This window comes from Haloactinopolyspora alba (genome assembly GCF_003014555.1).
GTDB lineage: Bacteria > Actinomycetota > Actinomycetes > Jiangellales > Jiangellaceae > Haloactinopolyspora > Haloactinopolyspora alba.
Window position 1 is genome coordinate 56,571 of sequence record NZ_PYGE01000014.1, and the last position, 57,671, is coordinate 114,241.

The 57,671-nt window shown below is 70.9% G+C and carries 53 protein-coding genes and 1 pseudogene (2 of these 54 cut by a window edge); 33 read left to right on the forward strand and 21 right to left on the reverse strand.

The window, feature by feature from the left end; genetic code table 11:
- A protein-coding gene (locus tag CLV30_RS17750; protein ID WP_106538568.1) for a single-stranded DNA-binding protein crosses the window boundary here: on the reverse strand, positions 1-360 show its 5' portion. The gene continues 177 nt to the left of window position 1, outside the view; 360 of the gene's 537 nt are visible here — the first part of the coding sequence; it begins with the start codon at positions 358-360; its stop codon lies beyond the left edge, outside the window.
- Between the two features lie 47 nt (positions 361-407).
- Entirely contained in the window at positions 408-698 is a 291-nt protein-coding gene (rpsF, locus tag CLV30_RS17755; protein ID WP_106538569.1) for a 30S ribosomal protein S6, read from the reverse strand.
- Positions 699-954: 256 nt separating this feature from the next.
- Here rpsF and CLV30_RS17760 point away from each other — a divergent pair, with 256 nt between their 5' ends.
- A complete protein-coding gene (locus CLV30_RS17760) occupies positions 955-2,241 on the forward strand; it encodes an MFS transporter (RefSeq protein WP_106538570.1) in 1,287 nt (428 codons plus the stop codon).
- Between the two features lie 52 nt (positions 2,242-2,293).
- Here the strand turns inward: CLV30_RS17760 and CLV30_RS17765 are convergent, their stop codons facing one another.
- Both CLV30_RS17765 and CLV30_RS17770 read right to left on the reverse strand, forming a co-directional pair.
- Positions 2,294-2,716: a hypothetical protein gene (locus tag CLV30_RS17765; RefSeq protein WP_106538571.1), complete on the reverse strand. Its 423-nt coding sequence runs from the start codon at positions 2,714-2,716 to the stop codon at positions 2,294-2,296.
- 40 nt (positions 2,717-2,756) lie between these two features.
- A pseudogene (locus CLV30_RS17770) lies at positions 2,757-2,930 on the reverse strand (nuclear transport factor 2 family protein); the annotation flags it as partial.
- A gap of 173 nt (positions 2,931-3,103) precedes the next feature.
- Between CLV30_RS17770 and CLV30_RS17775 the strand changes: the two are divergent.
- Complete coding sequence (locus CLV30_RS17775) at positions 3,104-3,892, forward strand: deoxyribonuclease IV (RefSeq protein ID WP_106538643.1); 789 nt, start codon at positions 3,104-3,106, stop codon at positions 3,890-3,892.
- Between the two features lie 28 nt (positions 3,893-3,920).
- On the opposite strand, the gene CLV30_RS17780 is transcribed toward CLV30_RS17775, so the two are convergent.
- Positions 3,921-4,415: a MarR family winged helix-turn-helix transcriptional regulator gene (locus CLV30_RS17780; RefSeq protein ID WP_106538573.1), complete on the reverse strand. Its 495-nt coding sequence runs from the start codon at positions 4,413-4,415 to the stop codon at positions 3,921-3,923.
- A gap of 149 nt (positions 4,416-4,564) precedes the next feature.
- Here CLV30_RS17780 and CLV30_RS17785 point away from each other — a divergent pair, with 149 nt between their 5' ends.
- Together CLV30_RS17785 and CLV30_RS17790 are read left to right on the forward strand one after the other, a co-directional pair.
- Positions 4,565-5,704 (forward strand): lipid II:glycine glycyltransferase FemX, encoded by a 1,140-nt coding sequence (locus tag CLV30_RS17785; RefSeq protein WP_106538574.1) that lies wholly within the window; start codon positions 4,565-4,567, stop codon positions 5,702-5,704.
- 5 nt (positions 5,705-5,709) lie between these two features.
- Entirely contained in the window at positions 5,710-6,780 is a 1,071-nt protein-coding gene (locus CLV30_RS17790) for an alanine racemase (protein WP_106538575.1), read from the forward strand.
- Positions 6,781-6,837: 57 nt separating this feature from the next.
- Here the strand turns inward: CLV30_RS17790 and CLV30_RS17795 are convergent, their stop codons facing one another.
- From CLV30_RS17795 to CLV30_RS17805, 3 genes are all read right to left on the reverse strand, one after another.
- Positions 6,838-8,046: a mannosyltransferase family protein gene (locus tag CLV30_RS17795; RefSeq protein WP_205740543.1), complete on the reverse strand. Its 1,209-nt coding sequence runs from the start codon at positions 8,044-8,046 to the stop codon at positions 6,838-6,840.
- Positions 8,043-9,434, reverse strand: a complete 1,392-nt coding sequence (locus CLV30_RS17800; RefSeq protein ID WP_165358481.1) for a glycosyltransferase family 87 protein — start codon at positions 9,432-9,434, stop codon at positions 8,043-8,045. The genes CLV30_RS17795 and CLV30_RS17800 overlap by 4 nt, the downstream gene beginning before the upstream one ends.
- Positions 9,435-9,509: 75 nt before the next feature.
- Positions 9,510-12,032, reverse strand: a complete 2,523-nt coding sequence (locus tag CLV30_RS17805; RefSeq protein WP_129710881.1) for a transglycosylase domain-containing protein — start codon at positions 12,030-12,032, stop codon at positions 9,510-9,512.
- Positions 12,033-12,298: 266 nt separating this feature from the next.
- On the opposite strand from CLV30_RS17805, the gene CLV30_RS17810 reads away from it, so the two are divergent.
- From CLV30_RS17810 to CLV30_RS17835, 6 genes are all read left to right on the forward strand, one after another.
- Positions 12,299-12,955, forward strand: a complete 657-nt coding sequence (locus tag CLV30_RS17810; RefSeq protein ID WP_106538578.1) for a PadR family transcriptional regulator — start codon at positions 12,299-12,301, stop codon at positions 12,953-12,955.
- 5 nt (positions 12,956-12,960) lie between these two features.
- Positions 12,961-14,040: an inositol-3-phosphate synthase gene (locus CLV30_RS17815; protein ID WP_106538579.1), complete on the forward strand. Its 1,080-nt coding sequence runs from the start codon at positions 12,961-12,963 to the stop codon at positions 14,038-14,040.
- A gap of 569 nt (positions 14,041-14,609) precedes the next feature.
- Positions 14,610-17,726: a sensor histidine kinase gene (locus tag CLV30_RS17820; RefSeq protein WP_106538580.1), complete on the forward strand. Its 3,117-nt coding sequence runs from the start codon at positions 14,610-14,612 to the stop codon at positions 17,724-17,726.
- Positions 17,723-18,118: a roadblock/LC7 domain-containing protein gene (locus CLV30_RS17825; protein WP_106538581.1), complete on the forward strand. Its 396-nt coding sequence runs from the start codon at positions 17,723-17,725 to the stop codon at positions 18,116-18,118. Before CLV30_RS17820 ends, CLV30_RS17825 begins: the two co-directional genes overlap by 4 nt.
- Positions 18,119-18,207: 89 nt before the next feature.
- On the forward strand, positions 18,208-18,570 hold the full coding sequence (locus tag CLV30_RS17830) for a DUF742 domain-containing protein (RefSeq protein ID WP_106538582.1): 363 nt from the start codon (positions 18,208-18,210) through the stop codon (positions 18,568-18,570).
- Positions 18,551-19,147, forward strand: a complete 597-nt coding sequence (locus CLV30_RS17835; RefSeq protein ID WP_106538583.1) for a GTP-binding protein — start codon at positions 18,551-18,553, stop codon at positions 19,145-19,147. The genes CLV30_RS17830 and CLV30_RS17835 overlap by 20 nt, the downstream gene beginning before the upstream one ends.
- 53 nt (positions 19,148-19,200) lie before the next feature.
- On the opposite strand, the gene CLV30_RS17840 is transcribed toward CLV30_RS17835, so the two are convergent.
- Together CLV30_RS17840 and CLV30_RS17845 are read right to left on the reverse strand one after the other, a co-directional pair.
- The gene (locus CLV30_RS17840) at positions 19,201-19,572 is read right to left on the reverse strand and encodes a DUF3054 domain-containing protein (RefSeq protein WP_106538584.1); all 372 of its coding nucleotides are present in this window, start codon (positions 19,570-19,572) and stop codon (positions 19,201-19,203) included.
- On the reverse strand, positions 19,569-21,032 hold the full coding sequence (locus CLV30_RS17845) for a CCA tRNA nucleotidyltransferase (protein ID WP_106538585.1): 1,464 nt from the start codon (positions 21,030-21,032) through the stop codon (positions 19,569-19,571). Before CLV30_RS17845 ends, CLV30_RS17840 begins: the two co-directional genes overlap by 4 nt.
- Positions 21,033-21,256: 224 nt before the next feature.
- Here CLV30_RS17845 and CLV30_RS17850 point away from each other — a divergent pair, with 224 nt between their 5' ends.
- From CLV30_RS17850 to CLV30_RS17905, 12 genes are all read left to right on the forward strand, one after another.
- Positions 21,257-21,679: an NUDIX hydrolase gene (locus CLV30_RS17850; RefSeq protein ID WP_240723185.1), complete on the forward strand. Its 423-nt coding sequence runs from the start codon at positions 21,257-21,259 to the stop codon at positions 21,677-21,679.
- The gene (locus CLV30_RS17855; protein ID WP_106538587.1) at positions 21,676-23,886 is read left to right on the forward strand and encodes a DUF6049 family protein; all 2,211 of its coding nucleotides are present in this window, start codon (positions 21,676-21,678) and stop codon (positions 23,884-23,886) included. Before CLV30_RS17850 ends, CLV30_RS17855 begins: the two co-directional genes overlap by 4 nt.
- Positions 23,883-27,419, forward strand: coding sequence for a murein biosynthesis integral membrane protein MurJ (gene murJ, locus CLV30_RS17860; RefSeq protein ID WP_106538588.1), 3,537 nt, complete (start codon positions 23,883-23,885; stop codon positions 27,417-27,419). Before CLV30_RS17855 ends, murJ begins: the two co-directional genes overlap by 4 nt.
- Complete coding sequence (gene sigM, locus CLV30_RS17865; RefSeq protein WP_106538589.1) at positions 27,416-28,069, forward strand: RNA polymerase sigma factor SigM; 654 nt, start codon at positions 27,416-27,418, stop codon at positions 28,067-28,069. Before murJ ends, sigM begins: the two co-directional genes overlap by 4 nt.
- Before the next feature lie 26 nt (positions 28,070-28,095).
- Complete coding sequence (locus CLV30_RS17870; RefSeq protein WP_106538590.1) at positions 28,096-28,836, forward strand: anti-sigma factor family protein; 741 nt, start codon at positions 28,096-28,098, stop codon at positions 28,834-28,836.
- 95 nt (positions 28,837-28,931) lie between these two features.
- Positions 28,932-29,900, forward strand: a complete 969-nt coding sequence (trxB, locus tag CLV30_RS17875) for a thioredoxin-disulfide reductase (RefSeq protein WP_106538591.1) — start codon at positions 28,932-28,934, stop codon at positions 29,898-29,900.
- A gap of 32 nt (positions 29,901-29,932) precedes the next feature.
- A complete protein-coding gene (gene trxA / locus CLV30_RS17880; protein WP_106538592.1) occupies positions 29,933-30,259 on the forward strand; it encodes a thioredoxin in 327 nt (108 codons plus the stop codon).
- 610 nt (positions 30,260-30,869) lie between these two features.
- Positions 30,870-31,358, forward strand: coding sequence for a hypothetical protein (locus tag CLV30_RS17885; RefSeq protein ID WP_106538593.1), 489 nt, complete (start codon positions 30,870-30,872; stop codon positions 31,356-31,358).
- 84 nt (positions 31,359-31,442) lie between these two features.
- A complete protein-coding gene (locus CLV30_RS17890; RefSeq protein ID WP_106538594.1) occupies positions 31,443-34,211 on the forward strand; it encodes an FtsK/SpoIIIE domain-containing protein in 2,769 nt (922 codons plus the stop codon).
- On the forward strand, positions 34,208-34,936 hold the full coding sequence (locus CLV30_RS17895) for a hypothetical protein (RefSeq protein ID WP_106538595.1): 729 nt from the start codon (positions 34,208-34,210) through the stop codon (positions 34,934-34,936). The genes CLV30_RS17890 and CLV30_RS17895 overlap by 4 nt, the downstream gene beginning before the upstream one ends.
- A 115-nt stretch (positions 34,937-35,051) precedes the next feature.
- Positions 35,052-35,657 carry a hypothetical protein gene (locus CLV30_RS17900; protein ID WP_106538596.1) on the forward strand — a complete coding sequence of 202 codons (606 nt, stop codon included), beginning with the start codon at positions 35,052-35,054 and terminating at the stop codon, positions 35,655-35,657.
- Between the two features lie 29 nt (positions 35,658-35,686).
- A complete protein-coding gene (locus CLV30_RS17905) occupies positions 35,687-36,079 on the forward strand; it encodes a hypothetical protein (RefSeq protein WP_129710880.1) in 393 nt (130 codons plus the stop codon).
- Between the two features lie 87 nt (positions 36,080-36,166).
- Here the strand turns inward: CLV30_RS17905 and CLV30_RS17910 are convergent, their stop codons facing one another.
- Both CLV30_RS17910 and CLV30_RS17915 read right to left on the reverse strand, forming a co-directional pair.
- Positions 36,167-36,460: a hypothetical protein gene (locus CLV30_RS17910; protein WP_106538598.1), complete on the reverse strand. Its 294-nt coding sequence runs from the start codon at positions 36,458-36,460 to the stop codon at positions 36,167-36,169.
- Positions 36,461-36,505: 45 nt separating this feature from the next.
- Positions 36,506-38,368 (reverse strand): hypothetical protein, encoded by a 1,863-nt coding sequence (locus CLV30_RS17915; RefSeq protein WP_106538599.1) that lies wholly within the window; start codon positions 38,366-38,368, stop codon positions 36,506-36,508.
- 186 nt (positions 38,369-38,554) lie between these two features.
- Here CLV30_RS17915 and CLV30_RS17920 point away from each other — a divergent pair, with 186 nt between their 5' ends.
- Entirely contained in the window at positions 38,555-39,934 is a 1,380-nt protein-coding gene (locus CLV30_RS17920) for a CHAP domain-containing protein (RefSeq protein ID WP_106538600.1), read from the forward strand.
- On the forward strand, positions 39,931-40,737 hold the full coding sequence (locus CLV30_RS17925; RefSeq protein ID WP_106538601.1) for a hypothetical protein: 807 nt from the start codon (positions 39,931-39,933) through the stop codon (positions 40,735-40,737). Before CLV30_RS17920 ends, CLV30_RS17925 begins: the two co-directional genes overlap by 4 nt.
- A gap of 71 nt (positions 40,738-40,808) precedes the next feature.
- Here the strand turns inward: CLV30_RS17925 and CLV30_RS17930 are convergent, their stop codons facing one another.
- The 9 genes from CLV30_RS17930 to CLV30_RS17970 all read right to left on the reverse strand — a co-directional run bounded on the left by CLV30_RS17930 (position 40,809) and on the right by CLV30_RS17970 (position 50,459).
- Positions 40,809-41,579 (reverse strand): J domain-containing protein, encoded by a 771-nt coding sequence (locus CLV30_RS17930; protein WP_106538602.1) that lies wholly within the window; start codon positions 41,577-41,579, stop codon positions 40,809-40,811.
- 3 nt (positions 41,580-41,582) lie between these two features.
- Positions 41,583-42,389, reverse strand: coding sequence for a hypothetical protein (locus CLV30_RS17935; RefSeq protein WP_106538603.1), 807 nt, complete (start codon positions 42,387-42,389; stop codon positions 41,583-41,585).
- An 87-nt stretch (positions 42,390-42,476) separates the two neighbouring features.
- Positions 42,477-43,037, reverse strand: coding sequence for a YbjN domain-containing protein (locus CLV30_RS17940; RefSeq protein WP_106538604.1), 561 nt, complete (start codon positions 43,035-43,037; stop codon positions 42,477-42,479).
- A complete protein-coding gene (locus CLV30_RS17945) occupies positions 43,034-45,322 on the reverse strand; it encodes a hypothetical protein (RefSeq protein WP_106538605.1) in 2,289 nt (762 codons plus the stop codon). Before CLV30_RS17945 ends, CLV30_RS17940 begins: the two co-directional genes overlap by 4 nt.
- Positions 45,319-47,871, reverse strand: coding sequence for an ATP-binding protein (locus CLV30_RS17950; protein WP_106538606.1), 2,553 nt, complete (start codon positions 47,869-47,871; stop codon positions 45,319-45,321). Before CLV30_RS17950 ends, CLV30_RS17945 begins: the two co-directional genes overlap by 4 nt.
- The gene (locus CLV30_RS17955; protein ID WP_106538607.1) at positions 47,871-48,647 is read right to left on the reverse strand and encodes a hypothetical protein; all 777 of its coding nucleotides are present in this window, start codon (positions 48,645-48,647) and stop codon (positions 47,871-47,873) included. The genes CLV30_RS17950 and CLV30_RS17955 overlap by 1 nt, the downstream gene beginning before the upstream one ends.
- Before the next feature lie 64 nt (positions 48,648-48,711).
- Positions 48,712-49,047: a hypothetical protein gene (locus tag CLV30_RS17960; protein ID WP_106538608.1), complete on the reverse strand. Its 336-nt coding sequence runs from the start codon at positions 49,045-49,047 to the stop codon at positions 48,712-48,714.
- 39 nt (positions 49,048-49,086) lie between these two features.
- Positions 49,087-50,205 carry a conjugal transfer protein gene (locus CLV30_RS17965; RefSeq protein ID WP_165358479.1) on the reverse strand — a complete coding sequence of 373 codons (1,119 nt, stop codon included), beginning with the start codon at positions 50,203-50,205 and terminating at the stop codon, positions 49,087-49,089.
- Positions 50,202-50,459, reverse strand: coding sequence for a hypothetical protein (locus tag CLV30_RS17970; protein WP_129710879.1), 258 nt, complete (start codon positions 50,457-50,459; stop codon positions 50,202-50,204). Before CLV30_RS17970 ends, CLV30_RS17965 begins: the two co-directional genes overlap by 4 nt.
- 248 nt (positions 50,460-50,707) lie before the next feature.
- On the opposite strand from CLV30_RS17970, the gene CLV30_RS17975 reads away from it, so the two are divergent.
- From CLV30_RS17975 to CLV30_RS18015, 9 genes are all read left to right on the forward strand, one after another.
- The gene (locus tag CLV30_RS17975) at positions 50,708-51,538 is read left to right on the forward strand and encodes a hypothetical protein (RefSeq protein WP_106538611.1); all 831 of its coding nucleotides are present in this window, start codon (positions 50,708-50,710) and stop codon (positions 51,536-51,538) included.
- Between the two features lie 372 nt (positions 51,539-51,910).
- Entirely contained in the window at positions 51,911-52,615 is a 705-nt protein-coding gene (locus tag CLV30_RS17980; protein WP_106538612.1) for an SAF domain-containing protein, read from the forward strand.
- Entirely contained in the window at positions 52,615-53,427 is an 813-nt protein-coding gene (locus CLV30_RS17985; protein ID WP_106538613.1) for a CpaE/TadZ family protein, read from the forward strand. Before CLV30_RS17980 ends, CLV30_RS17985 begins: the two co-directional genes overlap by 1 nt.
- Positions 53,420-55,030: a TadA family conjugal transfer-associated ATPase gene (locus CLV30_RS17990; RefSeq protein WP_106538614.1), complete on the forward strand. Its 1,611-nt coding sequence runs from the start codon at positions 53,420-53,422 to the stop codon at positions 55,028-55,030. Before CLV30_RS17985 ends, CLV30_RS17990 begins: the two co-directional genes overlap by 8 nt.
- A 1-nt stretch (position 55,031) precedes the next feature.
- Entirely contained in the window at positions 55,032-55,946 is a 915-nt protein-coding gene (locus CLV30_RS17995; RefSeq protein ID WP_205740542.1) for a type II secretion system F family protein, read from the forward strand.
- Entirely contained in the window at positions 55,943-56,845 is a 903-nt protein-coding gene (locus CLV30_RS18000; RefSeq protein WP_106538615.1) for a type II secretion system F family protein, read from the forward strand. Before CLV30_RS17995 ends, CLV30_RS18000 begins: the two co-directional genes overlap by 4 nt.
- Positions 56,846-56,993: 148 nt before the next feature.
- Positions 56,994-57,164: a hypothetical protein gene (locus tag CLV30_RS26615; RefSeq protein ID WP_165358478.1), complete on the forward strand. Its 171-nt coding sequence runs from the start codon at positions 56,994-56,996 to the stop codon at positions 57,162-57,164.
- A gap of 5 nt (positions 57,165-57,169) precedes the next feature.
- The gene (locus CLV30_RS18010) at positions 57,170-57,607 is read left to right on the forward strand and encodes a TadE family protein (protein WP_106538617.1); all 438 of its coding nucleotides are present in this window, start codon (positions 57,170-57,172) and stop codon (positions 57,605-57,607) included.
- Positions 57,604-57,671, forward strand: partial view of a TadE/TadG family type IV pilus assembly protein gene (locus tag CLV30_RS18015; protein WP_106538618.1) — the 5' end (the start) only. It continues 370 nt past the right edge of the window; the window shows 68 of its 438 coding nt (coding positions 1-68); it begins with the start codon at positions 57,604-57,606; its stop codon lies off the right edge, out of view. Before CLV30_RS18010 ends, CLV30_RS18015 begins: the two co-directional genes overlap by 4 nt.

Below are 57,671 nucleotides of genomic sequence, written 5' to 3' on the forward strand. Positions count from 1 at the left end.
AGTCTTGGTGACCTTGGCGGTGGCGAACCGCAGACTGGGGCCGACCTCGTCGACCTCCATCTCGACGACCGTGCGCTTCTCACCCTCGCGGGTCTCGAACGAACGCTGCCGAAGCCGGCCCTGCGCGATGACGCGCATGCCGCGCTGCAGTGACTCCGCCACACTCTCGGCCGCCTGCCGCCAGACCGAGCAGCGCATGAACAGCGCGTCGCCGTCCTCCCACGTGCTGGTCTGCCGGTTGAACGTCCGGGGCGTGGACGCGATGGTGAAGTTCGCGACGGCGGCCCCGCTCGGCGTGAACCGGAGCTCGGGGTCGTCGGTCAGGTTGCCGACGATGGTGATGACGGTCTCGCCTGCCATGGATGCTCCCAATCGTTGCGGGCGCGGTTCTTGGAGGAACCGGCAGCTCAGTGAGCCTCGGGCCGCACGACCTTGGTGCGCAGCACCGTCTCGGACAGCCCCAACTGCCGGTCGAGCTCGGCCACGGTGTCGGCCTCGCACGTGACGTCGAGCACCGCGTAGATGCCCTCGCCCTTCTTGTCGATCTCGTACGCGAGCTTGCGGCGGCCCCAGATGTCGACCTTCTCGACCGAGCCACCGGCCTCACGTACGACCCCGAGATACTGCTCGAGGCTGGGGGCAACGGTGCGCTCCTCGGCCTCGGGGTCGAGGATCACCATGACCTCGTAATGACGCATTGCCGGATCACCTCCTGTGGTCTTCACGGCCACGGCATCTCCGCGGCAGGAGGGCTATGTCGTCTGACGGCCCGGGCGAACGTCCTCATGTCGTACGCACGTCCGGACCGAGTGCAAGGCTACCAGCGTCACCGGCCAACGCCGACCCGGTCGTCCACAACCACCGCGGACGGTCCGGCATGCGGCAATTCTCGGAACTGTCGGCGTGGCGCGGGATACTACGTTCGCCGGCCGTTCCGACCGCGAAAGGATCCGCATGCGCGTCAACCGCGGCGACGCCCCCACCGGTCCCACCGACCACCTGGCCGCCGTTCAACGCCGCACGCTGACCCTGCTGGTCGTCGCCCAGGTGGTCGGTGGGCTCGGCATCGGCTCGGCCATCTCCGTCGGCGCGGTCCTCGCGTTGCGGCTGTCGGGCTCCGAACAGTGGTCCGGCCTCGCCGGGACGATGATCACCCTCGGCGCCGGAGCGCTGGCCATCCCGCTCGCGCGGCTCGCCGCCGCCCGCGGACGCCGGATCAGCCTCAGCACCGGTTGGGCCGTCGCGGCCGCGGGCGCCCTGGTCACATTGCTCGCCGCCGTCGTCTCGTCGTTCCCGGTCTTCCTGGCCGGGCTGCTGCTGTTCGGGGCCGGCTCGGCCACCAACCTGCAGTCGCGTTACGCCGCGACCGACCTGTCCGCGGCAGGCTCGCGTGCGCGGCACCTGTCCGTCGTGGTGTGGTCGACGACCATCGGCTCGGTGCTCGGGCCGAACCTCACCGGTCCCGGCGAGGTCGTCGGCAGGTTCCTCGGTATACCCGCCATCGCGGGACCGTTCGTCTTCTCCGCCGCGGGGTTCGTCTGCGCGACGGTCCTCGTCGCCGTGCTGCTGCGCCCCGATCCGCTGCTCACCGCGCAGTCGGCGCGCACCGCTGCCACGTCACCGACCGAACCGGCGGTGACGAGAGCGCGCGGCTCGGCCTGGCGCCGGGTGCGGAGCACGCCGGCGGCCACGGTCGCGCTGTCGGCCATCGTGCTCGGTCACGCCGTGATGGTCGCCGTGATGACCATGACACCGGTGCAGATGACCCGGCACGGCGCGGAGCTCGAACTCGTGGGCCTGACCATCAGCCTGCACATCGCCGGGATGTACGCCCTGTCGCCGGTCTTCGGATGGGCGGCCGACCGGCTCGGGCGCCGTCCGGTCATCGTCACCGGGCACGTCCTGCTCGTCGCGGCCGCGGTCGTGGCCGGCACCGCGGGTGAATCGACACCGCGTCTGGTGACCGGGCTGGTGCTGCTGGGGCTGGGCTGGTCCGCCGGACTGGTGGCGGGGTCGGCGCTGCTGGCCGAGTCGGTGCCGGACGACGAGCGACCGGCCGTGCAGGGCGTGTCCGACCTGCTGATGAACCTGGCCGGTGCGCTGGGCGGCGGACTGTCCGGCGTCGTGCTCGGCTGGCAGGGCTACGGCGGCCTGACCGTGGTGGCCGGGCTGCTCGTGCTGCCCACGCTGGCGCTGCTCGCGGCGGAACGGACGCGTCACCTCCGTGATCATCAACGATGATCCGGGTCACGGCACGGAGGATCGTCGATGAGCACGGCGTCCGCCCGCCTCGTCACGGAAAGTCGGCTCCGGCCGCCGCCCGGCGCGCCAGCAGCTCGTCCAGCGGCATCGACTCGCCGTCGCGCGCGCCGGCACCGACGATCAGCGGCGGGTCCGACGGTGTGATCACCGCTCCGAACAGCCGCGCACGCACGCTGGCCGGCACGTCCAGGATGTAGAACTCGCCGTCGGCGCCGATGGCCAGCGACCGGTTGCGGCGCACGTACCAGCCGGTCAGCCCGGTGCGGTACGTCGCCCTGCCGTCGCCGGTACGAGCACGCAGCGGGTGCGCGGCGACGCCCTCCTCGCGCATGCGGGTCACGAAGTCCGCGATCTGCGCACGTGCCCGCTGCGTCTCGGCCGCCTTGCGCCGCTCCAGGGCGGCGGCGTGCGCCTCGAACGCCTCCTTGCGGTGCTCGCGCCAGTCGCCGTTCATCGCCGCGCTCCGGTCCGGTCCGTCACGCCGTGCAGGCCTCGGCGACGTCGGCGCGCGTCGACCGGTTCCGGATCCACGGGATCGTGGCACCGTGCCGGTCCTCCGGCCAGTCCAGAGCCCAGTCGACCCGGTCGGCGTACATCTCCGAGATCTTCTCCGGCTCGCCCGCCCCGATGCGGCGCAGCAGCTCGTCGATCGTGTGTCGCGTGGTCATGCTCGCTCGTCTCTGCCGGGAACGGTGCTCTGCCGGGAACGGCGCCGCGGCGTGGCCGGCCGCATTCCATCGTGCCGTCCGTGCCATCCGCCCCCGGACGCGACCCGGTCCGCGGCCGCCGCGCTGGGGACGTACGCCTCGGGCTGTCGGTGCCGCACGATACCGTCGACGACATGGTTGAGCAGCGCATCGGAGCGCACGTGAAGCAGGGCGACCCGCTGGAGGAGTCCCGGGCCGGCGGCGCCACCGCCGTGCAGATCTTCCTCGGCGACCCGCAGGGGTGGAAGGCACCCACCGTCGACTACCCGGGCGGCGCCGAGGCGCTGCGCGCCGACGCCGAGGCCGCCGACATCGCCCTGTACGTGCACGCGCCCTACGTCCTCAACGTCGCCACCACCAACAACCGCATCCGCATCCCCAGCCGCAAGATCCTGCAGCAGCAGGCCGACCTCGCGGCCGAGATCGGCGCCCGCGGCCTCGTCGTGCACGGCGGGCACGTGCTCAAGGACGACGATCCCGAGGTCGGCGTCGACAACTGGCGCAAGTGCGCCGAGCGGCTCGAGACGACGGTTCCGGTGCTGGTCGAGAACACCGCCGGCGGCGACTACGCCATCGCCCGCCGCGTCGAGCGCATCGCGCGGCTGTGGGAGGTCGTCGGCGATCTCGGTCTCGGCTTCTGCCTCGACACCTGCCACGCTTTCGCCGCCGGCATCGACCCGGCCGAGATGGTCGACGCGGTGCGCGGGGCAACCGGCCGCATCGATCTGGTGCACGCCAACGACAGCCGCGACCCGTTCGACTCCGGCGCCGACCGGCACGCCAACCTGGGGTCGGGCACCATCGGCGCCGAGGCGGTGGCATCCGTCGTGGCCGCGGCCGGTTCCGACGCCATCGTCGAGACTCCCCGGGACGGTCAACGTGGCGACGTCGAGTACCTGATGACGCACGTCCCGTCGGCCTGACCGTCGCCACCGGCGCACCCGCGCCACGTCACCCGGGCGTGGCGGCCGACGTCTCGGCGCCGGCGACGGCGTCCGGCCAGACGGCGTCGCGGACGATCCGCAACGCCTCCGTCAACGCGTGCAGCTGCTCGGCGCTCAGCAGCCCGGTGTACCAGCGCTCGATGTCCCCGACGTGGTCGGCCACCGCGGCCGACACCCGCTCCATACCGTCCGCGGAGATGCTCGCCCAGGTTCCGCGCCGGTCGCTGTCGCAGGTCACCCGCTCGACCAGACCGGAGCGCTCCAGCCGGTCCACGACGCGGGTGACGCCACTGGTCGTCAGCGTGGTCTGCGCGGCCAGATCGGACATCCGCAGCTGCCCGTTCGGGGTCCGGCCGAGCCGCAGCAGGATCTCGAGCTCGTTCTCCGACAGTCCGTGCGCAGCGAGCCCGGGCGCGAACTTGCTGGTCAACCCTTCGTGCACCTCCATGAGCAGTCCCACGGCGGTGAGGCGGTCGTCGTCGAGCGGGTGTCTGGGCGCCATGCCGCTCGATCTTAGGGATTGTCGCGATTGCGGTCATCACCGCGTGTTCCACGCGTCACCGGCGAAGTGACTCCGACGACACCGAGGACGGAGCCACCGACCGACATGATCGTTCTCGAGCGGCGCGGCGGAACGGGTACTCTCGGCGCGTGACGCACGCCCCAGCACTTCTCGTACGACGGATCACCCGCGCCGAGCACCTCGCGGCCATCGGCGAACGGTCGGCCGTCAGCTTTCTGCAGACACCCGCATGGGGCGACGTCAAGCGGGACTGGCGCTCGGAGTCCGTCGGCTGGTTCGACGGCGACGCACTGGTCGGCGCGGGCCTGGTGCTGTATCGCAAGGCGCCGCGGATCCGCCGGTATCTCGCCTACCTGCCGGAGGGCCCGGCCATCGACTGGGACGACGCGGCGAAGCAGGACGGCCTGCAGCGCTGGCTGGACCCGCTGGTCGAGCACGTCAAGGGCCAGGGCGCCTTCGGGCTGCGGATGGGGCCGACGGTCGTCAGGCGCCGTTGGAGCAACGGCACCGTCAAGGAAGCATTCGCCGACGACGGGGTCCACCGGCTCAGGGACGTCACCCCGGACGAGACCACCCCGGTCGGCACCTCGGTGACCGACCAGCTCACGGCGGCCGGCTGGCGCCCGCCGCCCGAGGTCGACGGTTTCGCCGCGGGGCAGCCGCAGCACGTGTTCCAGCTTCCGCTGTCCGGCCGGTCCACGGAGGACCTGCTGCGCGGTTTCAACCAGCTCTGGCGGCGCAACATCAAGAAGGCCGACAAGGCCGGCGTGACGGTGACCCTGGGGACGGCCGACGACCTCCCTGCGTTCCACGAGCTCTATGCGCAGACCGCCCATCGGGACGGGTTCACCCCTCGGCCGTTCTCGTACTTCCAGGGCATGTGGGACGCGATGACCACGGAGGCGGCAGAGCGGCTCCGGCTGTACCTCGCTCACCACGAAGGCGACCTGGTCGCCGCGACGACGATGGTCCGGGTCGGCGAGCACGCGTGGTACTCCTACGGCGCGTCGTCGACGGCCAAGCGCGACGTGCGCGGGTCCAACGCCGTGCAGTGGCGCATGATCCGCGACGCCCTCGACGACGGCTGCGAGGTCTACGACCTGCGTGGCATCACCGACACGCTGCGCGAGGACGACCCGCACGCCGGCCTGATCCGGTTCAAGCTCGGCACCGGCGGGGAGGTCGTCGAGTACGTCGGCGAGTGGGACCTGCCGATCTCACGGGTGCTGTACTCGGCGTTCGACCTGTACATGAAGCGGCGGAGCTGACACCCGTGCCCCTGACACTGCACATCGACACTCCCCGCTGGCGAGAGCACGTACGCGACCGGCTCGCCGACCCGTCCGGTCCCGACGACGGCACGGCCGCGGTCCGCGTGGTGCCGGTCACCAAGGGCAACGGATACGGCTTCGGCAACGGCCTGCTCGCCGCCGAGGCCGCCGCGGCGGACGTGCCGACGCTGGCCGTGGGGACCTCCGACGAGGTCGAGACGGTCAGGCGCGCGTTCGACGGTGACGTCCTGGTCCTGGCTCCGTTGCGGCCGTGGGACGCCGCCACCGCTGACGACCGGGTCGTGCGCACCGTCTCACGGGTCGAGGATCTGCGCCGCCTCGCCGCGGCCGGCGGCCGCCCGCGGGTCGTCATCGAGCTGCTGACCAGCATGCGCAGGCACGGGGTCGCACTGGCGGACCTGCCCGAGGCGCTCACCGCCTGCGAGCCGCTGCGGGTCGAGGGGTTCGCGTTGCACCTGCCACTCGCCGGCCAGCACGGCGCCGAGGCACGGTCCCTGGCCGAGCAGGCGTTCGCCGCGGCCGGCGAGCACGGGCCGGACGTACCGCGCCGGCTCTGGGTCAGTCACCTGTCCGCCGCCGAGGCCGCCGACCTGGCGCGGCGGACGGCCGCGGACGTGAACCTGCGTGTGGGTACCGCGTTGTGGCTGGGCGATCGCGCTGCGCTGACCGCCCGTGCCACCGTCATCGACGTGCACGACGTCCGCAGGGGCGACACGTTCGGCTACCGGCAACGACGGGCACGGCGCGACGGCACGGTGGCCGTGGTGGCCGGCGGGACGGCGCACGGGGTCGCGCTCGAGGCACCGACACCGGCGACGGGTGTGCGCCAGCGCGCGGTCGCCCTGGCGAAGGGCGGGCTGGAGTCGGCGGGACGCGCCCTGTCGCCGTTCCGGGTCGCCGGACGGCAGCGCTGGTTCGCCGAGCCGCCGCACATGCAGTGCTCGATGATCTGGCTTCCCGGCGGGGTCGAGGTCCCTGCCGTGGGCGACGAGGTCGACGTCGACGTCAGGTTCACCATCACGCACGTCGACCGGATCGCCTGGGACGGGTGAGCACCGGGCGCTCGACCACGAGATCCGCGGCGCCGGCGCTGGATCGGACCGGGCGGGTCAACCGGCCCAGCGGCCGGTGAGGAACGCCGCGGCCCACACCACCATCAGCGGCCCGCTGACCGCGAGATAGGCCCACAGGACCCATCGACGTCGAGCCGCCAGCACGGCGATGCCCACCCACAACGGCCACCACAACAGCGTCGCGCGGGGAACCGAGAAGTACCAGGTGGACGTGCCGAACGCGACGACCTGCAGACCCACCCAGGTGGCCTCGCCCCAACGGCGCCACCACAGCATCGCGACCGTCACCACGACCCCGACCAGCATCGCGACGATCTCGGCGCGGAACATCCAGGCGAAACCGGGCGACTGGGTGCCGCCGAACGCGGCCTCCCAGGTCCGGTCGAACGACGCCCACGGTGTGGTGAACTCCCGGTTCCATCCCTCGGACTGCGCGTGCAGCCAGCGGAGCCAATCTCCCGAGCGCTGCTGCAGGTACAGCGACCACGCCAGCAACGGGACGGCGGGCAGGAACAGCCAGCCGAATCCGGACCAGCGCCACCGCGGCGTCGCGGCCTCGTCGTCACCGGTACCGCTGCTGCGCCGCGTCACCAGCCAGTGCACGACGATCGCCGCCGCCAGGAACACCCCGCTGACCCGCACCGTGCACGACAACGCCGTCAGCACACCAGCGGCCAGCCAGTGGTCACGACGGGCGGCGAGCCACGCGGGCAGCGCGAACGCGAGGAACAGCGCCTCGGTGTACGGCGCGGCGAGGAACACCGCGGACGGCGCCGTCACCCAGACCAACACCGCCAGCCGGCCGACCCGGCGGCCACCGTCCAGCGCGCCGATACGTCCCATCGCGACCGCCGCGACCGCGCCGGCCACCAGCGAGACCAGCAGCCCGGCAAGGACGTGGCGCATGCCCACCGCGTTGCCGAGCCAGAGCAACGCGGGAAAGCCCGGGAAGAATGCTTCGTTCGGCACGCCGGTGGGCTGACCGCCGTAACCGTGCAGGGCGATACCCCAGTAGTGGTGGAAATCCCACTGCCGCCACCGGTCCAGCGCCGGGACGACACCCTGGCCCTGGGTGGCGAACATCCACCCGGTCGTACCGGCGATCACCCAGATCGAGACCCTGCTGGCCAGCCAGACGCCCAGCGCGTCCAGATCCACACCGCGCAGCCGCCGCAGCACGCGCTGCGGCATGCGTCCGCCTATGCCACCCGGGCTGCCGCGGTCCGCCGGGACCGACGTCGTCACGTCGCCACCGCCGTCCGCTCACCCGGCCGTGACGGCGTCGTGAACGGCCGGACCGGGTCGCGGCCCGGACGGAGCACGTCACGGACGACCACCCCCACCAGCCACAGCAACGCCGCCACGCGAAGCACGATCAACCACGCGTAGCTCTGCCCGGAGACCAGGACGTTCTCCGGGTCGAAGAGACCGGCGAGATACCACCACACGCCCACCACGTACGCGACCTCGACCACCTGCCAGATCGCCAGGTCCCGCACCCGGGGCCGGGCGAGCGCCGCCAGCGGCAGCAACCACAACGAGTACTGCGGCGACCACACTTTGTTGACCAGCAGGAACGCCGCCACCGCGAGGAAGGCCAACTGCGCGAGCCGTGGCGGCTCCGGCGAGGCGAGCGCCAGCGCGACGATGAGCACCAGCGCGAACACGCCCCCGCCGAGAACCAGCGGGTCGATCTCGTCCGGCAGCACGCCCGGCCACAGCAGATCGGCCGCGTACCAGGTGGACCCGAAGTCGGCCGACCGCTCGGCGTTGAACTCGAAGAACATCCGCCACCCGTCGGGCGCCCACAGCACCACCGGCAGGTTCACCGCGCCCCACGCGACGATCGCGGAGGCGAACGTCAGGACCGTGTCACGCAACGCGGCACGGCGTTCCGGATCCCGCAGCGCGACCAGCAGGATCGGGCCGAGCAGCAGGACCGGGTACAGCTTCACGGCGGCCCCGAGCCCGATCAGCACGCCGGCCGCCACCGGTCGCTCGCGCGTCCACGCCAGGATCGCCAGAGCGGCGAGCGCCACCGCCAGAAGGTCCCAGTTGATCGTGGCGCTGAGCAGCAGCAACGGGGATGCGGCGAACAGCATCCCGTCCCAGGGCCGCCGTGGCACCGTCCGCGACGTCGCGACCACGACGACCAGCGCGCACAGGGCCATCAGCGCGGCAGTGAGGTCGAAGAACCTCCGGCTCTCCGCGACGGCCGCCTCGGCTCGGCCGGCCTCGGCCGCGACGTCGCTCACGGCACCGAGCGCGTCGACCCCGTACGCCGTGGCCTGCATGACCGCACCGGTCAGAACCGGATACTCCAGGGAAGCCTCGCGGTAGGCGAGTTGATCGTCGGCGAATCCGCGTTCGCGGTACAGGAACGCCACGTCGCTGTAGCACAACGACGTCCACATCGAGCGGTCCGAGCGGTCGGCCCACCCGTCGGACCGACACGGCTGGTCGGCCACGAAGCCCAGCGCCACCGTCACGCTCGCCACGGCCAACGCGATCCGCAACGGCGTCCACCAGCGACGTGCCGGCGCCGCTCGCCGCCCGACCGGCCCGCCGATCCACTCACTGGCCGCGGCGACCGTCGGATCGTCGCGGCTCGGTGTCGCGATCGGGTCGGTCATCGGCGCCATGGTGCCTCACCGGTTCGCCGCCTCGGCATACGGCCCGTCCGAGCTGCGCTCGGACGCCGCGGACCGCTACCCCCACTCGGTGCCGGTGTCGGATCCGGTGTCAGTGCCGGTGTCGGATCCGGTGTCAGTGCCGTCCTCGGTCCCGGTGTCCGCACCGGTGTCGGTGCCGCCCTCGGTGCCACCCTCACCCCACTGGCCGCCGGTCTCGTTCCCACCGGTCTGGTCGCCACCAGTCTGGTCGCCACCGGTCTCGTCGCCACCGGTCTCGTCGCCACCGGTCTCGTCGCCACCAGTCTCGTCGCCACCAGTCTCGTCGCCACCAGTCTCGTCGCCACCGGTCTCGTCGCCACCGGTCTCGTCGCCACCGGTCTCGTCGCCGCCAGTCTCGTCGCCGCCAGTCTGGTCGCCGCCGGTCTCGTCGCCACCGGTCTCGTCCCCGCCGGTCTCATCGCCCGACTCGTCACCGGACTCGTCCTCCCCTGGTGGCGTCGGCTCGTCGGTCGGCGTGGGTGTGGGCGTGGGCGAGGGGTTGACCGCCTCACCGACGTCGGCGCGCTCGGGGAACTCCTCGGCCTCGGTCCCCTCGAGAGCGGCTTTCATGAACGCCGTCCAGGTCCGGGCCGGGTACTCGCCGGCGAAGAAGGTCTCCATGCCCGCGACCCCGTCGAGAGTCACGGTACCGCCCGTCTCGCCGGAGCCGCGGAAGTACACGACCGAGGCCGCCAACTGTGGCGTGAAGCCGGAAAACCACGCGGTCAGGTCCTCATGTGTGCCGGTCTTGCCCGCGGAGGGCCGGCCGAGCTCGCGTGCGGCCTGGCCGCTGCCGTTCTCGCCCTCGACGACCTGGCGCATGGCGTAGGTGGTGTCCGCGACGACATCCGGGTCGAGCACGCTCTGCGTCTGCGGGTCCGCCTCGTAGCGCACGTTGCCGCCGGGAGCGGTGACCGAGCGCACCGTGTACCAGTCTGCGTGCCTGCCGCCGGCGGCGAGCGTGGCGTACGCCTCGGCCATGTCGACCGCCGGTGTGGGCGCGATACCGATCGAGACCCTGGGGTTGTGCCGCAGATCGTCGGTGTCCTGGTCCGGCGGCGGTATCGGCAGTCCGGCGGACTCCATGGTCTCGACGACCTTGTCCGGTCCGACCTGCATGGTCATGTCGACATAGGCGGTGTTGATGGACTGCTCGGTGGCCTGGATCAGGTCCACCGGCCCGCCGTACTCCGTGTCGTTCTGGTTGTGGACGGGAGGACCGAGGCTCGGGTCCTCCAGCGTGTTACCGGAGTACCGGCTCTCCAGCGAGATGCCCTGCTTCAGCGCGGTGGCCAGGGCGAACGGCTTGACGCTTGAGCCGCCCTGCACCGCACCGTCGACGGCGTCGTTGAACGGGCGCTTCACGAAGTCGGGCCCGCCGTACATCGCGACCACGCCACCGTCGCCCGGATCGACCGCGGCGAGGCCGATGCGCAACTGATCGGCGTTCTCGGTGGGCCTCTCGTTCCTGACCGCCTTGAGCGCCGCGGCCTGCGCCTTGCGTTCGAAGGTCGTCACGATCCGCAGCCCGCCGGTGTCGAGCTCGTTCTCGGTGAACCCTTGGTCCAGCAGCTCGTTGCGCACCAGGTCGAGCAGGTATCCGTTCGGCCCGCCGTACATGTTCGTCTTCTGCTCGGGCAACACGGCCGGAGGCTTGACCTTCTCCGCCTTGGCGGGTTCGAGAGTGCCCATCTCCACCATGCCGTCGAGGACGTAGTCGACACGCCCCCTGAACCGCTCGGCGTTCTGCTTGCCGAGCGTGGGGTCGTAGCGCGCCGGCGAGCGCAGGATCGACGCCAGACCCGCACACTGCGACAGGTTCAGCTCCGACACCGGCTTGCCGAAGTACGCCTTCGACGCCGTCTGCACGCCGTAGGTGCCGCGGCCGAACCAGATCGTGTTCAGGTACGAGGCGAGGATGTCGTCCTTGTCCAGCTGGCGGTCGATCTTGACCGAGATGAACAGCTCCTTCACCTTGCGGGTGACGGTCTGCTCGTGCGTGAGGTAGTAGTTCTTGACGTACTGCTGGGTGATGGTCGAGGCACCACCGCCCTCGGCGGAGCCGCTGTTGCGGACGTAGTCGATGCTCGCCTGGATCGTGCGCAACGGGTTGAAGCCGCTGTTCTCGTAGAACGTGCGATCCTCCGCGGCCACGACGGCGTCCTGGCACGTCTGCGGGATGGCCGATATGTCGACGGTCTCGCGGTCCTGGCTGCTGAACCTGCCCAGCTCGGTCTTGCCGTCGCTCCAGTAGACGATGGTCGACTCGGAGCGGGCGAAGTCGTTCGGCGCCGGAACGTCGGTCATCGCGTAGGCGATGCTGACGCCCGCGAGGACCGCGAGGACCATCCCGAGGAAGTACAGCGTGAACGCCTTCAGGGAGACGAACTTGCGCCATCCGCGGCGTCGGCGCTTCGCGCTCCTGCCGCCGGCCGCGTACCGACGCGCCGTCCGCCCGCCCGCACTCGACGACGGGTCGGTCCCGGACTGCGCCGTCTCACGCGGCGTGGCACCTCGGCCGGCACGGTCACCCGCGCGGCGTCGCCCTTGATTGGTCACGTGGTTCTCGGTCGGGTCGGGGACAGGAGCACGGTGTTGCGCATCGTCAGGCACCCCTGACAGACGCAGAGCCTACGACGACCAACGTCCGGGACGTCATTTCCGCTCCTTCGCTCCGCGTCACACACCTCGCCAACGGTAAGCCCGAAAGCTCCCGAGGGCTCGGGTGTTGCACGCCACACCTCGGACACTCTATCGTCTGGAGCTATCATCGCGATGTATCAGTTCGATACATCGGCTCGAGACGGTACAGAGGAGCGTACTTCGTGGGCAGGCGTGCCGAGGCGTTGGAACTGGCCGTACTCGGCCTGCTCCATGACGCGCCGATGCACGGCTACGAGCTGCGCAAACGGGTGAACGCACTGCTCGGGTGGGGTCGCGCGTTCTCGTACGGCACGCTGTATCCGACCCTGAAGGACATGGTCCGGCGGAACTACCTCGCCGAGGACGAGGCCGTCACCGACGTCACCTCCCAAGCCGCCCCACCTCGCGGTGGCCGTCGCGGCAAGGTCGTCTACAAGCTCACCCCGGAGGGCAAGGAACGCTTCGCCGACCTGCTCTCCGAGACCGGGCCGTCGGCGTGGGACGACGAACACTTCGGCGTGCACTTCGCGTTCTTCGGGCGCGCCGACGCCGATACCCGGATGCGGATCCTGCTGGGACGCCGCAGCCGGCTACAGGAGCGCCTCGACCACTTCCGTTCCTCGCTCTCTCGCACCCGGGAACGGCTCGACGCGTACACGCTGGAGCTGCAGCGGCACGGGCTCGAGTCCGTGGAACGCGAGGTCAACTGGCTCGACGACCTGATCAACGCGGAGCGGCGTTCGATCGAGTCCGCAACCACCGCACATTCGCGGGGCGAGCCGCCCCGCACCGAAGCCGGCACGCAGCCGGCGGCTGCCACTGACGACGAAGGAGAGTAGGGCCGATGAGCTCGGTTCGTGTAGGCATTGTCGGCGTGGGCAACTGCGCCGCGTCACTCGTGCAAGGCGTGCACTATTACGCGGACGCCGCCCCGGACACCAAGGTTCCGGGGCTGATGCACGTCCAGTTCGGCGACTACCACATCAGCGACGTCGAGTTCGTCGCCGCGTTCGACGTGGACGCCAAGAAGGTGGGCCAGGACCTGTCCGAGGCCATCACCGCCAGCGAGAACAACACCATCAAGATCTGCGACGTCCCGCCGACGGGCGTCACCGTCCAGCGTGGCCACACGCTGGACGGGCTGGGCCAGTACTACCGCGAGACCATCACCGAGGCCGACAGCGACCCCGTCGACGTGGTGCAGGCGCTGCGCGCGGCGGAGGTGGACGTGCTCGTCTGCTACCTGCCGGTGGGCTCGGAGGATGCCGCCAAGTTCTACGCCCAGTGCGCCATCGACGCCGGCGTTGCGTTCGTCAACGCGCTGCCGGTGTTCATCGCGGGCACCACGGAGTGGGCCGACAAGTTCACCGCGGCGGGCGTGCCGATCGTCGGCGACGACATCAAGTCGCAGATCGGCGCCACGATCACGCATCGCGTCCTGGCGCGGCTGTTCGAGGACCGCGGCGTCACCGTCGACCGCACGTACCAGCTCAACGTCGGCGGCAACATGGACTTCAAGAACATGCTCGAGCGCGACCGGCTCGAGTCGAAGAAGGTGTCGAAGACGCAGTCCGTCACGTCTCAGCTGGCCAACGGGCTGGAGGCGCGCAACGTCCACATCGGGCCGTCGGACTACGTCGAGTGGCTCGACGACCGCAAGTGGGCGTTCATCCGGCTGGAGGGGCGCAACTTCGGCGACGCCCCGGTGAACCTCGAGTACAAGCTCGAGGTCTGGGACTCGCCGAACTCGGCCGGCATCATCATCGACGCCATCCGCGCCGCGAAGATCGCCAAGGACCGCGGTGTCGGCGGGCCGATCCTGTCGGCGTCGTCGTACTTCATGAAGTCGCCGCCGGAGCAGTACTCCGACGATCTGTGCCGGTCGAAGGTCGAACAGTTCATCGCAGGAGAGATCGAGCGCTGAAGGAGCTGCAGCGGAGGTGGTCGGCCGAGGAACGAGTGCCGCCCGCCGAAGCGGAGGCGACGCGCAGCGCGAGCGGAGAGATCGAGCGCTGAGCGAGCGGAGGTAGCGGCGTCGCGATGCCGGATGATCAGGTGACGTAAACGGCGCGATGGCGTCCAGTTGGTCACCTGATCGTCCGGTATCCACCATTTGGACACCGCGTGGGGGCCGAACGGTCAGTCCCCACTGGCGCGTGTGCCCCTGTTCGTCCGTTCCCGGCTGAGGAGATGCCCTGAGCACGGCACGCTGTCCGTCGTGACCGATGACCACCGGCACCGGCGCCGACCCCGACCGTCGACCTCGTCGTGCAAACGGCCCGGGACTCCTCGTCTACCATTTCCGTCATGCTCGGATGGCTGGCGTATCGAACAACGGTGTTCCATCCATCGGTCGCCTATTGACAGAACGCGGACGGGAAGCAAGCGTCGTCTAGCGGCGCGTGTGCGGCCCGACGCACAACGGTGGCCACGAGGAGCCTGTGTCGCTCACCTCAGAGCGGCCACGGGGGACGACAGAGGAAGGAAGCATCGATGACGCGGACCGCGCGAGGACGTCGTGGGAATGACGGCGCCGCGAAGCGGGCGCGCGCGAGCCAGCGCCCCAGCGACAAGTCCAGCCGCGCGAAGGAGGCTGCGTCCGACCAGGAGCCTTCCCGCTCAGCTTGGCGCACGTTCCTGCACGACCGCAGTGTGCGTTCGCGTGTCGCGGCGCTCGTTCTGCTGCCGCTGCTCGGCACGCTGATCCTGGGCTCCCTGTTCTTCCGGACCGCGCTCGACGAGGCGTCGTCGGCCTCGCGTGTGGAGAGTCTCTCCGAGGTGGGCCTGTCGGCGGTCGAAGCGCTGCACGCCATCCAGGACGAGCGTGACGTCTCGGGCCTGGCCGAGGCCGGCGGCACCGGAGCCGGAGCGGTCAGCGATGCGCGCGCGGCCACGGACGAAGCCCTCGCGGCACTCGAGGAAGAGATCGACGAGCGGCGTGACGACGAGCTCGGCTCCTCGTTCGAGGGCGCGGTCATCGCCTTCGACCGCGAGATGGGCCGTCTCGACGGTTACCGCGCACAGCGCGACGACGCCAACCCGCCGTTCGACCAGGGCGGCACGAACGGGTACCACCGCTTCGCCGAGGCATTGCAGCGCGTCGTCACCGCCTCCGGATCGGTCGCGGACGACCCGCTGCTCACCCGGCGCATCGACTCGCTGGCCGACATCGCCCAGGCGGTCGAGTCGGCGTCGATGGAACGGGGTCTGGTCGCCTACTTCATCCAGCCGGGCGAGGTGCCCACGGACGAACAGCGCGACCAGGCGACGGTGCTGCAGGGCGAACAGGACCTCCTGCTGGTCGGCCGGTTCATCAACGGCTTCGGCTTCACCCAGCAGGCGCGCATCTACTCCAACCAGATCTTCGTCGCCAACCGCGAGATCGCGACCGCGCGCAGCGACATCAGCAACGGTGCTCCTGCTCGCACGACGAAGGAGGAGTGGTACTCCAGCGCCACCACACGCATCGAGAACCTGCGTGAGATCGAAACGCAGACCGCCCAGCGCGTCGTGAACCGTGCGTCCGAAACCGCACAGTCCGCGCAGCTCACGGCGTTGTTCATCGCCGCCGCGGTGCTCCTGGTGCTGGGGCTGACCATCTACCTGACGATCGTCGTCGCCCGTTCCATCATCGGCCCGCTCCGGCGGCTGCGCGCGACGGCTCTCGAGACCTCGCAGAGCCATCTGCCGGAGCTGGTCGACCGGGTGCGGCGCGACGGCCCGGCGGCCGCCCGTACGAGTGACAACGCAGTGGAGGCCGAGGGCCGCGACGAGATCGGCCAGGTCGCCACCGCCTTCAACGACGTGCACTCCACCGCTGTCGACGTGGCCGCGGGGCAGGCGCTGTTGCGCCAGAACCTCGACACCATCGTGGTCAACCTGTCCCGGCGCACCCAGTCCCTGGTCGACCGCCAGCTCGGCGAGATCGAGGGGCTCGAGCAGCGCGAGCGTGACCCGGACCAGCTGAGCACGCTGTTCCGCATCGACCACATGGCCACCCGTGTGCGCCGGCACGCCGAGAGCCTGCTGGTCCTCGCCGGTGTCGACGAGATGCGCAAGCAGACCTCCGCCGCCGGCATCCTCGACGTCGTCCGCACTGCCGTCGGCGAGGTCGAGCAGTACCCGCGGGTGAAGTTCGGCGTCATGCCGACCGACCTGGTCGCCGCAGGCGCCGTTGACGACATCGCCCACCTGCTCGCCGAGCTGATCGACAACGCCACCGAGTTCTCGGCACCTGCCACCCCGGTGCGTGTCACCAGTCAGCCGTTGCTCGGTGGCGGGTTGCGCCTGCAGGTCGCCGACTCCGGCATCGGCATCGGCGAGGAGCAGCTCGAGGAGTTGAACGAGCGGCTGCGCAACGCCGGTGACATCGACGTCGCGGCGTCGCGCACGCTGGGCCTGTACGTGGTGGCCCGCCTGGCGGCCAAGCACGGCATCCAGGTACGGCTCGAGCCCGTCCCCGAGGGCGGTATCGCCGCGCAGGTCGACCTGCCTTCGCACCTGATCCTGTCGGCGCTGGACACCGGTGAGGGCGTCATCGCGCCGGTGTCGGCCGAGGCGGAGCCCGAGCCGGTGGGCCCGGCGCACGACGGTGACGACGTCGCCGCCCTCGAGCCGGCCACGTCCGGCCACGGCACCGAGCAGGCGCCGGCTCCGCTCACGGCGGCCGGCCTGCCCCGGCGGGACGCGACCGACGACACCGGCGAGCAGCGGGCGGTTCCGGAGCAGGACGCACCCGCCGAACGCCCGGCCTGGCCGGAGCGCCCGGCCTGGCCGGAGCGCCCGGCCTGGCCCGCAGCGGCGCCCGGCACGCCGGAACCGCAAGCACAACCGGAAGCGACGCCGCAGCCCGAGCCCGCCCGGCAGGTCGAGCCGCTGTCCGCGCAACACGAGCCGCAGCCCACGGCCCGCGACGACGCTCAACCGGCGCAGGCAGCGTGGAACCAGCCGTCCTGGAACCAGCAGCCTGCACGGCCTGCCGCCGGTGCTCGCGGCGAGCACGCCGAGCAGTACCGCTCCCAGGCGGATGCACTGCCCGGAACCACCGGCGGGGCCTCGGGCAACCAGGCCCGGCCGTCGCTGCGTGCTCCCGAGCCGGAACTACCCGAGAGTGACTCGCCGATCTTCGACTCCGTCGCCTCCGCCTGGTTCAGCAGGTCGAGCACCGAGCACGACTGGTCGAGCCCGGCCGACGAAGGCTGGCGCAAAGCCGCGGAAGCCCTCCGGACGGCCGAGGAAGCGGCGAGCGCCCGGCGCAGCCAGCGCGACACCGAGCCGATCCCGGACGCGACCCGTCCGGCGGCCCCGGCGGCGAGCGGGAACGGCGGCTCCGCCGCACCGGCTCCGCCCGCCGAGCCCGAGTCCGCGGAACCCGCGGTGAACGCCTCCGGGCTTCCCGTACGGCGGCGCGGGGCCTCGCTCGTCCCGGGGTCGATCGCGGACGCCCCCGAGAACGCCCGTCCCGAACGTCCGGCCGCTACGGAGGGCAAGGACGCCGAGACGGTCGCCTCCACGCTGTCCAGCCTGCAGCGCGGCGTCGGCCGCGGACGCGAAGAGACAGGTGGCTGGGTTCCGAAGCGACCCGGTGACCCCGAGAGGAGCAATTCGTGACCAACGCCTCCCAAGACGAGCTCGGTTGGCTGCTCGACCGGTTCGTCGATCGCACGACCGGCGCGGCGCACGCGGTGGTCGTGTCGGCCGACGGCCTGCACCTGGCCGGTTCCACCGGCATGCCCCGCGAACGCGGCGAACAGCTCGCCGCCGTCGTATCCGGTCTGGCCAGTCTGACCGTCGGCGCGTCGCTGATCCTGGGCGCCGGTGAGGTCCAACAGACACTCGTCGAGATGAGCAACGGTTTCATGCTGGTCATGGCCGTCCGCGACGGTGCTCACCTGGCCGTCCTGGCGGCGGCGGACGCCGACCTCGGTCAGGTGGGCTACGAGATGGCCCTGCTCGTCGAGCGGGTCGGTGCGGCACTCAACCCGGCAAGTCGCGTGGGATGATCCGGCATGAACGGGCGCAGGATGTGGTGGGATCGGGTCGGTACGAACGTTGTTGACCCGGCGGTCTCTTCACTGGGCTGGAGGTAAGTATGGCGACATCCGACGGGCGGCGAGTCCGGCCGTACCTCGCGACGCGGGGACGGACCCGGCCGGTGCAGGACATCGCCATCGAAGCGCTCGTCTCGACCACCACGAACGGCCGCGATCACGGCGCTGACCCGGAGCCCGAGCGTGAGCGCATTCTCCGGCTGTGTCATTCTCCCCGGTCGGTCGCCGAGGTGGCGGCCATCGTCTCGACGCCACTCGGAGTGGCCCGTGTCCTCGTCGCCGATCTCGAGTCGGAGAACCTGGTACGGGTGGCGGATCCGCATGCGGCGTACGCCGGTTCGTCCGAGCCGGCCCGAAACCTGAGCGTCCTGGAAAGGGTGAGGGATGGCCTTCGTCGACTCTGAGGTGTCCGGTGGCACAGCTGCCGACCAGGACGCGCTCTCGGTCAAGATCGTGGTCGCCGGCGGGTTCGGCGTCGGGAAGACCACGTTCGTCGGCGCGGTGAGCGAGATCGAGCCGCTGCGCACCGAAGCACTCATGACCGAGGCGTCGACCAGCGTCGACGACCTGTCGATGCTGCCGGAGAAGCGCACGACGACGGTCGCGATGGACTTCGGGCGCATCACGCTCGCGGACGACCTGGTGCTGTATCTGTTCGGCACGCCGGGACAGAACCGCTTCTGGTTCATGTGGGACGACATCACCCACGGCGCCATCGGTGCCGTGGTCCTGGTCGACACCCGGCGGCTGGCCGACTGCTTCGGCGCCATCGACTACGTCGAACAGCGCGGTATCCCGTTCCTCGTCGCCCTGAACGCGTTCGACGGCGTGCAGGAGCACGATGTCGAGGACGTCCGCGACGCGCTGCAGATCGGGCCCGAGGTGCCGTTCGTCGTCACGGACGCGCGCGAACGCGAATCGGTCAAGGTCGTGCTGGTCACGTTGGTCGAACACGCCATGTCGCTGATCCAGCAGCCCTGATCCCGGCCGCGGGACGCACCCGGCGGGCGGTACGGCGGCGGCGCCGGCCGAGCTCAGCGCCGTTCCGCGTCCGTCCGGCCGGTCCGCGGCATCGACAGCAGCCGCCACCCGATCAGGAACACCCCCAGCACCACGGTGGCCACGACCACGAACGACGGCGCCGTCCCCTGCCCGGACACCGCGCGCAGCAGCATCCCGACGAGGACCGTCGCCGCCCAGACCGTGACACCGGTCGGCAGGACGGACCGAGGACGGCGCCAGGCACGCGCCGCCAGCCATCCGGACGCGAGGCCCGTCAGGAACGGCCACGCCGTCGTCGCGATCCCGGCGAGATCTCCGACGCCCTCGTGTGTGCGCCTTCCGAGCAGGACGAAGGCGACGACAAGCAGGACGTCGACGAGCGCGGCGACGGCCGCACGGCTCACGACGCGCTCTCGGGCTGTTCGGCCCACCACTTCAGCAGTTCGTCACGCGCCTCGTCCTCGTCCAGACCACCGCGGTCCAGGCGGACCTCGAGCAGGTGCTGGTAGGCACGCCCGACGACCGGACCGGGCGCGATGCCGAGGATCCGCATGATCTGGTTGCCGTCCAGGTCCGGGCGGATCGAGGCGAGCTCCTCCTCCTCGGCGAGGCGCTCGATGCGTTCCTCGAGGCTGTCGTAGGAGCGCTGCAGGGCCTGCGCCTTGCGCCGGTTCCGGGTGGTGCAGTCGGCGCGGGTCAGCACGTGCAGGCGGGCCAGCTCCTCGCCCGCGTCGCGGACGTACCGCCGGACCGCCGAGTCGGTCCACTCGCCGCTGCCGTAGCCGTGGAAACGCAGGTGCAGCCGCGTCAGCTCGGTGACGCTGTTGACGACCGCGGTGGGGTACCGCAGGGCCGTCAGCCGCTTCCGGGCGAGCTTCGCGCCCACGACGTCGTGATGGTAGAAGCTCACACCGCCACGGGTCTCGAACCGGCGCGTCTTCGGCTTGCCGATGTCGTGCAGCAACGCGGCGAGCCGGATCACCAGGTCCGGCCCATCGCCCGGAAGCCGCTCCTCCAGCTCGATGGCCTGTTCGAGCACGGTCAGCGAGTGCTCGTACACGTCCTTGTGCCGGTGGTGCTCGTCGATCTCGAGCCGCAGTGCCGGCAGCTCCGGCAGCACCCGCGCCGCGAGACCGGTGTCCACCAGCAGCGTGAGCCCCGCCCGCGGGTCCGCCGCCAGCAGCATCTTGGAAAGCTCGTCGCGCACCCGTTCGGCCGAGACGATGTCGATGCGCTCGGCCATGGTGCCCATGGCGGACACGACCTCGTCGGCCACCTCGAACCCGAGCTGCGCGGCGAACCGGGCTGCGCGCATCATCCGCAGCGGGTCGTCGGAGAACGACTGCTGCGGCGTGCCGGGCGTGCGGATGGTCTGCCGGCCGAGATCGACGAGGCCCTGGTGCGGATCGACGAACTCGTGCCCGGGCAGCATGACGGCCATCGCGTTGACGGTGAAGTCCCGGCGCACGAGGTCGTCGGCGATGGAGTCTCCGTACGCCACCGCCGGCTTCCGGCTCTCCTGCTCGTAGCTGTCGGCACGGTAGGTCGTGATCTCGATGTGGAAACCGTCCTTGGTCCCGCCGATGGTTCCGTACGCCCGCCCGACGTCCCACACCGAGTCGGCCCAGCCGGCCAGCAGCCGCTTGGTGTCCTCGGGCCGCGCCGACGTAGTGAAGTCGAGGTCGTGGCCGAGCCGGTCCAGCAGCGCGTCCCGGACCGACCCGCCGACGAGCGCCAGCTCGTGTCCGGCCCCCTCGAACCGGGCACCGAGCTCGTCGGCGACCGGCGCGATGCGCAGCAACTGCCGGACCGCCTGACGTTGTGCTTTGGAGAGCAGCTGCGTGGGATCGTCACGTTCGGTCACGACCCACCAGCGTAAACGGTGCGGGGAGCAGCCACGCCGACACGTCGCCGACCAGCGGCGAGCAGGAGCAATGCGGTTACTCTGGACGTATGCCCGGCTCGCCGTCCACCCCAGGAAGCCTGGGTGACGGCCCTCACAACCGGCGGCGCCGGGGAGCGAAGCGGCGCCGGGCGAAGAACCGCCCGCGACGACGGGCCGTCACCGAGACGTCGGCCGGCGGTCTCGTGGTCGACCAGCTCGAGCAGGCCACCATGGTCGTGCTGATCGGCCGGATCGACCGCCGGGGCCGACTGGAGTGGGTACTGCCGAAGGGACATGTGGAGGCAGGTGAAACCGCTGAGCAGGCTGCGGTGCGAGAAGTGTCGGAGGAGACTGGTCTGACGTCACGCGTGGTGGCGGCGGTGGGGGACATCGACTACTGGTTCGGAGCGAACAACCGCCGCATCCACAAAACCGTGCATCACTTCCTCCTCGAGGCCACGGGTGGGAGTCTGAGCACCGACGACGTGGAGGTGAGCGAGGTGGCCTGGGTTCCGCTGGACGAGCTGTCCGGCCGCATGCGCTATGCCTCGGAACGCCGGCTCGCCCGCCGCCTGCCCGAACTGCTCGCCGAAGTCGCCGCGGCGCCGCACGGGGACGGCCGATGAGGCGGCACGCTCGATCCCGGTGGCTGCTCGCCGCCGCGGCACTCGCGGCGCTGGTGCCGGGGATTGCCGTCGCGGCGCCGGGTGCCGCTGTCGCGGCGAACGCGGCCCCGGCTCCTGCTGCCGACCCGGCTGCGCCTCCCGCCGGCCCCGCCGCGACCATCGCGTTGCATTCGGCCACACCGAGCGTGCTCCGGCCGTCCGACGACGAGCTGGTGCTGACCGGAACGGTCCGGAACACCGGAGACGAGCCGGTGCGCAACGCCCAGGTTCTGCCCCGGTTCAGCCGGGTGCCGCTGGAGTCACGTGCCGAGATCGGCCGTGTCGGCACCGACCAGAACCTGAACTGGGGCGCACGGTACAGCGACGGCTACGACCCGGTCGACGCACTGCAGCCCGGCGAGACCCAGCCGTTCACCCTGCGTGTACCGGTCGAGTTGCTCGACTTCGCGCAGTCCGGGGTGTACATCGTCGGCGCGGACGTCATGGGCTCCCCGGTGGACAGCGAGCAACGCATCCGCCTCGACACCGAACGCACCGTGATCCCGTGGCTGCCGAGAGCCGGCGATCTGCCGACCGTCCCGGTCGGCATGCTGTGGCCGCTGGCGGACCGGCCCGCGCTGATGCCTGACGGCACGCTGCTCGACGATTCGCTGGCCGCACAGGTGGGCGCGGAGGACCCGCTGTCCACGCTGGTGGACGCCGCGGCGGACGCGCCGGTGACGTGGGCGGTCGACCCCGATCTCGTCGACACCGCGGACGCGATGACCGACGGGTACGGCGTCGTCTCGCCGTCCGGTGTCATCGAGGGCTCTCGGGCCAACAGCGACGCCGCACGCGCCTGGCTGACGTCCCTGCAGCAGGCGACGGACGGCAGCAACGTGCTGATGCTCCCTTACGCCACGCCGGATCTCGCCGCCCTCGCGACGACCGAGCCGGGACTGGCCGGGACCGTTGCCCGCCGCGCCGTCTCGGTGTCCGAGCAGGCCGCCCGCACGTTCGGCGCGTCCGCGCCGGCGGGATGGCTCGACAGCGGCTCCGTCAGCACGGACGCGCTCAGTGCCCTCGCCGAGGCCGGCGCCGGCTCGGTCGTCGTGCCCGGCGACGCGGTGCGGCCACGGCCCGACGGCCCGTCGGCTACGTTCGACCTGGGCGAGGGGTCGCTGGACGCCGTGGTCACCGATTCCGGGCTCAGCGACGCCGTCGCCGCCGCGGCGGTCGCGCCGGATCCGCAGGCGGGCGCGCTGGAAGTCCGGCAGCGCTGGTTCGCCGAGACCGCGATGATCGCCATGTCCGCCGCCGACAGTGGCGCCACCCCAGATCCGCTCGTCGTGGCTCCTCCCCTGCGATGGCGGCCCTCCAAGGCCGCCGCCGAGGCGGTCATCGCCTCGTGGACGTCGATTCCGTGGGTCGAACCCACCTCGGTCGACACCGCCAGCAACGGGACCGCCGGCACGGACACAGACGCCGTCACGCCCGACCCGGCCGAAGGCACCAACAGGCTGCCGGAGAACAACGTCGAGGCCACCGCCGAGTTGCACCGCCAGGCGGGCAGCTACGCAGGGCTGCTGGCCGACACCGGCACGGCCAACCAGGACCTCGCGCTCGCGGCGGTACGCGCGGCCTCGACGGGCTGGCGCTCCGACCCCGCCGCGGGCCGGGCCTACGCGAACTCGATCGCCGACGACCTCGCGGCGCAGCTGGACGAAGTGAGCGTGACCGTTCCCGAGTCCGTCACGCTGTCGAGCCGCACCGGCACGTTCCCGCTGACCGTGACGAACGATCTCGACCAGGCCATCGTCATCGGACTCGACATCACCTCCGCGAACGTCGACCGGCTACGCATCGACGACGTCGCCGAACGGCGGATCGAGCCGGGCGCCCGCGAGCTCGTGAACGTCACCGCACAAGCCGCCGCGAACGGGAAGGTGCCGATCGACGTCCAGCTCACCACCGGTACCGGCACCGCGATCGGACCGGCCCGGCCCACGGTCGTCAACGCGACGGACTACGGCACCATCGGCTGGCTGATCGTCGGCGGCGCCGGAGCCCTGTTCGCCGCGGCCCTGGTACGCCGTACGACCCGGCGGCGCACGCCCGAGGACGCCGAGACTGCTGAGGGCACCACCGACGGGACCGCCGAGGACACCGACGCCGCGGGCACCGGCCCGCCATCCCCGACCGAGCCACTGCGGGGGACCAGCCGGTGACGTCGACACAGCAACCTCGCAGTTCCGGGCTGCTCGGCTCGAGCGCCATCATGGCCGCGGGCACGGTCGTCTCGCGGCTCACCGGATTCGCCAAGGCGGCGGTCATCGCCGCCGCCATCGGGCTGACCGCAGTAACGGCCGACGTCTTCAACGTGCCCAACGTCATCCCGAACATGATCTACATCCTGGTCGGCGGTGGCGTCCTCAACTCGGTCCTGGTGCCGGTCCTGGTACGTGCCATCAAGAACGACGCCGACGGCGGGCACGCCTTCTCGCAGCGGCTGTTCAGCCTGGCCGTCACCGCGCTGGGCCTGGCCACCGTGGTGGCGATCCTGGCCGCGCCGTGGATCATGCAGGTGATCGTTGACGACCGGTACCTCGAACCCGGCAACCGGGCGTACTTCGACGACATGGTGATGTTCGCCCGGTTCTGCCTCCCGCAGATCTTCTTCTACGGGTTGTACGTCCTGATCGGGCAGATGCTCAACGCCAGGGGCCGCTTCGGGCCCATGATGTGGTCGCCGATCCTGAACAACGTCGTGGCCATCGGCGTGTTCGCCGTGTTCCTCGTGATGTACGGGCAGAAGGGGCTCGAGCCGTTCACCACGTCCGAGAGCCTCCTGCTGGGCCTGGGCTCCACGGCGGGCATTGCCACGCAGGCGCTGATCCTGCTGCCGGTCCTGCGCGCCACCGGCTTCACGCTGCGGTTCCGCACCGACTGGCGTGGGCAGGGGCTGGGCGAGGCCGTACGCCTGGGCCTGTGGACGTTCGGGTTCGTGGTGCTGAACCAGGTCGCGTACCTGGTCGTGGTCAAGGTCGCCTCCGGGGCCAGTACCGTCACCGCGGGCGGCAGCGGCGCGGGTTACTCCGTCTACTCCAACGCGATGCTGATCATGATGGTGCCGCACTCGGTCATCACGGTGTCGCTGGCGACGGCGCTGCTGCCGCGGCTGGCCGACCTCGCCTCCGAGGGCAGGCTCGACGAGGTCCGCTCGAAGCTGGTGTCGGCCATCCGGATGTGCCTCGCGGTGATCATCCCGCTCGGCGCCCTGGTGGCCGCCCTGGCGTTCCCGCTGACCGCGATGATCTTCGACTACGGGTCCGCCGAGGGACAGACCGGCCGGCTGGCGCTCACCCTCGCGCTGCTGATGCCCGGCCTCGTCGGCTTCACCGTCCACTACCTGGCGCTACGCGGCTTCTATGCGGTGCAGGACACGAAGACGCCGTTCTTCACCCAGATCTGGGTGGCGTCGGTCATCACGGCCGGCGCGATCGGCGTCGCCGTCGTCTCGCCCGGCAACGACTACGTCACCATGGCGTTGGCCGGCGGCTACAGCCTCGCCTACATCGTCGGCTCGGCCGTGGGGATGCTGCGGCTCCAGCGGCGCATCGGCGCGCTCGGCGGTGGTGAGCTGGTCCAGCACATCATCCGGGTGCTGTTCCACTCGCTGATCGCGGCCGGGCTGGCCTGGCTGGTCTGGCGCGGCTGGAGCGGCCTCGGCGCCCTCGACGGGATGCCGTCGATCATCACCAACCTGGTCGAGCTGGCCGTCGGCGGCACGGTGGGAATGGTCGTCTTCGTCGGGCTCGCGTTCGCCTTCCGCGTCGACGAGGTCCGCCGGGCGGTGGCGATGGTCATGGCCAAGCTCCGCGGCGCCCCCGCCCAGCCGGCCGAGGTCGACCCCGGCGAGCTGCTCGAGGACACCGCCGAGTACGCGCTGCCCGCCGAGACCGGCACGCTGAGCATCTTCCGCCGGCCGGTCGACCCGGACATGACCTCGGAGTTCTTCCTCGACGAGACGCTGCCCGGGGTGCCGAGCTTCTTCGACACGACCGCGGGAGCCCCCCGGTCCCGGACCGGATCGAACCGGCCCGCTCCCCCGACCGGTGCCAGATCGGACCGGTCCGGCACCGCCACCTCGGACACGCAGCCCCCACCACCGGGCGATCTGCCACCCACACCGCTCGGCGGTACCGTCCAGCCGGGCCAACGCCGTACCGTCGCCGGGCGTTACCGGTTCGAACGGCTGCTCGACGACTCCGACGGCGTGTACTCGTGGCAGGCGGTCGACGACGTGCTGCGGCGTGCGGTGTTCATCCAGGCCGTCGGCTCCGACGACCCACGTGCCCAGGGCTTCCTCACCGCGGCGCGCGTGTCCTCCACGGTCGGCGACGCGCGGTTCCTGCGGGTGCTCGACGTCGGCACCGACGACGTCGCCTACGTGGTGCGCGAGTGGACACCCGGGCAGAGCCTCGAGGCCCTCCTCGGCACCGGAGCCTTCCACCCCGACCAGGCCGCGGCCGTCGCCCGCGACGTCGCCGAAGCGCTCGCCGCCGCCCACACCCAAGGGCTGGCACACCGGCATCTCGACCCCGCCCTCGTCTTCGTCACCGCCGACGGATCCGTCAAGATCGCCGGCCTCGAGACCGAGCACGCGTTGCGCGGACCGGCGCCGACACCCTGCCCGCCGGTCACCGACACGTCCCGCCCGGACCCCGCCGAGCTCGACGCGATCGGCGTCGGCGGCATCCTCTACGCGGGACTCACCGCGCGCTGGCCCGCCGAAGCGTTCGGCGCGCTGGCTCCCGCACCGCACATCGACGGGCGCATCGCCTCGCCGCGGCAGGTGCGCCCCGGCGTGCCCGGACACCTCGACGCGGTGGCCGACCGCGCCATCGGCCACGCCCGGCGGCATCACGCCCAGCCGTTGCTCAGCCCGTCCGCCGTCGCGTCGGAGCTGTCCACCACGACGAAGCCGCCGCGTCCCACGGTGACCGAGCCGCCGGGACCGCAGGAGCAGCCGCCCGCACTGCTCGACGAACCCGGAACGCCGCCGCCACCGCCGAGCCGGATCGAGCAGCGCCGCGAACGTCGCCGCTCCGGCCGGGGTGCGCGCGTGCTCGGGGTGATGGCCGCGACACTGTTGCTCGTCGGATCCACCCTCGTCGGACTGCAGCTGCTGCTCGGAGCGATCGACGACGAAGGCGAGGGCGAGGGCGGCGGCGCCGCGGGAACCCCGTCCGCCGAGACCACCTCGCAGACGCAGCCCACGCCCACCGGCGATCCGACCCCGATGCCCGTCGCCGAGGCCTCCGACTACGACCCGACGCCGGAGTTCGGTGGTGAGGGCAACGGCGAGGAGAACCCCAGCGACGTCGGCAACGCCGTCGACGGCGACAGCGAGACGGCGTGGACCACGGTCAACTACTACGACCCGATGGAGGACCAGAAGCCCGGCGTCGGGCTGGTCCTCGACCTCGGCGAGGCCGTCGACGTGCGGGGCCTCCGGCTGGATCTCATCAACGAGGGCGCCTCGCTGGAGATCCGGGCCGCCGACGCGGAGGCCGAGGAGGCGCCCGACGATCTCGCCGAGTGGACAGTGGTCGATCAGATCGACTCGGCTGAGCAGAATGTCTCGCACAGTCTCGACGAGGCCGTCACCACCAGGTACGTCCTCGTGTGGTTCACTGCTCTGCCGTTGGACGGCGAAAACTATCGTGGCGGCATCACGGATGCGGAGGTGTTGGGGTGACTCGGCCCTCGCCGGCGCCTCGTCCGAGCGACGAGGACCTGCTCCGCAGGCACGTCGCCGGCGACGCCGACGCGTTCGGCGAGCTGGTGGCCAGGCACCAGGACCGCCTCTGGGCCGTCGCACTACGCACGCTCGGCGACCAGCACGACGCCGCCGACGCACTCCAGGACGCCATGATCAACGCGTTCCGCCGGGCCGGCTCGTTCCGCTCCGAGTCGGCCGTCACGACGTGGCTGCACCGGATCGTCGTCAACGCCTGCCTCGACCGGGTGCGCCACAACGCCGCCCGGCCCGCCGATCCGGTGGCCTTCGACGGCAGCGAGGTCCCCGGGGTGACGCCGTCGACCATGGCCGTCGACGATCCCGCCGAGCGGACCTCGATGCGTCTCGACCTCGAACAGGCGCTGGCCACACTGCCGGACGAGCAGCGGGTCCCGCTTGTCCTGGTGGACGTCGAGGGCTACCCCGTCGCCGACGCGGCCCAGATGCTCGACCTGCCCGCGGGCACCGTCAAGAGCAGATGCGCCCGTGCCCGAGCCAAACTGCTGCCGTTGCTGGCTCCGGGGCGATCGGGCACGACCGGGAACCAACCCGGCAACGACGACGTCCCATCACCGACCACGCACGGACCTGGAGGTGAGCAGCGGTGACATCAGCCGGGACTCATCCCGCTCCCGTGACGCTGGCCGAGTACGTCGAGGGCGTCCTCGACGACGACTCGGCACGCAGTACCGCCTCGCACGTGGACGAGTGCCCGACGTGCCGGCAGGTCGTCGACGATCTGCGCGGCGTACCGGCGGCGCTGCGCGACCTGCCGGCCGAGATGCCGGTACCGGAGCACGTCTCGGCCCGGCTGACGGCGGCCATCGCCGCCGAGCACGCACGGGGCTCGCAGACGCACGCCGGCGACGACCACGGCACCGTCGCCTGGTTCCGGCGCGGCGTCCCCCGGGCGGTGGCGGCCGCCGCGAGCATCGCCGTGCTCGGCCTGGCCGGATACATCGCGGTCGGCGGCGACGGCGGACCCGACGAGGCCACCACGGCCGGTTCGGGGGCGGAGTCGCTCAGCGAGAGTGCCGGCGAGAACGCCGGCTCCGGTCCGGGTCCGCGGGTGGCCGAGGATGGCGGCTCCCCCCTCGACGGCCAGATGCAGGAGCTGGAAGCGTCGACCGTCACCGAGCTCGAACAGGCGACGCGAGGCGTGTGGGAGAACCGCACCGAGATGGCGCCGGGATGCGGCAGCGCCCTCGCCGACCAGGTCGGCCTCGAGCTGGTCGGCTCGGTCGAGCACGGCTCCGGCGTCCTGGTCGTGCTGGAGAACCCGGACGCCGCGCAACTCGAAGGCAGGCTCGTCTCCACCTGCGGATCCACCACGGCCGAGGCGCTTGCCGCGCCGGTCACCGTCCCCGTCCCCTGAAGCCGGCGGGTCCGACCCGCACACACACGGCGGGAATGCGCGCCACCTAGGATCGGTTGAGCCAGGTGAATGCGTGAGCGAGGAAAGGCGCCAGCGTGACCGACACGAGAAATCTCATCATCATCGGCTCGGGTCCAGCCGGATACACGGCAGCGGTGTACGCCGCGCGGGCCCGGCTCGAGCCGCTCGTCCTCGAGGGCGAAGTCACGTGGGGCGGCGCGCTGATGAACACCACCGAGGTCGAGAACTACCCCGGCTTCCGCGACGCGATCATGGGTCCTGAGCTGATGGACGAGATGCGCGCGCAGGCGGAGCGGTTCGGCGCCGAGATCGTCACACGCGACGCCGTCGAGGTCGACCTCACCGGCGACGTCAAGGTCGTCAAGGACAGCGACGGAGCGGTGCACCAGGCGCGCGCCGTGATCCTCGCGACCGGCTCCGGCTACCGCGAGATCGGCCTCGAGAACGAGAAGCGGCTGTCCGGGCACGGCGTGTCGTGGTGTGCGACCTGTGACGGGTTCTTCTTCCGTGAGCAGGACATCGCCGTCGTCGGCGGCGGAGACTCCGCCATCGAGGAGGCGACGTTCCTCACCCGGTTCGCCCGCAAGGTGTACGTCATTCACCGCCGCGACGAGCTCCGGGCGTCGAAGGTGATGCAGGAGCGCGCGTTCGCCAACGACAAGATCGAGTTCGTGTGGAACACCGTCGTCACGGACGTGCTCGGCAACGACAAGGTCAGCGGGCTGGCGCTGCGCGACACCGTCACCGGTGACGAGCGCACGCTCGACGTCACCGGGCTGTTCGTCGCGATCGGACACGACCCACGGTCCGAGCTGCTCGAAGACCAGGTCAAGCTCGACGCCGAGGGGTACGTGCTGGTCGACCACCCGTCCACGCGCACCGACCAGACCGGCGTGTTCGCTTGCGGCGACGTCGTCGACCACATCTACCGGCAGGCGGTCACCGCGGCCGGTACGGGCTGCCAGGCGGCGCTCGACGCCGAGCGGTACCTCGCCGACATCGAGGTCGCCCAGAACGTCAAACCCGAGCTCGTCGTCTCCTGACGCCGATCTCGATCCGTCACAAGGAGTGATCAATGGGGAACATCCAGCACGTCACCGATGCCGACTTCGCCGAGAAGGTGCTCAAGAACGACAAGCCGGTGCTCGTCGATTTCTGGGCTGAATGGTGCACGCCGTGCCGCATGATCGCCCCGGTGCTCGAGGAGATCGCGGGCAAGCAGGACGACCTCGACATCGTCAAGCTCAACACCGACGAGAACCCCGAGACCGCCGCCGCGTACCGCATCACCTCGATCCCGGCGCTGAAGGTCTTCGACGGCGGCCAGGTCGTCAAGGAGATCATCGGCGCCAAGCCGAAGGCGGCCCTGCTCAACGAGCTCGGCGACTACGTCCCCAGCTGACGCCACCGCTGCCTGACCTCGGATGCCCGTCGGACACACCAGTCCGGCGGGCATCACCTTGCGCCCGGCCTGTAAATGATCCACGTTGTTGAAGCATGGATGGAATCCCCTGCGTCACCACCCTTACATGCCTCGTGATGCGTACATACGCCTGGTGATGTCCCACGCCGGCCGCAGTGCCGACCCCGGCCGCGGCGTCCCGTAACGCCTCCGTACCACAGTGGCGAGAATCACAGCACCGCATCGTGACGAGTGGTGGTCGCCACCGCTCATGCACGATGCATCACGAGGATCCTCTGCGCATCACGAGGACTGCAGGGGTGGTGACGCAGGGAATTCCATGCGGAACGTGATCATTTTCGGCAACGTGCAGGCGGGGACAAAGGGCGCATAAGGGGGCGAATCGCGCGATAGGCGATTCGATGCGCAGAGCGCGACCTCTTGCTCATCGCGCCGTTCAGTCATTCAATGGCATATCCGCCCAAACAATCCGCTCCGTTTGCCGACACACGTGTTCTCCCGGATCATCTCGTCACGGAAGTCCTTGCGCCGACACCTACGCCGGCAGGGACCGTGAACCACGCAAGATCGCCACGGCGAAGAGGTATGCATGGAATACAGGGACGATTTCTCGAATGCCGAGAGCGCCGCCATCGAGGCGTACACCTCGATGGCGGTGCGGCACACGATGCTGTTGTTGTTGGGCATCGCCACGATGATGGCCTCCATTCTGGCCATCGTCCTCGCAGCGGTCGGCACGGTGCTCGACCTGGCCGGCGTGGCCGATCTGCACCCCGCGTTCACGCCGGTGGCCGTGTTCGGTCTCGTCTGCGGGGGTGTCGACTTCATCGCTCGCCGTCGTGACAACGATGACATCGCCGGCCTGGCCACCATCGGCGGGCAGGGCGCACTCACGACGGCCGGAGTGGTGGCACTGCTCGGCTGGTTCTCCAGCGGAGCCTGGGTGCTCGCCGGCGCGCTCGCCGTCGGAGCGACAACCAGCGCGATCCTGTTCAAGTACCCCGAGTGGGAGACCCGGGCGGACATGCTCGAACGGTTCGTCCGCGTGCCCGACGACGGCGACGACGACCACCGCTGACGCCGGCACTTCACCCGTCACAAATCGGCATCCTCGGACACCTTCGTAGAGGACAGCCACCAGCGTGACGGGAGGAAGTGCACGATGCGTCTTTCCGCCCTCCGTGCCGGACGGCGTGCGGGCACCGGACCCGACGACCCGCCGGCGCGGCTCGCACACGCCGTCGACACCACCGACCACGCCGCCGAGCAGCTGCGTGTCCTGGCGGCTCGGGCCGCCGAACGCGAGCGCCGGCGGTTCGCCGAGCAGCAGCAGACCCTCACCCGCGACGCCGAACGCCGCCACGCTCGCACCAACGCGCTGCTCGCCGCCGCCACCGACCGGGCCCGTCTCGACATCACCGAACTCCTCGGCCACGGTCCCGGATACGCCCATCAGCCCTGGGACGCCGCAGTCTGGGAGGAACCCTACGACGAGCCCGTCGAGCCACCCCGCGTCGTTCACGTCGCCACCCTCGGGCTCGCTTCCCCGAACTCCATCGTCGAGCTTCCGTTCGTGCTGCCCGCGCTCGGCGCCAACGTCGTCATCACCCACACGCCGGCCGGTCGCGCACCCGCGCACAACCTCGCGCAAGGGTTCGTCACCCGCGCGCTCGCCGCGGCTCCGCCGGGGTCACTGCGTGCCCATCTGCTCGACGCCGGCGGGCTCGGCCAGAATCTGGGCATTCTCAGCAGACTGCCGGAGCCACTGGTCAGCGGCGGTGTCCGCGCCACACACGACGAGATCGCCGCGGAGCTCACCACGCTGCGTGAACACGTTCACCGGCTGAACAGCCGCGTGCTTCTCGGTGACGGCGACTCGCTGGTCTCCCGCTGGCACGACGGCAGCGCCCAGGGCGTTCCGTGCACGCTGGTGTTCGCCGCCGGCCTCGACGGGAGTCTGCACACCGACGACGCACAGCAGCTGTGGTCGCTGGCGCGCACCGGAAACCGATGCGGCGTCGCCGTCGTCGCGGTGATCGACACCGGTCGCGACCTTCCGCAGGGCGTCTCCCTGTCCGATCTCACCTCGACCGCCGAGCACGTGCACGTCGACGACGACGGCGGCGCATCCTGGGAGTCGGCTCCACCGGCGTTGCATCACCACACACGTGTGCGCTGCCCGAACCCGCCGGGCACCCGGCAGCACCGATTCCTGGCCACCGTCCTCGCGCCCGCCGCGGCTCGCGGCTCGAACCGGCCGGTCCGGCTGACGGAACTGTTGCAGAGCGAGCCTCCGGAGTCCGCGTCCACCACGACCACCGTCAGCGCACCCGTCGGTCTCGGCGCCGACGGCACCCCCATCGAACTCGCCGTCGGCGACGACGAGGACGTGCCGATCGGCGGGCTTCTGGTCGGGCCCTCCGGCTCGGGCAAGACGACGCTGCTGCACGCGTTCATCCATGCGCTGGTCCACCGCTACCCCCCGGACGAGCTCGAGCTGCACCTGCTGGACATGAAAGCAGGCGTCGAGTTCGCCGAGTACGCCCCGCGCCCCGGCAGTCCGGCGCTGCCGCACGTGCGCACCGTCGGCATCGAGGCCGACGCGACCTTCGCGCTGGGCGTCCTCCACCACCTGCGTTCGGTCGACGCACGGCGCAAGCAGCTGTTCAAGGACGCTTCGGCCGCCTTCGGACAAGAGATCAAGAACATCGCCGAGTACCGGGAGGTCACCGGCGCCCGGTTGCCCCGTGTCCTGCTCATCGCCGACGAGTTCCAGTTGATGCTGGCCGGTCCCACCGAGGACGAGGCGTGGTCGAGCCTGGACGTCCTCGCCAAACAGGGCCGCAGCCAGGGCATCCACCTGCTGCTCGCCACCCAGAGCCTCAACTCCGTCGGCCAGGGACGGGGTCTGCAGAAGGCGTCCGTGTTCGACCAGCTCGAGCTGCGTCTGGGACTGCGCTGCAAGCCGGACGAGCTCAGCACGCTCCTGGACCGCACGGTCCGCGACCGTCTCGACACCGGACGACGTGGCTCCGGCGTCCTGAACCGCAGCCACGGCGACAGGGACGCCGACCAGCTGTTCCAGGCCGGCCTGCTCGAACCCGACGAGCGCCGCAGCATCCGCGCCGACATCGACGCCCGGCACCTCGCCGGCCCGCGACCGATCCGGGTCAGCCGTGGTGCCAGCGCGGTCGAGCTCGCCGACGTGGCCGACACGCTGACCGCGGCCACGACACCGTCGATCTACGTGGGTGCTCCCGTCGGCGTCGACCCGCCGCTGGTCGGGGTTCCGGCCCACCCGGGCGGTGGACGCGGCCTGCTGCTGTCGGACCGGGACGAGAGCCGGGCGGTGAACTCCGTCGCTGCGATCCTCGCCGGCCTCGCACTGCAGCCGGGCTGCCGCGATGCGCGCTTCGTCGTGCTGGACCTGCTGCCCGAGACGGTCCCGGCGCGACGCCCGCTCGACCGCGTCGTCGAACTGCTGGGCGAGCGCGTCACCACCGTGACCGAGAAGGACGCCGGCACGCTGCCGGACGTCGCCGCGGATCACGGCGGCGCGGCGTTCGTGGCCGTGCTCGGCCTGCAGTACAGCGACCTCGAGGTGCCGTTCTACGCCGCCACCGACGAGCCGCACCCGCTGAGCTGGCTGTGCTCCGACGCCCCGGCCCGGTCGGTGTTCCCGCTGATCTGGCTCGACACCCCCGACCGGCTGCGATCGCTGGGTCCCGACGGCGAGCGGCTGCAGCTGCGCGCCGATGCCGGAACGGACGTCGTCGACACGGCGACCTTCCTGGGTCGACGCCCACCGTTCGCGGCGGCCCGCGGCCGGATGTGGTTCCACGACCTCGCCGGTGACACCGATCCGCGGCTGGTCGACCCGTTGACGGTCGGCACTCACCTGCCCGAACTGCTGGACGGAGCACTCCGGTGACCGCGCATGCCGAAGCCGAGCACGAGGACCACACCGGACACGCCGGCCCGCCGCGCGGTCCGGCGATGCGGGCCTACTGCGCGTCGCTGACCCATTTCACCTCGTCGGTCCACAGCAGCGAGTTGGCCCTGCGCCACGACGAAGCCGCCACCGTCGAGCAGCGCGAAGAGCTCGAGACCGCGTCCGGGTCCCGGCTTCGCGGCATCGACAAGGCCGGAGCGGAGGCCGCAGCCGCAGCCGAGCACGTCGTCGCCGTACGTGAACGGCACGGCATCGGCCCGGCGGACACCGGCGCGAGCGCACCGGTTCCTGATCCGCGGGCCATGGGCGCCGATCTCGGCGCGGCGCTCGCGTCTCTGGCCCGGCGCCGTGACCAGCTGCGCACCGCGGAGGCCGAGTTCGACACCTGGCGGCGAGCCGCGGACCGCACGGCGCTGCGCGTCGTCGTCGCGATCGCGGGGGTCCTGGGCACCGTCGGCGCGCTCGTCCTGGCGGCGAGCGCCGCGTCCTCGACGACGACGATCGTCGCGCTGCTGGCGGGCACGGCGGTGGTCACGGGCGCCGCATTGCTCGCCGCCGTCGTGCTGCGTCTCCCCCAGGTGTGCGCCGGGCCGAGCCTCGCACGCAGCCCCGATCCCGCGGCTGTCTCGCGCTTCGGTGCGCTGGTCGCGGCGGTCGCCATCGTCGGACTCGCGCTGGTGTCGGTGCTCACCACGGCGGTCTGATCGGCCGATTTCGCCCTGGGGCGTCACAACGGTGCCACGCAGGACACCTACACGGACAGCACGCCCACGACAGGGGCGCTGCGGTGAGTCGACATCGTGGAAGGGTGGGCACGGCATGCCGAGCATCAAGGAGTCCGGCGAGATCCTCATCGGGGTTTCGAACGACCTCACCCGCGGCGGCGACGAGACCGCGCGCGGCCTGACCGAACTGCAACGGCAGGCCGATGCCGCCGTCGAGGCGTTGAACGCGCTGCGCGGACCGGCCGAGGAGGCACGCACCGCCACCGCCACGTTACGCGCCAAGGCCGACGAGGCGCGCGCGAAGTTCGACGAGTTGAAACGCTCCGCCGCGACGACCGAGCAGGCCGCGGGTGTGCTGAACACCGCATGCAGCAACCTCCAGCGTGGCGACACCGACCTGGCGGCCGCGCTCGAGCCACGTATCCGCCCGATCGCCGCACAGGTCACGACGTTCACCGAACAGCTGCGCGAGACCGCAACCCGCCTCGAGACGGCTGTCGACGGCCTGATCGAAGGGGCCGATCACATCGGCAAGAACACCGAGCAGCTCAAGGCGGGCGGCGACGAGGTCGGCAAGGGCGCCGCCCAGGTCAGTGATGGTCTGGGGCAGGCCCGGTCGCGGCTCGGTCAGGTGATCCCGAGCGCGGCGAAGGCCGTGGGCGACCGCGGCCGCGAGGCCGTCCACGTCGCGCGGCGCTGAACGCGGCGAGCACACAGGTCCGGCCCGCCGTGTCGACCCCGCCTCCGCAGACAGTGCAGGCCCTCGAGGCCGAGGTCCGTCAGCTCGACCGGGCCCGCCGCGCGCTCGAGCACGCCCTGGCGCATGCGCGCCGCGCCGACGAACGCAGCGCCGCCGACCTGGCCGCCGCGCGCACACGCATCGTCGACGCGACACACCGCTCGGTTCCGGCGGCCGACGACGCGGGCATCCCGCAGCGCGTGGCGGACGCCGTCGAACGAGCTTTCGCCGCCGCGATGCGTGCCTTGCACGAACGTTGGGACCGCATCTGCGAAACGATCCGGCGGGCGCTGGAACGCACTGCCGGGACGTTGGCCGAGAAGGACCGCACCTTGCGGCGGCTGGACGACGCCAGGAGCCGGCGGCGATCGGCCGCGGGCTGACCGGTCGTTCCCTGGTCGCCGGTCCTCCGTCGTGGCGTTCGTCCCGATGGCGTCCGTCGCCCGGTGCGCTCGGACCTGTCCTCGACGTCAGGTGTCGATCGACTCGTCGCTCGGGCCCCGCCGCGCCACCATCGAGCCGACGACCATGATCAACACGACCAGGCAGGCGCCGAGGACGATGTGGGCGCTTCCGACGCCGGCTCCGTCCCAGCCCGGAACGGACCACACGGCGTCCTCCGGCGAGGCGATGAAGCCACGCTCGATCATCCATTGCCGGCCCTCCGTCCAGGCACCGAACACCAGCGGCGCCGCGACCGGCAGCGCCAGCGGCGCCGCGAGCAGCATGACCAGCGCATCGTTGCCAGAGGTCGCCTCGGCCATGGTCGGTGTCACCTTGCCCGTTTTGTGTCGATGGTTGTGTCGATGTCAGTACACCCCGTCACTCAGGTGGCGGATACGGACGGTGCGGGTGCGCGACACCTCGGCGGTGCCGGCCCCGTCGGAGCCTCGCCACTGGATCCGCAGGCGAGTGCCGTCGTTCTCGACCGCGTCCACCTGTTCCACGACCACCCAGCCGGTGTCGTCGTCGATGCGCGCCAGGTTGCCGGGTTCGAGCTGGGAGACCATGACGATCTCGGACCACCCGCCGGCGTCGCGTCCCGCGCCGGCAGTGTCGTCGGACTGCTCCGTCCGGCGGGCACGGCCCCAGTCGACCAGCCCGCTCGCCGCACTCGCGTACCCTTCGGTGAGCTCGCCTGACAGCGTGGCTCGCCACGTCGCGGCAGGGCTGTCGCTGCGCGCACGCGGGCGCTGCACGTGCAGGACGGGGTGCGTGACGACATGTGGGCGGAACGCCTCGATCAGCCGGAGATCCTGCTCGTCACCGATGCGTCGCGCCTCGCGCGGATCCGGCGTCCAGTAGCACTGCACCGTGGCGGCCGTGCCGTCACCGACACGAACCACGCCCCGGCCGGGAACCGGCTCGGCCGACTCGTCCGCGTCGGCGCCACGCCACAGAACGGAACTCGCGGGTGCGTCCAACCGCCCCAGCGCGACGACCGTGCCGAGGTCGTCCCGGTGCTGCTCGCGTAGCAGCGGATCGTCCGCGCGTTGCACGCTCAGCACGACGACGACGTTGACCTGACCCCCGTGGCGCAGCAACTGGGTGACACGGTCGGACGCGAGGGCGGCACCCGCAGCGCTCTGGTCGGCGCGGGCGGCGGCCTCGGCGACCGCGGTGGCGAACTCGCGGAAATGGTGGACCATGACGACCAGCGGCTCCAGGTCCGCCGGGCTGGTGCCGGACTCGACCAGCTCCACCCGGCTCTCCATCTCACGCCAGGCGTGCTCGAGGACGACGATCTGATCGTCCAGTGTCGACGCCACGATCTGCACGTTCGGCCAGTCGCGCAGCCCGTGCAGGTCGACCCGCCGATGGTCGATGATCCACACCGGCCACCCCCGGACCGCGGCTTCGAGGGCGACCCCGGTCAGCAGCACCCGCTTGCCCGAACCCGACCGGCCGAGCACCAGCAGGCTGCCGTGCGAACCTCCGGGATCCCACGTCACCTGTGCGCCCGAGGCGTTCACGCCCAACGCGACGGGGCGCCCCGGACGCTGGTCGCCCGGTGGTGGCGGGCGATGGATCTTCTCGGTCGTACGGCGTGCCGGTTCCGGATCGGGCGTCGCCTCCGGCTCCGGCTGTGTACTCAGCGGCCCCGGTGAGCGGCTCGGATCACGGAGCGTGAGCCGTCCGTCACGGGCGTTGTGCCTGGCCACCACGTACTGCTCACCCAGGTGGGCGTGCACCGCACGGGCGACGGCCTCGGCCCAGCCGGGAGCGGCGTCGTCGACGACCGTGGGATACCGGACGTTGAGCAGATGCGGGATGCCGACCCACCCGCCCTTCCACCGTCGCGCGTCCACCTCGAGATAGGTCGTGTCCGGTACACCGATGGGCTCGGTCATGGAGCCCGCGAGCCCAGCCGTCGCCTGGTCGCGTCGCCGGCGTCGCGCGGCCAGCACGCCCAGCACCGCCGCGCAGCCCAGAACCGGTGCCGCCAGGACCAGCCCCGGGCCAGGCTGATCGAGCACCACGAGGATGGTCCAGACCGCGACAGCCAGGACGGCGACCGCCGCGGCTGCAGCGGTGAGCGCGGCGGCGCTGAACCCGGGCCGGGTCGCTGCCACCGGCCGGGTGGCCTCGAAACGGGCGGCGTGCTCGTCGGCGGCGCCCGCCGTCCCCGCGGACTCACCCGGTCGTGCGCGCGCCGGTTCCTGGGCCGTCACCGCACCCTCCCTCGGATCGATCTCTCGGTTACTGAAGGTCGGTTCCGGCCCCCGGCTGTGACACCGGACCACGGACGAGTCGCCGCCCCCTCGATGTCACAGCCGGGACGTTTCGACCACCTACAGAGTCAGGCGAGGAGAAGCGGGACGCCGCCGTGCACGACGAGCCGAGCGAGGTGGCCGGACATGTGGAAGAAGGTCGCCGTCGGTGGCGTGCTCTTCTTCCTGGTCGCCCCGATGCTCATGCTGGCCGCGGCGTTCGGTCTCGTGTCTGCGGCCGCGTGCAAGTCGATGGACGACATCCCGTTCGTCGAATGCGAGTTCCTGCTCGAGGGTGGGAACGGCGACCAGTGCCAAGGCGAGCTGCCGACGGGCCTGTCGGCCAACGTGCCGAAGCCCTGGCGTCCGCTGATCGGCGATGCCGCCGAGGCCTTCGACGTCAACCCGAACTTCCTCGCAGCCATCTTCCTCACCGAGAACGGCAACGTGTGGCGTGCGCCGGACACGGACTGGCCCACCTCGTCGGCCGGCGCGGGCGGGCCCATGCAGTTCGTTCCCGGCACCTGGCGCGACTACGGCATCGACGGCGGTGGCGACGGCACCGCCGACCGCAACGACCCGGCCGACGCGCTGCACTCCGCCGCCAGCATGTTCTCGGTGTCGCCTGCGAAGGGCGCGCCGATCTACGGATCCACCACGGTCGGCATGCCCGTGGGATCGATCGGCAAACCATGGCTCCCCGGCACGCTCCTGCACGCGTCCGCGATGTACAACGCCGGGCCGGGAACCATCGCCAACAACACCCGTCCCGGCGACACGCTCGACGGGCCGGAGTGGGGCCGTGCGTGGGAGGTCCGAAGGTACCTGCACAACGTCCATGCACTCCTGCACAGCGACCTGACCAAGAGCGGCGTCACCCCCCAGAACGGTTACACCGGACAGGCGGGTGGCCGGTACGACCACAACGGCGACTTCATCGCCGCATGGGCCGATCCGCACGGCCTCGGCGTCGGTGACGGAGGTAGCCGTGACGGTCCCGCACCCGATCCCTGCGCACCACCGACCGGTGACCTCGGCTCCGTCGTGCAGATCGCGCGCAAGGAGTTCGAACGTGGCCCGCGTGAGCAGACGCACTGCGGCCGCATCTGCGACGTCTACATCGACGACGGGCACGAGGATTGGTGCGCGGACTTCGTCAGCTGGGTGTTCAAGGCGGCGGGCGTCCCGTTCAAGCCGACCCCCGGCACGAAGATGTACTTCTGGCGCCACGACTGGCAGATTCCCGCCGTCATGGGCATGGAGGAATGGTTCCGCCGTGGCGCTCACGGCAGTCAGTTCTTCACTCCGGGCCAGCAGGATCCACAACCCGGCGACGTCGCCATCTACGCCGGCCACGTCAACATCGTCGTCGCCGTCAACCCGGAACAGCAGACGCTGGTCACGATCGGCGGCAACGAGTCAGACACCATCCAGCAGTCCACCGGGACCTTCGCCACCGGCACCAGCTCCGGCCTGGTCGGGTACGGGCGTGTCGCCGGTGGGGCCGCGCAGGAGCCCGGCGAATGAATGACGAAAGCACGCGCACCGAACGGCTCAGCACCGGCCAGCTGGTGCTCGCCGCCGCTGCGCTCGCGGTCCTCGGGCTCATGCTGATCTTCGGCTTCGGCAGCTCCGGTGAGGCCGGGGAGGCCGGTACGGGTGAAACTGCGGCACAACCGAGGGCCGCGACCGACGACGACACGGATGCAGGAGAGCACGACTCCGCGCCCGAGAGTCAGGACTCGCCGACACCCGCGGACTCTGCCTCACCGACCTCGTCGTCGCGGCCTCCACTCACCCCACCGCCCGGAATCGAAAGACCCGGACCAACACAGGCGCCGGAGCCGTCCACCGTCGACGAGACCTCACCGTCCCAACTGGCGCTCGCCGCCGTGACGGCCGCCTACTCCATGGACTCCACCACCGACGCCGATCCGGAAGAGGCGCTACGCCGCGCCGAGCCATGGCTGGCCGAGCCGTACGACGCCGACGTCTACGACCTCGAGCGTCTCGGTGAAGACGTCGAGGACGACTGGGACACCTGGGCCGAGCACGACGCGTACGCGTCGATCAACACGATTCAGGACGTCATCTCGAACGACCAGACCGCACCCGCTGAGCGTGGCGACACCGCGACCACCGCCATGCGAAAGATCGCCGTCAGCTTTACGCCGCTCGGCCGGGACGGCTGGAACGGCTCGGTGAGCGACGACACCTGGTACGTCCACCTGGAACGTCAGTCCAAGTCCGATCCGTGGCACATCACCGAGATGCGCCGTCCCGAGTTCTCACCCACGTTCCAGCCGCTGCCGACCGGCACACCCTCCTGACGGGTCCGGGTACCACGGGTCCACGCCGGTTATCGACGCCGAATACTGGTCGGCCCCGCCGATGCTCATGCCTAGATCCGTCCACGCGCCGCCCGCTGTTCGGCCTCGTTCACGACGCCGATGATGAAGAGCGCGACGAGGTACAGCAACCAGGCCAACGCAAGGCCGCCGTAGGTCCATCGCTCGGCCGCTGTAGCGATGTCGCCGTAGGCGAACGGCCAGGCAATCAGCCCGATCGCCACGATGCCGTGCGGCAGTACGGAGGCTTCGAGTACGCCCATGTCTCGTGGATAGAGGAAAAACAGGTACAGGCCGGCCAATCCGGCAGTGACCGGGGGAAGTTGAAGTAGCCACATGAACGCGTCTGGCTCCGCCCGATCCGGCCGGATAAGGTCCGGGATCAGCAATACGGTAAGGCAAGTTGCGAACAGAACAACCATTGCGATCTTGCTGACCCGCTTTGCATGGTGCGCTGAACGACTGCGTGCGGCCCAGGCAAGTAGGCGGATCCGCGGAGACTTCTTGACCTCGAAACCCCGGTCCGCGTTCCAGGTAGTTTCGGCACCCCAGCCAGGGTCCGAGACGTGATGGAAGTTGTCGTCGTTCGTTACATCGGTGACACGATCGGAACCAGGACCGTTTCGGATGGCGTCATATGCAGCCCGCTCGGTTGGATCACTGAGCGTCTCGTAAGCCCGTGTGACCAGATGAAACAGACCGTCGGTCCCACCTTTGTCGGGATGCGCGGAGACGACCACTCTCCGGTGAGCCGCCTTGATCTCCTCAGCGGACGCGTCCGGCGCGACGCCCAGCAATTCGTAATAGTCCGGATCTGGCACCATCAGCTACGACGTCCGGCCATCGCCATGCGATAGCTCTGCCCGATTCACGCCAACCGCGTCGCCGAGCGACCGGTCAGCGTCCAACTCGATGATCCGCTCGGGCCCCAGTTGTGCCGTTACCGTTGTCACATCCCAGGGCGCGACCGCCAGTTGTCTCTCGGCCTCGTCGGCGGGCATACGCCGGCGCACCTGGATAGTCTGAGTCGCCGACACAGCGATCATCATGTTCGCCGTCGCACGCACCAGCCCGGCTTCGTGATCCGCCGGCACGCCACGCTCGTTCCCCTGCAGGAGAACATCGAAGTCGACCTCCGGCTTCGGCACGACCGCCCGGACCTGGGCCCGCACCGGGGCAGGCAGTAGATCGATAACGTCGACCCAGCCCGGTCCGCCAGACGTGTCAGCGACATCGGTATCAACGGCACGGTCGGCGGGTACCGTGCCGGAACGCTGGCGGACCTCTCCGACGAACGGTCGACGGCGCACTGTCAGCTGCCAAGACTCGACGGGCCGGAACCGTGCCCCGTCCATGCGCTCCAGCTGCCGCGAGGCATCGACCACCGCCAACGACTGGTGGTCCACCGACCACGCATACGCGCGTTCGACGTAGCGGTCCCCACGTTTACGTACGACGGGCTCCTTGGCCCCGTTCACGATGGCCACGATCGGGTCGAGCCTCGCGTCCACCTTGAGCCGGACCTGCACCGATGGCGGCATCAGCTTCCACGCTGACCACGCGGGCGCGGCCGCAAAGTCGACGTCGCTCGTGGAGGATGCGCCGGGGTCAACGTCGACGGCCCGCGACGGCATGCCCGCGGATCGCCGGACCACCTCTCCCGGACCTGCGTCGCGACGTGGCGGCATCTCGCATACTCCTTCGATGGTTGACCAGCGAGTTTACTCAATCGCACGCGCATCAGGGAATGCCTCGGCCGCAGCGTCGAACAACAACAGCGCCGTCCCGATGCCTTGGCTCACCACCAATTCCACCTGCTCGGCCGTGGGAGCGGCCGTCAGGTCGACGGTGGTTTCACCGAAGATGCCCACGACGTGCTCCACCTCCTCGATCTGGGCGTATGCCTTCGGCCAGGCGTTGACAGCGTTCCATTCGTTGCAGAACAGTGCCGCCTGTGGGTACGCGTCCTCCGGCAAGACGAGTTCCCAGGTCCCGTGCACCTGCAGCACGGGTTCAGCGTCCCTCTCGCCGAGGTCGCTGAACTGGAAAATCCCCTGTTCCCAACGCCCGTAGACGTCGCCACCCTCGACCGTGTAGTCGGCGTCCATTCCGTCCAAGACCGCGAGTACCTGTTGATGCGCAGACTCTCGCCCTGGGGAGCGCGTGGAGTCCGGGCCGCTCGCCGAGTCGCTGGCGTTCGACGGGGTGGATCGCAGGCGCGCGCGCAACCGACCGAGCTGATCCGCCGACGTCTCGTGATCACCTCGTCCGATGTCGCTCATCCGAAGCCACCCTTCCTCCGTGCACGCTTCCGATCCATGCGCTTCAGTTCCCTCTTGGACTTCGCCCACAGCCAGTCGACGTTTCTGGACTGTTGCTCCGGCGTCATCTTGGACCAATCAGCGTCATCAGCCGCGAAGTGCTCCGCACGCTTCTCCATGAATTTCTTGTCCTTCTCGTCGACCTTCGCGCTGCGCGACGCTCTTCGGTTCTGTGCCCAGAGGGCTGTCCCGAACCGCCCGTTCGTCGCCCGCGCAGCGACGTCGGCACCTCTGGTGCCCATGTCGTAGCGCGACATGCTCGCGGCATCCCGGCGGCGCTGAGCGGCCAAGCCGCGGCGTCGGTTCGTCTGTTGTGCCCGACTTGCTCGGTCCCAGTCGTTCCGTGCTCGATGGAACGCATAGCTGCCTCGGTTTCCAGCCCAGCGGGCACCGCGGCCGGCGTTGGCCGAGACCATCTTCGCTCCGGAGCGGAACGCGCGTGACTTGGAGAGCACCGCGCCGCCGCGGACGGCAGCAGCGGGTGCCTGGACGAGCAGCGAACTGCCACCCGTGGCAGCACCCAGCGCGGCTCCGGCCACCACCTTCCGAGCGCCTCTCGCGGCGCCGGATCGCATCACCGCTCCTGCGGCACGGCCCGTCCGGCTACCGGTGCCGCCGCCAGGCCGACCGCCGGGTCCGCCGTCACCCCCGGCAGCCCCGGCCCCGCTGCCGAAGCCGCCACCGCCGTTGCCTGACATCGTCATGCTGCCCGGGCCACGGAAGTACCCGCCGCGGCGACGGCCCATGACGTCGTGCATGTGCCGTCCGCCGGTCAGATCACGCTGCACGTCCATGGCGGTGTGGAACCGGCCCAATCCGCTGCCGTTGGCGCCCTTGGCGAACCCGCCGCCTCCGCCGCCACCACTGGCCGTCGCCTTGCCCATGGCGTCGGCCATCTTCTCGTTCGACTGTGCGACGGATTTGCGACCCCGCCAGAAGATGATCAGTCCGACCACCAGCAGGATGTCGACCAGCAGGAAGGTGCCGATCACCTCGCCGACCGGTGTGTTCTCTCCCACGTTGAGGATCTGCTGAACCACCGCGAGGAACGTCCCCAGGAAGATGATCGTGAAGACGACGATCAGCAGTGACGTGGCTGCCGAACCGATCGTGACCCACAGCGAGCGCCTTCCACCGCGAGGCAGGATCGCCACCAGCAGCGCCAGCAGTAGCTTGAAGCACTGCACCACGGCGTTGATGCCCGCGAGGACGACCGCGCCGGCCATGACGAGGATCACGAGGGCGAGCAGACCAACGGACGGGCCGAGGAACCACTGGGTGATGACGCCGTCGATGTTCGCCTGGTCCTTGTAGTACTCCTCGTCCTCGTGCTCGCAGGCGCCGGGAACGGCCCACGCTTCGCTGTCGTACTTGACGTCGTCGCCGACGGCGTCGGCGGCCCGCTCCCCCTTGTCGCCGGGAACTCGGTCCCGCAGCACCGACGCGAGTTCATCTCCGTCGCCCTCGCCTTTACCGTTACCGAGCGCTCTCAGGACGAGGGCGTAGGCGGTCTGGCACTCGTGGGACAGCACCTCACCGAAGTTGACCAGTTGGACCGGGTACCAGAGGAACGACTTGACGATGCTCTGTCCCGGCGACATCGCCACATAGCCCTCGTCCTCGCCGTGGGATTCGATCTCGTTGTCGAGTTGCCCGACGACGCTGGTGCCGAAGTCCCGTGACTCGTAGACCAGACCGTCGTGGCCGCCACCGCCGATCATCAGCTCGATCGGCGACGTGGTCACGACAGGGGTGGTGTCCGTTTCGGTCGACCCGACCGACGCGATTGCGTAGTTGGCGATGACCAGTGCCACGAACAGCTCGAGGATTCCTTGGCCCCAGCGACCGCGGGCCATCCAGATGATGCAGATGAACGCCGTGATGACCAGCATCGTCGCGTAGAGGTTGTAACTGCGCAGGATGTCCTGGAGCACGTCCTCGATGGCTTCGAACGGCCCGCGGATCGTCTCCAGCCAGGTCATCTCCATCGCGAAGTTCGCGAACCACGCGATCATCCGCATGCACGCCTGGTAAGCGGCCCAGAGCATCTCCATGATGAACTTGAAGAACACCGTGCCGAGCTCGGTCAGGCCGCCACCGTTCAGAGCCAGTTTGATCGCCGATGCGGGAACGTTCAGCGGGCTCCCGTCGGCGGGATCGTGCGAGTACACGAGGTTGTCGAAGTTGGCGTCCGTGGCCACACCGGCCAGGTGGCCGGCCCCGGTCGCCAGCGCCGACAGGCTCATGGCCGCGCCGTCTCTTCCAGTTGCGGCGGCTCGGCCTCCCCGGCGATCGAGACCTCCGGCGGGGAGGTCTTCATCGCCTCGAAGCGTTCCGGACGCGACGGCGGCATGATCTTGACCCGTGCCACGTTGCCCAGCGCGTCGCGCATCAGTGCCTCGCCGCGGCGCATCTCGGCGACGCCGTCGGCGCCGACCGGGCTGGTGTGCTCACTGACGAGCTCGATCAGCGACTCGTCGTCCGGATCCAGATCGAGCCAGCTCAGCCCGCGCCGGGCGAGCGTCTTGTCGCGGTGGCGCATCAGGATCCTGGTGGGAATGAGCCCGCGCAGGGTGGCGTCGCCGAAGTCGCTCTCGGGGTCGTGGCTGCCGAGCGCCACCGCCGCCTGATGCTTGCGGCCGTCGCGCACGAACGCGGTGATCTCGCGTTCACCCTCGGGACTGGCCGTGACGTGGTGCGCCTCGTCGACGATGAACAATGACAGCTCGGAGCGGTTGTGGAAGCAGATCTGGCGGCCCATGCTCGCCATCAGCGCGTACATCGCCCGCCCGAAGATCTTCTCGAGCTTGAGCTGCCCGAACAGGTGGGCGTGCTGCAGCTCCTCGCGATCCGGCAGCTCCAGCGTCCGCGTCAGGAACACGATCGCGCGGTCGTCCAGCTCGAGCGGCGGCAGGGACGAGTCGAAGATCACCCGGCCGAAGTCCTTGCGCGCGAACACGTTCATCAGCCGGCCGAGCTCGTACGCGCCGTCGAGGGTGCAGCTCTCCTGCAGGTGCGCCGTCAGGTTGCCCAGACCGCGGATGCCGTGCCGGCTCAGGTATCCCGGGTCGAGAACGTCGGACAACAGGACGCCGCGGTCGGACGTCGGCGCGATGTTGAGCAGCGGGGTGAGGAACGACTGCGCGACACGGGAACCGGTCTGGCGGTCGAACACCCGTAGCGGGTCCATGCTCATGGCCGGGTCGGCCACCGACACCAGGGTCGGCCTCGTCAGTGCCTGCGCCATGGTTCCCCACTCGCCGGAGTCGGTCCGGTCGAGGGCGATGAACCGGCCGCCCCGGTCCAGCGTGTCGGCGGCGATCTTCTTCAGCGCGACGGACTTGCCCGCTCCCAGCTCGCCGGCGATGGCCAGCGACCCGGACACGTCCAGGCGGCTGGTCGCACCGGCAGGGTCGTGGTGCACGGCGCCGACCTGGCCGGTGGAGATGTTCAGCGCAAGCAGGCTGCCGCGATTGTCGCCGATCTCGCAGGTCACGACGGGAACGGCCGCCGAGAACGAGTGCGAGGTGGTGATCTGCGCGAACTCGCGGACGGACTTCGTCAGCGGCGTGCCGGGCAGCATCGCCCACCACAGGTCCTCCTGGTTGCCCACGGGATGGGTGAGCTTGAACCCCGAGGCGCCGTAGAACGACTGCAGTTGGCGTGCCTGCTCCATGGCCTCGTCACCGGTACGTCCGGACACGCAGAACACCGCCGTCGCCTCCACCTCGACCTCGAGGTCGTCGGAGGACAACAGCGCCTCGTACTCGGCGAGGTCGCGCGCGGAGCGTTCGATGGCGTGCATCCCGGTGCTGAGCTGCCCCTCCTGCTGCTGGAACTGGTCGTTCAGGTTGGCCACCGCCCGCCGGTTGCGCGCGATGACCTCCTCGCGGGAGCGGGTGTGCAGGCGAACCGCCCAGTCGACGTCCAGGCCGGTGTCGTCGATGCGGCCCAGGTACTCGCCGCCCGGAAAGATCATGCCGTCGGCCGGGGTGTCCGCAAGGGCGAGCAGTGCCTGGTAGGACGGCGCTTCCGGGTGATCGGGCTGGGTCACCTTCAGGTACTTGCGGCGTAGCGGGTTCCAGGACTTCAACTGCCGCCGGTCGAGCTCGGCCTGCCCGCCCTCGTCCAGCAGTGCGTCCGGCCACAGCACACCGTGGCGCGGCGGCGTGGGTGCCTCTCGGTCGGGCTCGCCCTCCGGCAGGTCGACGTCGGCGTACAGGCCGCGCTGCAGGGCATGCTGGTAGAGCCAGACCAGCTGCGCCACCGTCGCCGGCGCCGGACGGAACACGCCGGGGATGCCCGCCTCGATCTTGCGGGCCTGTTCGGTGCGGAGCTTCAGTTCGGCGGGTGGGACGCCGCCGCGCGGCAGTGCGAGCTGGTCGCGGAAATCGTCGGTCGCCGCACGCAGCGACGTACCGAGGCTGCCGAGGCGCCCCGAGTTGCGCAGCGGCACGCTCAACCAGAACGTCCGTTGTCCCAGCGCGAGCTCGTCCAGCGTGTCCAGCGTGGCCTCGCACTCGGCGGCCCATTCGGGGCAGTGCTCCAGCGGGATCCCGCGGACCATGCGCTCCACCACGGCCGCGGGGTCCAACGCGGCGCAGGTACCGAGCAGCAACGCCTCGCCGGGCAACGACCGCAGCAGCGCCTGGTGAGCGGCGCGGACGGCGTGCTTGTCCTTGTCCGGCCGGAACCCGTACGGCAGCGCGTGCAGCCGCCAGGTCGCCCACACCGTTCCGCCGCGGGCCCACAACACGTGTCCGGCCATCGCGCGGGCCGGGCTGCGCATCGCCATCAGCGCACCACCTTGCCTGGTTCGTCGGCCGTGTCGTCGGCCATGAGCTCGGCTTCGTCCTTGGTTCGGTCGTCGCCGGCCGCGTCGTCGTCGGCCAGGGCGAGCAACGCCTGAACCCCGGTCAGCGGACCACTCGACGCTGTCGCGGGTGTCCGTGCCGGCGACGGACGCATGTCACCGGGTCCGTCGCTGCGGCGGGCACCACCCGCGTCGACACCCCCTGCGTAGACACCGCCCACATCGACACCACCCGAGCCGATGCCAGCCGCGTCGGCGGCGGACACGACCCGCGCCCGGCGCCGCAGCCGGCCCGGCAGCACGTCCGCCGTCTCCGCCGGGACCGCGTCACCCGTGCGCTCGGTGCCCGGCAGCGGTTCGAGGTACACGTTCGTCCGATGCGTGAGACGACGCGGACGCCGGATCCGGATCGGGCGACCGCGGTAGCGCCCGGTACGCGGTGCGCCGACCGCACGGAACAGTCCGACCACCGCGAAGAACGGGTTCCGCCCGTTCATCGGCACCCGCCCGACGACGAACACCGCGCCGAACGCCGACCCGAACAACACCGCGATGTTGCCGAAGAAGCCGAAGACACCCCAGGTGCTGATGGTCATCCCACCGACGACGATGATCGCGATGGCGACGATCAGCTGCTGCACCGTGTAGGGCCCACCGGGGATCTTCGTCCCGTCGGGCATCCGCCCCAGCAGCTGGGGGAACTTGCGTGCCCGGGTGTAGTACTTGACGGTCTCCACGTGCTCCTGGTCGTCCGTCACCGGTCCTCACCTCCCCTCGGCATCAGCGGCATGGTGCTGGGCCGGTCGACGCGGCCCGGCGGGATCACCCGCCCGGCTGTGTCGCCGTGACGCTGACGGTCGAGTCGGGCAGCGACCCGGGCATGTCCTCGCCGACGGTGTCGCGCAGGGACGTGACGTTGTAGACGATCCAGATGAACACGCCGGCCGCCAGCGCCGAGACGACGATCGTCCCGATGGCGAACTTCGACTGGACGGCCTTGAACACGACGAACAGGACCGCGACCGTGATGGCCACGACGCGCAGCACTGTGCGCAGGCTCGTGGCGGTGTCCGACGTCCAATCGAGGATGCCGGCCTGGATGGTCGTGCCGGCCGCGACGTCGGGCGCCGCGGCGGCGAGGCTGGTGATGATGGTCATGGCTGGTTCTCCTTGCTGGGCGGGCTGTACGGGTGACATCTAGGGCGACCGGGTGGCCGTGGAGTCGCCGCCGGTCTCCGGTGACCGGCTCGGTTCCGACGGCGGGTCCGTCGGCTCACTCGTGGCCGTCCCGCCCGTGGTCGTCGGCGTCGGTGTCGGTGTCGGCGTGGGGACGGGAACGGGTTCGGCCAGGACCGGCGCCGGGCTCATCTCGGCGATCTCCCACCGGTTCTCACGGGCACGCAGGACCAGCGCGTACTGCGCGCCGACGGCCTGCTCGTGTGCGCCGTACACCAGGACGTCGGCCCGGATCTCGAGCCGGGCGCCGTCGTCCGGGCGCGCGCTCGGCGCCTCGTCGCCGGTCACGTCGATGGCCTGCACCTCGATGGCGCTGTATCGCACCTGACCGAGCGGGCGGAACGACGTGCCGGGGCTGCTGTAGGCCTCCAGCTCGGACTGGTCGCCGGTGACGAGCATCGCCTCGAGGAACTTCGCGACCCACGTGAACGCCGGATGGTCACGCTGAAGCTCCATTTCGTAGCCGTCGGCGAGCGGCTCGACGGTCGCCGGAGCGGGAACCGGGGCCGGCAGCGCCTGCGCGACCAGCTCGCCCGACACGTACAGCACCGGCAGCTGGAAGTACTGCCGACCGGACCGGACCTTCGCCTTGCTTCCGGGGGGACGGCCCTGCGTCGTGTCCACGCCGACGACCACCGACCACAGACCGGTCTCGTCCTTCACCACCTCGGCGACGGCGGGCCGCTCCGCGGTCCAGGGGAACTCGGGCCGTTCGGTCGCGAGGTCGCCGAAGTACCGACGCAGGGAGTCGGCGCGCTGTTCCGGTGTCTCCAGCCAGGCGACGACGGCGCTCTCGGCGAACTCGCTCACCGCGGCCGCCTCGCCGAGCCGTTCTCCCGGACCGTTGCTCTCGACGACCGGTGCCAGGGCGGGCGGTGCCAGCAGCTGTAGCCCGAGCGCTGTCGGACCGGCGACAAGTGCCGCCCACAGCAGCCCGACGACCGCCTTCGTCGTCAGGTTCGACCCGGCGGTCCAGGCGTGCTGTTCCGACGGCGCGGCGTCGGTGGCCGACGCGTCACGCGCGTCGTCCTCGCCGCCCGAGCCGTCCTTCGGCGGGCCGAAACCCCAGTTGATCTTCATGGTGACGGTTCCTCGCGTCCGGAGGTCTCCGCGGGCGTCCATGCGTCGTCCTGCCCGGACAGGTGCTCGAGGCGATCGAGCGCCCGTTGTGCCCGTTCGGCATTGGCGCCGACGGCGTCCTGCAGACGCTCGGCGGCGTCACGATCGAACGGATCGGCCACCAGGTGGGCGATCTCTCGGTCGATCGCGCGCCGGGCGGCCAGCACCGTCGCGGCGTCCACCAGGGACTGCCGGTTGCTGAAGGGCTCTGGCATCTCGGGCACCTCCGTCGGCGGGATCGGCTTCGCCCGAGTAGGTACGCGCAGGCATCGTCCTGTGACGGCGTCGTCGCATCACGGTTCGCGGCCACAGGCGGGCCCAGCACCGGAGTCAGTACCGGAGTCGGCACCGGGCAAGCGTCCCGGCGGGCCCGACGACCCTGCGGGCAAGAGGCTCGGCAAGGGCGCGGCAGCAGCCTGATCGGTGTCCGGTCCCATCCACCATCCGCTCTTTGGGGGCCCGCATGCCGACCATCGCCGACCTCGAGGTCACCGACACCAGAGATGCCGCCACCGCGCCCGGAGCCGCGGCACCCGGTGTCACGCGGGCTCGCAGGCGCACCGACGGCAGTCTGGCCGGCCGGCTCAACGTCGAGTGGGCGCGGCTGCGCCACGACGACACCGCCGCCGCGGCCGTCGCCTCGTGGGCGCGTGTGCATCCCGCTCTGGCCGGCTGCGCGTCACCCGGAGACGTGGAACACCGCGTCGTCTCGGCACCCGAACGGGCCGACGACGTCCTGCTCGCGCTGGTCCGGCTGGCTCACGACGGCGACGACCTCGCCGGGCGGACCGTGCTGCAGCTGATGCTGGGCAAGGCGCTGCGGATCGCCGGGACCCGAGCCGGGCAGGACCCGCGACCGGACCTCGAGCACGCGGCCATCAGCGCGCTGTGGACGACGATCGCCACCTACCCGGTCGAGCGGCGCCCGGGCCGGGTCGCGGCCAACATCGCCATGGAGACGCTCCGGCTGGTGTCCGCCGAGCTGGCCCACCGCAGGTGCGAGACCCCGGCGAGCCCGGACGACGTCGACCTGACCGCAGCGCCGGCACGTCCGCGCGCGGACGTGGAGCTGATGAACCTGCTCGTCTGGGCGGTCGAGCGGGGAACGGTCACCGCGGCGGACGCCACCCTCGTGCTCGACATCTACAGTCCGGCACCAGGGGAGTCCGGCGGCACGGCAGCGGCCGAGCGGCACGGCCTGAGCTGGCCGGCGGCGCGCCAGCGCGCGAGCCGGGCGGCCCGCCGTATCGCCGACGCGGTCCACGCCGACGGGTCGTGGCCCTGGGACCGGTAGCCTCGTCCGCGCAGCGCCACCGCGGACGAGCCGCCGGATGAGACATTCGTTCGTCGAGCTGCCGTCAAGGCTTAACATTTCGTGCTCTATGCGGTTGTGTGCCCAGTCACATACCCTCGTCCTCACGAGACCGACCCCGGATCGGTCTCGACGTGCACGAGGAGGGCGGCTTCGTGACCATCGAAGGTTCGAATCACCCGGTACGCGAAGCTCCGTCGGGCGAGACCGGCGGAGTCGTTCCTGTGTGTCCGTGCGCCCGCGGCGCACGGACCGGCCGGTCCATGGAAACGGCTGCTCGCCGCGATCGCACGCAGCAATTCTCCGGGCGCCCATGATCCGCGAAGCCCGCCGATAGCCATCAGGACGGCCCCGATGAGTTCGCCCCCCGCCCATCAGCCGACCGCGGAGCAGCAGCCTGAGGACCCCGACCTCGAGGCGAGCGAGTCCACGCTCAAGCCCGCTGTCGCGGCCCCGCCGAAACAACGCCGCCGCCCCGCCCTGATCGGGCTCGGCGTCGCCCTCGTGGCGCTCGGCGGTCTCGGCGCCGCGTGGCTGGCCACCAGCGTCAGCGACAGCGTCTCCGTCATCGCGATGAGTACGGACGTTCCGCGCGGCCAGGTCATCGAACGCGCCGACCTCACCACGGCGGACATCAACACCGACCCCAGCCTCGAGCCGGTACGCGCGGGCCGTATCGACGAGATCGTCGGTCAGCACGCCACCAGCGACCTGTCCAGCGGCAGCCTGCTCACTCTCGACGCCGTCGCCGACACCGTGCGACCGGGCGACGGCGAGGCGCTGGTCGGGGTGGCCGTCACCGCCGCGCAACTGCCGGCCGAGCCACTCCGCCCCGGCGACTCCGTCCGCATCGTGGACACGCCGAACCCGCAGGACGACCCGCCGTCGGACACGCCGAACTCGATCGAGGCCGTCGTGGTGCGCTCCACCGTCGACCAGGAGTCGGGACAGCGCGTCGTCGACGTCGTCGTTCCCGAGGGTGACGCCGCCTCGCTCGCGGCCCGGGTGGCCACGGGACGGATCACGATCGTCCTGATGTCGCGGACGGAGGGCGAGTGATGGCCGTCGTCGTACTGACTTCCGCACGTGGGGCCCCCGGCGTCACCACCAGTGCGCTGGCCATGGCGATGCTGTGGCCGCGGCCGGTGGTGCTGGTCGAGGCCGACGTCGCCGGCAGCAGCAGCATCCTCGCCGGCTATCTCCGCGGGTCGGTACCGCCGGACCGTGGTCTGGTCAGCCTCGCCGTCGCGCACCGCCGCGGCGTGCTGGCCGAGCAGTTCTACGAGCAGACGGTCAACCTCATCGAGGACCGGGTACGGCTGGTGCCCGGCCTGGTCAACGCCCAGCAGGCGGCCAGTATGGACCGGCTGTGGTCCCCGCTGAGCATGGTGCTGTCCGGCCTCGAGCGCGCCGGCACCGACGTCATCGTCGACGCCGGGCGGCTCGGCATGGTGCACGGACCCCAGCCGCTGATCCGTTCCGCCGACGCGGTTCTGCTGGTCACCCGCACCACCCTGCCCGCGGTCAGTTCCGCCCGGGCGCGGGTCGAGTCGTTGCGCACCGAACTCGTCGACTTCGGCCAGGGCGACGACACGCTCGCGGTGCTGCTGGTCGGCGAGGGGCAGCCGTACCGTTCCCGCGAGATCCACTCCGCGCTGCGGACCCCGGTGCTCGCCGCCATGACGTGGGACCAGGCGGCGGCGGAGTCGCTGAGCCACGGCGCGGCGTACGGACGCCGATTCGCCGCCGCTCCGCTGTTCCGCGGCACGCGGGTCGCCATCGGCGCCGTCCACGAACTGATCGATCGGCACCGTACCCGGCTGGCGCCGGCCTCCGGCGAGCAGCTGATGCAGGAGCCGACCTATGGCTGACCCGGACAACGCCGCCTCGAATCTCGAGAACCTGCCGCTGTTCGCCGACAGCGGCTCACCGGACATCGGCGAGTGGGGCGACGGCCGCACGTTCGGCTCGGAGCGCGACGGTGCGACGGACCTGCGGCGCTCGTTGCAGGCCAGGCTCGCGTCGGCCGGCTCCAACGGGCACGGCCAGCCGACGGCGACCGGCCCGAACGGGCGGCACGCGTCCGGGCACGCCGACGCCGACGACGAGCCGGGCCTGCGCGCCCGCGACATCACCGGCCACGGCGACATCGGGCGGGGCGAGAACATCGACTGGGCCCTCGTCCGCGCCTACCGCGAACAGGCCGCCGACCAGCTGGCGCACGCCCTGCGCGACCGCGAGGGCCTGGACGAGGCCGGCCGGCGCGAACTGGGCCGCAGCATCGTCGTCGAGCTGCTCGCCGACCACGCCGAGCACGCCCTCACCAAGGGCCTGCCGATCATCACCCAGGACGAGCAGATCCAGCTCGCCGAGGCGATCATGGCGGCGCTGTTCGGCCTGGGCCGGCTGCAGCCGCTGGTGGACGACCCCGACATCGAGAACATCGAGATCAACGGCCACGACAACGTCCACCTCATCTACGACGACGGCCGCATCGAGGAGGGCCCTCCGGTCGCGGACAGCGACGAGGAGCTCATCGAGACGCTGTCGTTCCTCGCCTCGCGCACCAGCTCGAACGAACGGCCCTTCTCGCCGACCAACCCGCGGCTGCACCTGCGGCTGCGCGACGGCTCCCGGCTGGCGGCCACCGCTTGGATCACCCCGCGGCCGGTCGCGGTCATCCGCAAGCACCGGCTGACCGACATCGGCATCCGCGAGCTGGTCGATCTCGACATGCTCAGCCCGGCGGCCGCGGCGTTCCTCGCCGCCGCCGTGCGGGCACGCAAGAGCATCGTCGTCTCCGGCGCCCAGGGGGCGGGCAAGACGACGCTGGTCCGCGCCCTGACCAACGAGCTCGACCCGCTGGAGCGCATCGGGACCATCGAGACGGAGTACGAGCTCCATCTGCACGACATGCCGGACCGGCACCGCCGCATCGTCGCGTGGGAGTCGCGGCCCGGCAGCGGTGAGCGCGGCCCGGACGGGCGCGCGGTCGGCGAGATCACGCTGGACGACCTCGTCTACGACTCGCTGCGGATGAACCTGTCCCGCCTGATCGTCGGTGAGGTCCGCGGCCGCGAGGTGCTGCCGATGTTCAAGGCGATGCAGTCCGGCGCGGGGTCGCTGTCGACCACGCACGCGCACTCCGCCCGTGCGGCCATCGAGCGCATCGTCACCTGCGCCATGGAAGCCGGTCAGCACGTCACCGAGTCGTTCGCCTACCGGCAGATCGCCGAGCACATCGACCTCGTGGTCCAGATCGAGCTGCGCGACGAGAGCAACGCCGGCGGTAAGCGCTGGCGCTACCTGACCGAGATCGTCGCGGTCGAGCCCGGTGAGCACGGCATGCCGGCGGTCACCGACGTGTTCCGCCCGGGCCCCGCCGGGACCGCGGTTCCCGGCACGCCGCCGATCTGGCTGGCCGACCTCGAGCGGGTCGGATTCGATCCACGGCTGCTCGACCAGGAGGGCTGAGGTGTCCGCGTTCACGGCAGCACTGTCGGCCATGCTGATCCTCGGCGGGATCCTGCTCGTGGCCGTCGGGCTGGTGCCGCGGTCGGCGCTCGCCCGGCCGACCACCCGTACTCAGCGGGTCAAGGCGAGGTTCGTCTCGGCGACCGGCGGGCGCGGTCAGGCGGCGCGGCGGACCCGGAAGCTGCTCGGCGTGGGACTCGCCGTCGGCATGCTCGGGTGGCTGCTGACCGGGTGGCTGATCCTCGTGCTGCTCGCTCCGGTGGCACTGATCGGTCTTCCGGTCCTGCTCACGCCACCGTCGTCGTCCACGTCGGTGGCGAAGCTCGAAGCCATGGAGGAATGGACCCGGTCGCTGGCCGGCGTGCTCACCGTCGGTGTCGGCATCGAGCAGGCGATCATGGCGACGATGAAGTCGACGCCGGAGGCGTTGCGGCCCGAGGTCACGACGCTGGCGGCGCGGCTGCGCGCACGGTGGCCGACAGTGGCAGCGCTGCGCGCCTTCGCCGACGACCTGGACGACGCCACCGGTGACCTGATCGCGTCGTCGCTGATCCTCGGCGCCACCCGGCGCGGTTCCGGTCTCGCCGCCGTGCTCGAAGGCCTGGCCAGCACGGTCGCGCAGGACGTCCAAGTCCGGCGCAACATCGAGGCCGACCGTTCGAAGCCGCGCACGACGGCGCGGATGGTCACCATCGTCACCCTGGTCGCCCTGGGGTTCATGGCGTTCAACAGCGGATACATCGAGCCGTACGGCACACCCGTCGGCCAGATCGTGCTGATCATCCTGCTCAGCTGCTACGTGCTGTGCCTGCTGTGGATGCGCCAGATCACGCGGCCGCAGCCGCTCCCCCGGATCATGGGCTGGAACCTGCGCGCCTCGAACCGCGGCAGCCCGGCCCGAAGCGAGGCATCATGATCTGGGAGCTGGGCATTCTCGCCGGAGCCCTGGCCGGGCTCGGCCTCACGCTGGTCATCCGCGAGCTGGCCCCGTCACATCCGCATCTGCGGGCCACCCTGGGCCGCCTGCACAACGACGCCGGTCCCGCGCCGTCCGTGCAGGTGCCGACGTCGCGACAGACGTCACTGTTCCAGGACCGGCTCGGGCGGATGCTCGAGCAGCGGCTGCCCACGCTGGTCGGCTTCCGGCTCCCCCGCCGCGAGCTCGACCTGCTGCGCATACCGACCTACCGGTACTTCGGCGAGAAGGCGCTGTGGGCGCTGCTCGGGCTGTGCTTCCCGGCGATCCTCACGATGACGCTGATGATCATGGGGGTGACGCCGCCGTTCAGCATCCCCGCGTTCGTCGGGCTGATCCTCGCGGTCGTCATGTGGTTCCTCCCGGACATCGAGACCCGGCAGAAGGCGAACCGGGCACGTGAGGACTTCACCCGCGCACTGGGCGCCTACATCGACCTGGTGGCGCTGGAACGCGCGGGTGGGGCCGGATCGACACAGGCGATGGAGAACGCCGCCGAGGTCGGCGACTCCTGGGTCTTCCAGCGGCTTCGTGAGGAGCTGGCCAGGGCCCGGTGGTCCGGAACCACGCCGTGGGAGGGGCTGCACACGCTGTCCCGCCAGCTCGGCCTCAACGAGCTCGACGATCTGGCCGACATCATGCGGCTGTCCGGCGAGGAGGGCGCCACCGTGTACGAGAGCCTGCGCGCTCGCGCCGAGGGCCTACGTAACGCTACGTTGTCGGCCGAGCATGCTCGAGCGAACGCCGACAGCGAGCGGATGGTCATGCCGGTGGCCCTGCTCGGCGTCGTCTTCATGGCCATCCTCGCAGCTCCGACGGTGATGCGTATGCTCGAATGACAGCCGACCCAGCCGCCCGCACCGAGAATTCACCACCTCCGTCGTCACAGAGGCCGGCCGCCAGGGGCCTACTCAGTGTGACGGAGCGGACAACCGCTTCCCCGAGAGGACACCGACCATGCTGCAACTCCGGACATGGATGACGGTCATGTCAGCTGAGCTGCGCGACCGCTACGAGCACGCCACCCGACAGCGCTCCGAACGCGGAGCCACGACGCTCGAGTACGTCGTCATCGCCGCCGCGGTGTTCGTCGCCGCCACACTGCTGGTCGGCGTGATCATCGGCGTCATCAATCGCGAGCAGGCGAAGATCGAGTAATCACCATGGGCCGGACAGGACGACGGGTGCGGCGGCGGTGGCGACGCCGCCGCGCCGACGGGCGCGAGCGCGGGGCCGCGACCCTCGAGATCGCGATCGTCTTCCCGATCGTCCTGCTCATCACGTTCGGCGTCATCGAGGGCGCGTTGTGGTACCACGCCCGCAACGTCGCGCTGGCGGCCGCCGAGGAGGGTGTCCGGGCGGCCACCGGCGACGGCGGCACGCCCGGCGCCGGCGTGGAGGAGGCGCGGGACTTCGCTCTGCGTGCCGGCGCCGACGACACGCTGAGCGCGGTCACCGTCAGCTCGACCAGCACGCCCAGCGAGGTCAGCATCACCGTCACCGGGCACTCACTGACCCTGTTCCCCGGCTGGTCCGGCCACGAGGTGACACAGACCGCCAGCGGACCGGTCGAACGGTTCACGAGCCCGGACGGGCCATGACCCGCCGGCGCCCGCACGACCAGCGGGGCTCGGCGACCACCGAGCTCGCGGTGGTCGCGCCCGG

Excerpts from the sequence above, each read along its gene's own strand:
- rpsF (WP_106538569.1), bottom strand. The coding sequence starts at position 698 with ATGCGTCATTACGAGGTCATGGTGATCCTCGACCCCGAGGCCGAGGAG.
- CLV30_RS18000 (WP_106538615.1), top strand. The coding sequence starts at position 55,943 with ATGATCTGGGAGCTGGGCATTCTCGCCGGAGCCCTGGCCGGGCTCGGC.
- CLV30_RS17920 (WP_106538600.1), top strand. The coding sequence starts at position 38,555 with ATGTGGAAGAAGGTCGCCGTCGGTGGCGTGCTCTTCTTCCTGGTCGCC.
- CLV30_RS17950 (WP_106538606.1), bottom strand. The coding sequence starts at position 47,871 with ATGGCGATGCGCAGCCCGGCCCGCGCGATGGCCGGACACGTGTTGTGG.
- CLV30_RS17890 (WP_106538594.1), top strand. The coding sequence starts at position 31,443 with ATGCGTCTTTCCGCCCTCCGTGCCGGACGGCGTGCGGGCACCGGACCC.
- CLV30_RS17930 (WP_106538602.1), bottom strand. The coding sequence starts at position 41,579 with ATGGTGCCAGATCCGGACTATTACGAATTGCTGGGCGTCGCGCCGGAC.
- CLV30_RS17910 (WP_106538598.1), bottom strand. The coding sequence starts at position 36,460 with ATGGCCGAGGCGACCTCTGGCAACGATGCGCTGGTCATGCTGCTCGCG.
- CLV30_RS17980 (WP_106538612.1), top strand. The coding sequence starts at position 51,911 with ATGAGTTCGCCCCCCGCCCATCAGCCGACCGCGGAGCAGCAGCCTGAG.
- CLV30_RS17855 (WP_106538587.1), top strand. The coding sequence starts at position 21,676 with ATGAGGCGGCACGCTCGATCCCGGTGGCTGCTCGCCGCCGCGGCACTC.
- CLV30_RS17965 (WP_165358479.1), bottom strand. The coding sequence starts at position 50,205 with ATGAAGATCAACTGGGGTTTCGGCCCGCCGAAGGACGGCTCGGGCGGC.
- CLV30_RS17945 (WP_106538605.1), bottom strand. The coding sequence starts at position 45,322 with ATGAGCCTGTCGGCGCTGGCGACCGGGGCCGGCCACCTGGCCGGTGTG.
- CLV30_RS17765 (WP_106538571.1), bottom strand. The coding sequence starts at position 2,716 with ATGAACGGCGACTGGCGCGAGCACCGCAAGGAGGCGTTCGAGGCGCAC.
- CLV30_RS17990 (WP_106538614.1), top strand. The coding sequence starts at position 53,420 with ATGGCTGACCCGGACAACGCCGCCTCGAATCTCGAGAACCTGCCGCTG.
- CLV30_RS17775 (WP_106538643.1), top strand. The coding sequence starts at position 3,104 with ATGGTTGAGCAGCGCATCGGAGCGCACGTGAAGCAGGGCGACCCGCTG.
- CLV30_RS17985 (WP_106538613.1), top strand. The coding sequence starts at position 52,615 with ATGGCCGTCGTCGTACTGACTTCCGCACGTGGGGCCCCCGGCGTCACC.
- CLV30_RS17960 (WP_106538608.1), bottom strand. The coding sequence starts at position 49,047 with ATGACCATCATCACCAGCCTCGCCGCCGCGGCGCCCGACGTCGCGGCC.
- CLV30_RS17970 (WP_129710879.1), bottom strand. The coding sequence starts at position 50,459 with ATGCCAGAGCCCTTCAGCAACCGGCAGTCCCTGGTGGACGCCGCGACG.
- CLV30_RS17835 (WP_106538583.1), top strand. The coding sequence starts at position 18,551 with ATGGCCTTCGTCGACTCTGAGGTGTCCGGTGGCACAGCTGCCGACCAG.
- CLV30_RS17940 (WP_106538604.1), bottom strand. The coding sequence starts at position 43,037 with ATGAGCGACATCGGACGAGGTGATCACGAGACGTCGGCGGATCAGCTC.
- CLV30_RS17975 (WP_106538611.1), top strand. The coding sequence starts at position 50,708 with ATGCCGACCATCGCCGACCTCGAGGTCACCGACACCAGAGATGCCGCC.
- trxA (WP_106538592.1), top strand. The coding sequence starts at position 29,933 with ATGGGGAACATCCAGCACGTCACCGATGCCGACTTCGCCGAGAAGGTG.
- CLV30_RS17925 (WP_106538601.1), top strand. The coding sequence starts at position 39,931 with ATGAATGACGAAAGCACGCGCACCGAACGGCTCAGCACCGGCCAGCTG.
- CLV30_RS26615 (WP_165358478.1), top strand. The coding sequence starts at position 56,994 with ATGTCAGCTGAGCTGCGCGACCGCTACGAGCACGCCACCCGACAGCGC.
- CLV30_RS17885 (WP_106538593.1), top strand. The coding sequence starts at position 30,870 with ATGGAATACAGGGACGATTTCTCGAATGCCGAGAGCGCCGCCATCGAG.
- CLV30_RS17800 (WP_165358481.1), bottom strand. The coding sequence starts at position 9,434 with ATGACCGACCCGATCGCGACACCGAGCCGCGACGATCCGACGGTCGCC.
- CLV30_RS17900 (WP_106538596.1), top strand. The coding sequence starts at position 35,052 with ATGCCGAGCATCAAGGAGTCCGGCGAGATCCTCATCGGGGTTTCGAAC.
- CLV30_RS17780 (WP_106538573.1), bottom strand. The coding sequence starts at position 4,415 with ATGGCGCCCAGACACCCGCTCGACGACGACCGCCTCACCGCCGTGGGA.
- CLV30_RS17830 (WP_106538582.1), top strand. The coding sequence starts at position 18,208 with ATGGCGACATCCGACGGGCGGCGAGTCCGGCCGTACCTCGCGACGCGG.
- CLV30_RS18010 (WP_106538617.1), top strand. The coding sequence starts at position 57,170 with ATGGGCCGGACAGGACGACGGGTGCGGCGGCGGTGGCGACGCCGCCGC.
- CLV30_RS17760 (WP_106538570.1), top strand. The coding sequence starts at position 955 with ATGCGCGTCAACCGCGGCGACGCCCCCACCGGTCCCACCGACCACCTG.
- CLV30_RS17820 (WP_106538580.1), top strand. The coding sequence starts at position 14,610 with ATGACGCGGACCGCGCGAGGACGTCGTGGGAATGACGGCGCCGCGAAG.
- CLV30_RS17935 (WP_106538603.1), bottom strand. The coding sequence starts at position 42,389 with ATGCCGTCGCGGGCCGTCGACGTTGACCCCGGCGCATCCTCCACGAGC.
- CLV30_RS17815 (WP_106538579.1), top strand. The coding sequence starts at position 12,961 with ATGAGCTCGGTTCGTGTAGGCATTGTCGGCGTGGGCAACTGCGCCGCG.